Raw genomic sequence first — 57,671 nt, 5'->3', positions numbered from 1 at the left:
CTTGGAGTTGGGGTATAGTAGGACATCTGATGGGTGTAAAAAACAGCCCCGAATTGCGCGAAGCTTACGAAAGTATGCAGCCGCAAGTTATCCAATTTTTTAACAAACTCAGTCAAAGTCAACCAATTTACAATGCTTTTAAAGCACTGCACTCTAGCCAAGATTGGGAGAAATTAGAACCCGCCCAAAAACGGATTGTAGAAGCAGCAATTAAAGATGCTGAACTATCAGGGATTGGCTTAGAAGGAGAAAAAAGAGAGCGTTTTAATGCTATTCAACTAGAATTAGGCGAACTTTCGACCAAATTCTCCAATCATGTTTTGGATGCTACCAAAGCTTTTAGCTTAGATTTGACGGCAAAAGAGGAAATTGACGGTTTACCACCCAGCTTAATTAGTTTAGCGGCGCAAACAGCCCGTGATGCTGGACAAGAAAACGCCACTCCAGAAAATGGCCCTTGGCGGATTACACTTGATTTTCCCAGCTTTGGCCCTTTCATGCAGCACAGCACCCGTAGCGACTTACGGGAAAAGGTTTACAAAGCTTTTATTAGTCGTGCGTCTAGCGGCGAATTAGACAATACTCCCTTAGTTGAACGCATTTTACAGTTGCGCCAAGAAAAAGCCCAATTGCTAGGTTTTGATAGTTTTGCCGAACTAAGCCTAGCGCGAAAAATGGCTCCTAGCGTTGAAGCAGTTGAGGAATTATTAGAAGAATTACGCACCACTAGCTACGATGCAGCTAAACAAGACTTGGCAGAATTAAAAGCTTTTGCAGCAAGTAAAAACCCAGCAAATAGCGACTTAAAACATTGGGATATTAGCTTTTGGTCAGAACGCCAGCGCGAAGAAAAGTTTGACTTTAGCGCTGAAGAATTGCGCCCCTACTTTCCTTTAGAGCAAGTATTAGAAAGTTTGTTTTCGTTAGTCAATCGCTTATTTGGCGTAACTATTACCGCAGCAGATGGTCAAGCTCCGGTATGGCACGAAGATGTAAGATATTTCCAGGTAGCGGACGAAAAAGGCGCAGAAATCGCCCATTTTTATCTTGACCCTTACAGCCGTCCAGCCGAAAAGCGCGGCGGTGCTTGGATGGATGATTGCATGGGTAGAGCAAAACTAACTGAAAATGGCACAACTACCCTGCGTAAACCTGTAGCTTACTTAATTTGCAACCAATCCCCCCCCGTAGATGGCAAGCCTAGCTTAATGACTTTTGGTGAAGTAGAAACGCTATTTCATGAATTTGGTCACGGTTTGCAGCATATGCTAACTAAGGTAGATTATGCCGATGCTTCAGGTATTAACAATGTAGAGTGGGACGCGGTAGAATTGCCCAGTCAGTTTATGGAAAACTGGTGCTATCACTACCCAACTTTAATGGGAATGGCGAAACATTACGAGACAGGGGAAGCTTTACCAGAGCATTATTACCACAAGCTAGTAGCGGCTAAAAACTATATGAGCGGTAGTGTCATGCTCAGACAAGTTTATTTTAGTAGTGTAGATATCCAACTACATCACCGCTACCAACCAGGTAATGGGGAAAGCGCCAACGATTTCCGCAACCGCATTGCCCAAACTAATACAGTTTTGCCACCTCTAGCAGAAGATGCGTTTTTATGCGCTTTCGGGCATATTTTCGCTGGCGGCTATGCTGCGGGTTACTACAGCTACAAATGGGCGGAAGTTTTGAGCGCTGATGCTTTTGCAGCCTTTGAAGAAGCAGGGCTAGATTCTGATGAGGCGATCGCATCTACTGGAAAACGTTTTGGCGATACAGTATTAGCATTAGGCGGTAGCCAGCACCCAATGGAAGTATTCAAATCTTTTCGAGGGCGCGAACCTAGTACCGCACCGTTGCTTAAGCATAGTGGCTTAGTTAAAGCAGCTTAAAACTCATGAGTTACCGATATGTTTTGTTTAATAAACCCTACGGCGTTTTAAGTCAGTTTACCGACAGTAGCGGCGAAGAACGGCGGACGTTGAAAGACTATATATCGGTAACGGGGGTTTACCCGGTGGGGCGTTTGGATTGGGACAGCGAAGGGCTAATGTTGTTGACGGATAACGGACAATTGCAGCATCGTCTGTCTCATCCTCAGTTTGGACATTCTCGCACCTACTGGGTGCAGGTAGAGCGGATTCCTGACTTTAATGCTATTAATCAATTGCAAACAGGAGTCATGGTAGGCGATCGCATTACTCGTCCTGCTATTGTAAAACTATTAACTGAGGAACCATCCTTGCCAGCGCGAGAAGTCCCGATTCGGTTTCGCAAAAACATTCCTACTGCATGGCTAGAAATAATATTAACTGAGGGACGCAATCGCCAAGTAAGGCGCATGACTGCTAAAGTTGGGTTTCCCACTTTGCGTTTAGTTAGAGTTGCTATTAATCGCTTAAATTTACATAACTTACAACTCGGTCAATTCCGTAACCTTACGGTGGATGAGATTAAAATTTTACTTAAATAGATTTTATTTACTTAGATAAATAGTCATAACTGCTAGAATAGCAACTAATAACTTTTAGTCTTTGTTTGTCAAAATAAGCACCTATTACTTAAAAATAAGCGATAGTACCTAGGAAAGGTGACAGCTATTAATTAACATCAATTAACACATTTTAGTTTTACTATAGGTAAAAAATAATCAATTGTGGCAACTTAAATGTATTGCGTGAAAAAACGCTATCAACTTAGAGGTTACAAGCCCTACAAAGCGGCAATAGAGGATATTAGTAGATCATGCTGATTTGCCCCCAGTGTAAGAGCGAAAACCCAGATAACAACAAGTTTTGTCAAAAATGCGGCACTTCGTTGAGCCACAAAATTTGTCCGCAATGTAGCAGCAAAGTAGCATTCAGTCATAATAGTTGTGACAATTGTGGCACTAAAACAGGTTTAGTCTGGTGGGCAGTTATCTCTAAAACTCAAGAACAAATACCTGTATCTACAACTATAGAAGCAAATAGCGATGTTTCAACGCCATTAACGGTAGGATTATATATAGATGCTCAACAGCGCTATCAAGTATTAGAACCCTTGCCCCCGCCTGCGCCTAAAGAAATTCAGTGTAAAGTATTAGATTGTCAGCCGTTGCAGATATCGCTACTGAAAGCCGATACCATTAAGACAGTAGAAATTGGCGAAACTGCTCAAACTTATCTAACGTTGCGATCGCAATTAGGTGAAGTTATCCCAACATTGCACGATGCTTGGCAGCAAGATGGTAGGCAGGTAATATTATTAAGCGATCGCACCTTAGAGCGGCATCTGCTCCAATTGTGGCAAGATAACAGCACCACAGCATTACATATTAACCAATTGCTCCAGGCAATGACCGAACTATGGGCAGCTTTAACTCCCTGGAATGCCTGCCGCAGCTTGTTAGAATTATCTAATTTGCGAGTAAACTCTTTAGGTACTTTGGCTTTACAACGGTTGTACTTTGACGAAACTGTAGACGGTAGTAGCGTTCAAGTAAATTTACAAGAATTAGGCAAAGTATGGCAACATTTATTTGGCGAGTCTCAACGGACTAAAGTTGGCGCTATGGTCGAATTATTGGCTCAAATGCAAGCTGGTGAAATTCAAACTGTAGCAAAGTTGCAATCTCTTTTAGCTGCAATAGCAAAGCAACTACTATCGCCTTCCCCCTCACTATTTCCCTTACCTAGGGTAGAAAAAATTAGCCCTAGTGCTGTTGACATCGATCCGTCCACCGTTATCCAATTTGATAAACCCTCCCCCAAAGTTATGCAGACAGACGACACACCAACTATTGTTTTACCTATGCAATTGATCGGCTTAGAAGATGCTGGTCTTACGGACGTAGGCGGTCAACGTCAACACAATGAAGATTGTTTTGGGATTGAGACGGCGGTTAATAAGCTGGAATTTCCTAGAGGCAAAAACGTTCAAGCACGGGGGCTATATATTCTGTGCGATGGAATGGGCGGACACGCGGGAGGAGAAGTGGCAAGTAGCATGGCTGTAAAGACACTCCAGCAATACTTTCAGGAAAAATGGCTAGGCTCGCAACTACCCAGCGAAGAAGTCATCCGCGAAGCCGTACAGTTGGCAAATAAAGTAATTTATGATGCGAATCAACAAGATTCTCGTTCGGGAGTCGGACGGATGGGAACTACTTTAGTAATGGTATTGCTGCAAGATAATCAAGTGGCAGTAGCTCATGTGGGCGATAGCCGTCTGTATCGACTAAATCGAAAAATAGGGCTACAGCAAGTAACTTTAGACCATGAAGTAGGGCAAAGAGAGATTTTGCGGGGCATAGAGCCGGGACTTGCCTACGCGCGTCCTGATGCTTATCAGCTTACCCAAGCTTTAGGCCCACGAGATGAAAATTATGTTAATCCTGATGTGCAGTTTTTAGAACTCAATGAAGATAATTTGTTTATCTTAGCCTCCGACGGTTTGTCAGATAATAATTTAGTTGAACAGTATTGGCAAAGCCATTTAGAGCCGCTTTTGAGTTCTAGCAGCAATTTAGAGCAAGGAGTTAATGCCTTGATTGACCTAGCAAATCAGTATAACGGTCATGATAATATTACGGCGGTCGTCGTCCGGGCGAAAGTGGCTCCTAGACAATCCTCCTAATTTTAAATACACGATATCAATGTGGTTACGCTGTCGCTGTTACAACCTGGGCAAAACGCCGCTCTTAAAGAGTGGAAATTTCTTGATGAAACATTGATAATTCGGATCGGGCGATCGCCTGATAATGATGTAATCTTAACGGAGCCTTTGGTTTCGCGGCATCATTTAGAACTCCGTAAAACTAAGTCTTTGCCCGATCTTAGGTCTTGGCAGGCAATTAATAAAGGTACAAATGGAACTTTTGTTGATGGCATTTTGGTCGCTCAAAGCGCGATAACTGACGGCTGCTTGCTGCAATTGGCTAAAGGTGGCCCGGTGCTAAAGTTTCAAATTGAGGCAACAATACCAGTAACAAAAAAGGTAATTAACCCATCTTCTAATCATTGTCGGCATAGCGGTAACCCTCCCAACAATTTATTCTGTATTCATTGCGGCGAACCGATCTTAGTTCAAAGAGTAGTGCGCCAGTATCATGTTTTACGGACTATTGGACAAGGGGGGATGGGGACTACTTATTTAGCTTGGGATAAGGCTAGATCAGTTTCTGGCACACCGCAACTGCTAGTTTTGAAAGAAATGAATGCAGACATGGCAAAAGTCGTCAAGGCGCAAGAATTGTTTGAGCGCGAAGCCCGGACTTTAAAGACGCTGCATCATTCTGGCATCCCTAAGTATTATGATTTCTTTTTAGAAGCTGGCAAAAAATACTTGGCAATGGAGCTAATTCACGGTCAAGATTTAGAGAACATGATTCACGACAAAGGTGCGGTAAGTCCAGAAAAAGCGATCGCCTGGATGGTACAAACTTGCGATGTTCTCAATTACATTCACAACCAAAAGCCGCCCTTAATTCACCGCGATATTAAGCCTGCTAACTTGATGTTACGCACTTTTGATCGGCAGATTATTGTATTAGATTTTGGCGCGGTTAAAGAAACTGGCACTTATGCTGGGACTAGAATCGGCGCTGAAGGTTATTGCGCTCCCGAACAGGAACGCGGACAGCCGCTAATTCAGTCAGATTTGTACGCTATTGGGCCAACGCTAATATTTTTGTTGACGGGGGAAACTCCGTTTAAGTTTTTCCGCCAAAGGGGTAAGAGTTATCGCTTTAATATTGACGGTTTAGCGATGATTACTCCCCAGTTGCGGGAAGTAATCGACCGCGTTACAGAACCCCTACCAGGCGATCGCTATGCCAATGCTGCACAACTCTCTAAGGCTCTGTCTGCTTGCCTTTAGGGGCAATTAATCATCGTCCCAATTTTCTACAGCTAATAGGTCGCTGATCGGGTCTTGGGTAGTAAAGTCAAAATCTAGTAGTTCTTTTTTCAAGTAAGACCACTCAGTACCATACAAAAGCGCCATTTTTGAGATGCTATCTGTAGGCTTGAGGATTTTGGATTCTACAAGTGAGTGCGCGTGGCGCTGCAACTTCACCATCGGGTGAATAACTTGTTGAGCCATAAAGTCAATTAAATTCCGATTGAATTGGGTAAATGTTTTGGCAGAAGTGATCCCTAAAAGTTGATTATGATGTTGGGGAATCTTATTTCTACTTTTCTACACTATCACAAGACTTCGCTCTTGGTGCATCGGGTGCGGTAATTACTACCATATAAGTAAGTTTGCGGTGATCGGCTAAAATGCCTAGATTAAAAACCTATCTTGACCAACTGCTAATTGACAGTGCGATCGCTAATCTCCATTCGGTCAAAGTCACAGTACGAACCAGTTTTCTATTTTTAGGTTTTGGAAATCGGCATAATCGGAAACATTGTTTGTGACTAAAATTAGATCATTTACTTGTGAAATCGCTGCAATTTGTCCGTCGCTATAGGCTGGGGTTTTTCCTACTGATACAAGTCTTGCTCTTTCTAGGGCAAACCATTCTGCTGCTGCTACATCGTAGGATAATAGAGGTGTTTTTTGTCTAACTTCCCGATTCAAATACACTTCAATAATTTGACGTTTATTTGAGTTGGTTGGTAATCGATAGCATCCGAACAAAAGTTCATGCAATACAATAGTAGCAGTTGCTATTACTTTTTCGTGTTGTTGCAGCATTTTCACAACGTTTGAGTTGGGACGTGGGCGTAATGGTTCTGAGAGAATGTTGGTGTCTAGAAGAAAGCGAAATTTTGTCAAAAGATTACCTCTGACCCAGGAGATTTATCTCGCACATCTCCAAAGACTACATCGGGATCGATATCAGCTTTTTCTACTTCGTATTCTTGGCGAAATTGTTGTACAGATTCCCAAAATCCTACTTGTTTGGTTAGCAAACGCTCGTATTCTGATGCTGAAAGCATGACAGCAACTTGCTTGCCTTGCCAACTAATTTGTATTGGTTCGCCTTGTTCGACTTCTTGAAGAATCTTGTCAAAGTTAAACGAGATTTGTTCAATCGGGTATTGCTGAGACATATTTACTTTTCTCTACTCGCTAGATTGGCTCAGATGAATAACATAATTTTGGCGCATTTGGCGCGGTAATTACTACCTAGGAGAGAGTTTGCGGCGTATTTTAGTCTTTCTTTGGCGGTTGTACCTTTACTTGTCCGTCGGGGGTAATGGAGACTGTGCCGCCTAAAGCTTGGATGCGGCTAATTGCTATTTTTCGGACGCGATCGTCGAAGGCGTTGTTTAATACCATTGACCAAGCACTAACTTGAGCCGATTTGCTATTAGGGTTTTTTGCTAAGAATTGTGCGGTTTGATGAGAGATTTTTGCTAGATATTTGCTGTCATCATCAGAGTAAGTATCTGCCCACTTGCCTGCGGTTTCAAAGGATTGTTTCGCGGCTTGGCTGTCGCCGAGAAATAATAATTCGTCAGTTCCTTTGTAACGCCAAATGTAGTAAGATTTGTTGGGAATTTTGGGAGCAAGAGATTTTAAGCCTTGTTGCATCAAAGCTACTGTACGCTCTGGCATTCCTGCATACAAGGTTGTACTACTCGAAAGAAACCGATAGGCATCTATAAAGTATGGATCTTGATTTATAATTACTTTAAAATATTCTGGACTAAGGCTATAGTCGCTCTTGTCTCTGGCTGTCTCATCCCCAAAGTATTGAGCAAATTTGATAAATGCCCAATTTCCTATCATGTTATCAAAACCAAAGCTAGGCAATTTTTGCATTAACTCTAGTTGCAGTCTTTCGGATTCTAAATCTTTTTTGAAATCTTCGGCTGAGGCGGTTGCTGATTTTTTGACTAAGCTATTTAATTGAGGCATTTGAAAAGCTATGACTGCGGTAATTCCTAGCAAAGCTACTATCAATGCGCATATTGATTGATTCAGATTTTGGCGAGACAAAGCAACCATTTCTAACAATGCCTAAAACGTATTATTGATCGTTAGCAAATACAAGTTAAAGCTTATAGCTCAATTAATTATATACTTTCTGGTTGATGAGAGTGACGAAAACTTTGATTATTGTAGTGGCACTCTATGAGAACCGAAACCGCAATTAGTAAGGCTAGTTGGTTCGTTCACATCTGTAATACCAGAAGCATCCGCTTCACACATAATTGAGTTTGTAAGCCCTGCGGAGGAAAAAACACCACCAGCATAACCTTTTAAATCGTTGTTTTTTGCGGTTGCTTTGTTTGTTACCTTAACTGTAGGTGCGATAGTAACTACAAAGTAGGTGTAATTAGTAGTATTGTCTTTGATACCAATATTCAGTTTCTCAATAGCAGTGCTAGTAACATTATCCTGAGCAAATTGCTGGTTCTCAAAATAATAAGACTGCTGCGCTCGATTTAATGAACCAATATTAGTTCTAGATTCTGAAGCACGAGCTTTAGTAGCTTGAGCAAGGAAGGAAGGTAAGGCAATAGTAGATAAAATTCCGATGATGATGATGACTACCAGGAGTTCAATTAAAGTAAAGCCCGTGTATCGACCCGTCTTTTGCTTAGGAAGCAACTGTAAATACGTAAGTACAAAGCGATCTTTCATTTCAGTAATACCTTACTATTTTTAGTTGAATTGTCACCGGGGAAATTTTGATAGCAAATTGCAAAAATATTGCTCAAAAGCAAAAAGAGGCGGGAAAAATTTTAACCACCTCCTATAGATATTGTGAATTGAGCTTAGTTAGCTTATTTATTAGTTCAGTGGTTTTGTACTTGCTGCAACGCACGTAACAGAACCAGCATTAGCATTAGCTGTTGGATTCAATACTGGAGGAGCAGCAGCCGCAGTAGTGGAGGCAAGCGTTTCACATAGGTTGGATATGGTAGTAGTATTTGCAGTTCTTAAGACACCACCAACATATGCCTTAAGGTCAGTCTTGCCCGTTCCTGGTGTTCCGTAATTGAATACACCAGTTGTGCTATCAAGAACTGATGAGTAAGAATAGTTTGGTGTATTGTTAACACCTAGACCCAATGCAGCAGGAGCGCCATTATCTGCAGTTACACTTGCAACAAACGCTTGGTTTTCAAGGTAATATGCTTGCTGTGAGCGGTTAACTGCACCGACGTTTGTTCTGGCTTCTGATGCACGAGCTTTAGCAGCTTGGTTTAAGAAAGAAGGCAATGCAATAGCGGATAAAATACCGATGATGATAATTACAACTAATAGTTCAATTAAAGTAAAACCGGAGTTTTTGTTAGCTTTTTTGTTGCTGAGGAATTGGATGTACTTAGCGGCAATTTGAGCTTTCATTTGAGTGTGTCCTTTGGGTGGTGTGTGGCTTTCATTCTTTGTTACTAATAACTTACCCACCTAAAACAGCATTCCTATCACCTATATTCAAAGTTCAGTATTTGTACTTGGTTGAGGTAAGTATTCTGTGGTTATCCCGTAGAAGCACGGTTTCAAACGGGTCGAATTTGGTTAATAAATGTGGGTTTACTTCTATAGGAGAGCCAGTTTGCATTTCACATCTGGTAATGTAGTGCCTTTGACGAACTTGTGATACGCAAGATCCCCCCTAACCCCCCTTATTAAGGGGGGAAAATATGGATTAGTATCCTTTTTAGGAAAAATCTAAACGATTTGAAAAAGGGGAAAATATGGATTAGTATCCTTTTTAGGAAAAATCTAAACGATTTGATACTAATAGAGAGACTTTTAAAACCTTCTTGTAGAACGGCGTAAAATCATTAACACGCTGAAAACCTGTAACTAATGTTACAAAGTAAATTTAATTCCGATGGCAAAAAGAACGCGCAAGCAAACACTCCAAGCAATAAAAAGTCTTCCTCCAGCAATTATCTATCGCCCCGTAGAAGCTAAAAAACCATCAAAAACTAATGGTTGGGGAAATTCGTTACTAGCTTTGGCTCTAATATTGACGGCTGCAAGTGCCGTTGCTGGGGGCGCTTGGTTGAGCTTGCAATTATTTGTCAATCCTGATGCAGTTAATGATGTAAATAAAATTTTGCCTCCGGGAGTAAAATTCGCCGCTACTAATCCCGAACAACAGCCGCAAACCCTCCAACAAGTTGAAGAATACTTGCGTAGACAAGGAAAAATAGCTGGGGAACCTTTGGCGCTAGAAACCGATGCCAAAACTTTAGTTGTTAAGTCTTTAGTTATACCCGTATCTAAGCGACAATCAAACTGCCAAACCAATTGTCAAGAAATTGTCGAATTGCGAACTTATCAGTTAGCAAAAAATGATTTCAAATTCCCCTTACAAGCTGACAACACTACTTATGATCTCATTAATAAGCTATCGGTATCGGGGCCAGATGAGTCTTTTGTCATTGCTCCGGTTGTAGATTCCCAAACCCCTAACTACGGTTCTACGCGGCTATTACCTTTGACTCAACTGCAAAAGTTTTCAGGAGATCCACCCAAGTCAGGCACTTGGCTATATTTAATAGGTCAAAGCCAGCAATCGGATAATGAAATTGCTTACGGTCAGATTCTCCACTACGATACAACTCGCTCGGCGCTTAGTTTAGTATTAACCTGGACTAGCCCCACAGGAATTGTCCCTAAATGGCAACAAGTTACAGGCGGCGGTTTTCCTGAACTAATAGTAGATCGCACTAGCGAACTAGAACCACAATTGCAAGTTTATCAAGTTAAACCTGCCCAAGCTTCTTTTAATCAATTTCAGCTAGTCCCGATTGCCATTGAAGAACCAGCAATCAAAACTACCGCCTACCAGAATGCTTTATTTTTGGCTCGTAATGGTCTTTGGTCGCCAGCGTGGCAATACTTAAAGTCGCTCCCACAGGGTAAAAAACGCCCCTCTGCCGCAGCCCAAGCCCAAATTGATTTCATTAGGTTGTACGCCAAATATACGAGCAAGCAAGCTGATACTGCTTGGGCTAGTCCTAGTCAACAAGCGATCGCAGCCTTGAGTGATGGACGCTGGAAAAAAGGCTTACAAATATATCTTGATTCCCCAGAAAATACTCAAGAAATTGCTACTTTTTTAATTAATGATTCTGGTAGGTTATGGAATCGGGTAAAAGCGGCTCTAGAAATTAGCCCCCGCCCAGAAATTCAAACTTGGGGGGCGCTAATTCTGGGCGCTCAAGAAGGACAAGCAAGCGCTATTGCTTGGCTCAAAGCGCAACCCCACAGTTTAAAAACCTTAAAATATACAGAAAAGCTGCTCAAAAGGCTAGATGGCGATTATGAAACTGTATCTATAGCTAAAGATCGCCCTAGCCGCATTATTGGGTATTTAGAGCCAACAAGGGAAATTAACTTAGCTGATTGGTTGTCCATCGAGCCAAAATCTATAACCAAACAAAAATGGCAGCAAGTTAGAGTAATTTCTTATCATAATGGTCAAACCTGGGTGCGATCGCCTTTTAACCAATTAAAGCTTCCCAATACTGAGCCAGCAAAGTTTCTGTGGCAGCAATTAGGTCTTAATATAGATCCTCATCTCAACATAGTGCTACCCCTACTTGACGGACAATCGCCGACTACTACCGTTACCGTTCAAGCTATGCAATTGCAAAATGGCGAATTGCGTTTACTCATACCAGCGCAGCCAGAAATCGCCCTCAAACAGATACCTTTAGCTGTTAGTGCTGAATCTTTGCAATGGGTAGAACCTACGCAGATGACTATGACAGAATTTATTAGCCAAGAATCTGTAGATGCTACGGAGTTTTTGCCTGCTATTTGGCGCGAGTTATCCTCTAATCGGTCTGTACCCAAATTTGAGCAATTGCAGCAACAATTAGCAACTTTGACTATTAGGCTCGTTGAGCTTACTGGAGACAATAATCAAGACATAGTGCTAACTATTTCTGAACGAGAGATTGCCACTTTGACAAAAAACAAGTTTTACAAAGGTGGACAACGAGCGATCGCCTTTTCTGATACTGGAAAGCTACTATATAGCGACTTTAGCAGCCCTGTAGGCAAACTTAAAGCGATCGCCGATTTAAAAGATAATGCCTTGCCTGCATTGCTAATTGAGAGCGATCGTAAATATATTATTCAGCGCTGGTCAATAGTCAATCAACGATTTGAGTAGAAGCTTACTAGCAATTACTATAGAAATTATTATTTTTAGAACTCCCCAGGCAAGATTCGAACTTGCGACCAATCGGTTAACAGCCGATCGCTCTACCACTGAGCTACTGAGGACTGCGATTTCTTATATTAACTGCAAGCGTTAATATTTTGCAAGGGTTTTGCATAAATTCGTGATAAATTTGTCGATTTTAAATCTAATTGGAAAATTATTTGCAGTTTTGCTACAATCCCATTCGCAACTGGGCTAACTTTTGCCTTGCTTTGGCATCAATGGAATTAGCTAAAAACCGACTCGCAGACTGTTTGCGTTGTCTGTGATTGGTTAAAGAAATTTTGAGCGTTGATTCTACTTGATAATTTAATTGCTGGGCGGACATCCATTCTGCGCCATAGCCGACTACTACTAGCTGCTGTACGCGATCGTTTGTAGCCACAATAAGTCTACAACGGTGAGATTGTTTTAAGTAGGGACGCAACGCCGCGCAGGACTTTTCTATATAAGTATCTGCTGTTTGACCAAAATTGGTGTAATGTACTGATAAGTTTTGATTAACAATTTCTTGACTGCTAGAGGTGTTTTGATACTGAGAATCAAATACAACCTGAGTTTCGTAGCCTTGTAAAGCACTATAATTTGTTAGGGCAGAAACTAATTCTCCGCGTGCGGCTTCAAGTCCTAGGCGATCGCGTGTTTTTGTTAAGTAAGACCAAGCGCCGATGATGTTATAGCCGTCTACTAACAAAACAGCTTCGGGTAAAGAGGGTTGCATGGTATATGCTCACTGAGTAATTGAGATTAAATATAGTTATCCACAATTCTAAGCGTAATTTTAGGGATTGATCTAAGATTGGCGGTCAAAAAAAAGTATCCACCGTTAGTTAGTGTGTTAACGCAAAGGCGATTCAATTTCCTAATTAAACTACATCTAAAAAGCTCTGTATATATTTATCTCCACTCCCCCTGTAATCCAAAAGCTGCCCAGTAGTAAGGCGATTTCCATTTATCTTGTTTCAAAACTTCTATTTGCGCTGCTCTCAAGGCGGCGGCTGGCTTCAAACCCTTTTTTAACATTGCTGTATAAAACCTTGTCATCAATTCGGCAGTAGCCCTGTCGTCTACACTCCACAAACTTACTACGACTCGCGGAGCGCCTGCATACATAAAGCCTCTTGTCAAGCTGATAATTCCTTCTCCTCGTACTTGTTCGCCCAAACCTGTTTGACACGCACTAAGTACAACTAATTCCGCAGGCAAATTCAGATTAAATATTTCGTTCAGGCGCAAAAAACCATTTTGCGGCACACCTTTTTCATCTACTAGCGACAGCACCACCCCCGAAAGCTCAGGATTAACGCTATTGAGGATGCCATGAGTAGCAAAATGAATAATTTTATACTGGCTAAGGTTTGGGCTAGTAACAGCAGCGCGATCGCTCTTAAAATCAAAAGTCTGCGATCGTTCACTTGCTGGCACAAGAGCTAGAATTTGCTCGGCTTCTTGTCTTGTACCAGGTAAACGAGCAAAGTTAACCCCCGATTGAAGTGCGGATCTCTGCAATAGAGAGTTTTGCTCAGTAGGAGGAGTAGACGGAACATTTTTCACCCTTTCGTCATCAATAGTAAATACTGGATCGGCGAAGATTGCTACAGTTTTGGGTGCAGGTGTACGCCCCATTAATTCGCGCCTCAATACATCAATAGTAGACGCTGATGGCAAACTAACAATTTCATGATCAACTAATAGCGGTGTATTATTAACGGGCAAGGCGGCAAATGGCACGTATTGCAACGCCCCGTCGCTGACTATTACTAAGCGTTTTTTGCCAATTTCTTTGGCTACGGGCTTTAAGAGAATATCGCTTAAATTAGCGGCGGTTAAATCTAAGTTTTTCCTTCTCAAACCAAAGCGCTTATCGGTAACTAATTGGTAATATGCCTTGGCGATAGTTTCAATTTGCTGTTGGGGTGGCAACTCGTAGCTAGTTAAGGAGTTAGAAGTTACAGCCCACAAATAGCTACGTTTTTCGCCTAAAGAGTATTCCAGCAATACTGTATTGGGATCTAGGAGTTTTTGAATTTGGGCGATTTTCAGCGATTGGGGTTGAGTTAAAGCCGCATACTGGGGGCTTGTCGTCCGAATTTGGGCTTGCAAGTCTTGGTATTGCTTTAATAGGTCGGAAACTTGTTTATCTACGGCGGCGGCTTGGGTTGGCGTATGGTTAGCGCTAAGTACATTTACCCGCCGAGTTTCTGCTACGTCTAACTTTGTTTGTAAATTACGTTCTTTTGTTAGTAGTTGTGGATCTATGCCCTTACGGATGTCTGCGTTGGCCTCGGTGAGAATTTCCAATAAACTCCTAGCACGGGCGCGATCGCTTACTTCTAAGGCTTCTGCGTTATGCCCCGCTTTCGGCTCTTGTTTGTGCCACTGCATTAGTAAGTCTGTATAAAACTCATAGTATCTTTGCACCGAAGCAAAATAGGTAGCTCGTAACTCTGAACTTGCGATTTTGGTGCGTAATGATTCAACAAGAGCGATCGCAGCTTTAATTTGTGTTTGAGCTTGGGGAAGATTGCCTCTAACTCTTTCGCTGACAGCAATATTGTACAAACTTTCTGCTTCATCAGCTTTTGCACCCAAACTCCTCCATACAATTAGGGCTTCATTGTAAGATGCGATCGCCCTAGGATAATTAGCTTGAGCGTTGTAGGTTTTTCCAATATTATCTAGCGTTGGGGCGGCGGCGGCTCGAATACCCAATTGTTGCCATGTCTTCAATGCTGCATTTGAGGCATTTAGGGCTTGAGGATAATTCCCAGAAGCTAAATACACTCTCCCTGTTAAAGCTAAAGCTGTTGCTTCGGCAAAAGGACTATTTAGGGTGCGAGCAATAGTTAGGGCGTTATTAGCGGCTTCTAGAGCTTTGGGGTAATCTTTCAATGCTTCGTAAGCTCTGATTACACCTGTAAGACTAGCAAGTTCTCGAAACCTGTCGCCGGAAGCCCGTCTGACAGTCAAGGCTTGATTGTAATAATCTAAGGCTTTACGGTAATTGCCCGACAAACGGTAGACACTGGCAATATAATCAAGAGTTTGCCCTTCTTGGACGCGATCGCCTATAGAGCGAAATATTGCTAACGCCGAGTTATGGGAATTGATACTTCGCTGATAGTCGCCTAAAGAAGTGTAAACTAAGGCAATATCATTGAGCGATACAGCTTCTCTAGGGCGATCGTTGACGGCTCTTTGCAAAGTTAAAGCCATATTGTAAGTATCGAGAGCTTGTTGCTTTTCTCCTAAAGAACTATAAACTCCGGCAATATTAACTAAAGTAAAAGCTTCACGTGCGCGATCGCCTATGGCTCTTTGCAAATTCAAGGCTTTGTTTAAAACTTCGAGGGCTTTTTGCTTTTCACCTGTTTGATCGTAAGCAAAGCTCTGTAAATTGAGAGTTTCGGCTTCTGCTAAACGGTTGCCCACATCTTGATACAAGGCTATAGCTTGATTGTAGTTTTCTATAGCTTGAGGATAATTACCTAGCCCTTGATAGCTACTACCAATCCCTATTAATGTCAAAGCTCGATCTGTAGAATCACCTCCTCCCGATTTTTGGATTTCTAAAGCTTGGTTGTATGTATCTAAAGCTTTTTGGTTTTCGTTTGATGAACTGTAAAGTCCGCCCAAGCCTTGCAGTATTTTTATAACTCCAGTTTTATTCCCGTCTGCTGTTTGAATCTCTAAAGCTTGGTTGTAAGCCGCCAACGCTTGCTGATTTTCGCCCAAAGAAGTATAGACTCTGCCCAAATTGGCTAGAGTAGTTGCAACTCCTGCTCTATCCTTTGTACTACGTTGAATTGCTAAAGCTTGATTGTAGGAAGCGATTACTTTAGCTGTATCGCCTAGATTTTCATAAACTCCACCTAAGCTAATTAACGTTGATGCTATTTCGGTAGATTTTTTTTCGGCTCTAAATAGGGTTAAAGATTGGTTGTAGTAATCAATAGCTTTTTGCTTCTCGCCTAAATTTGAGTAGATTCCTGCAACGGCATTAAGTACGAAAGCTTCGCTGAGGCGATCGCCTAAAGCCCGTCTTATTGCTAATGCTTGAGTATAATTTTCTAAGGCTTTGGGGTAATTGTTCCCCAGAACGTAAGTTAAACCGATTCCTTGGAGTGCTAAAGCAACGAGTGGGCGATCGCCTATTTTTTGCCCAATTGCCAAGGCTTGCTCGTATTTAGCAATAGCATTTGTCCGCGACTGGCTAGTTCCTTGTTTTAAAAGCTCTAGGGCTTCATCTAATAATTTTTGTCCCTCATTGTTCGGACTGTTACGGCTAGGAGAAGTTGTAGCAGGCGGTTGTTGGGCAATTTTACTACTGAGAGTATTAGCGGCTACGGTTTCCGATAATAATAAAATGCCCAGACTCACAGTCAAGGCACGATGTAAAAAATGCTGATACTTTCTGCCGTGTTTAATTTCGTTTGTCATAATTGCACCCAAAAAACAAATTCCTAATAGTTAGTATCAATTGTTTAGGGGTGATTTCCGTAAAACTTCTGTAACTTTATAGCTTTTAGGTTCAGCATTTTACTTAGCTAAAGGTGTTTTAGCAATTGAGTCTTTTATACCCAAGGGCGCTACTAAATCTATTCCTCCTCTCTCACACAACGCATCTTGAGGGTGTTTCTATCTTGTTGTATACGAATGCGCGATCGCATCGCGTCAAATACCATTTACAGCATACAGAACTACATTTTTCATACCTGTATCCTTCAAAATTAATGTTATTTTTAAAAGTAATTAGCTTGTTTCTGTTCAGTTATATTGCAAGCTGTTGGCTATCGAGAAGTAGAGTTTAGGAAACTTAATTTGTGCAAGGTTTTATTAATTTATTCAAGGAAGCTAACTTTACATCTCATGACTGTGTAGCTAAATTGCGGGGGTTATTACGCCTCAAACGTATAGGACATGGAGGTACATTAGATCCAGCCGCTACAGGGGTTTTGCCGATCGCACTAGGGAGGGCAACGCGGCTATTACAGTATTTGCATCCAGACAAAGCTTACAAAGCAACAATTCGCTTAGGGGTAGTGACGGAAACGGACGATTTGGAAGGAGAAATTATTAGTCAAACCCCCGAAGTGAAAGTAAGCTTAGAAGAAGTTACTGAAACTTTAAAGCAATTTACGGGCAAGTTATCCCAAATTCCGCCAAAATACAGTGCAATTCAAGTGCAGGGAAAACGCTTATACGATTTGGCGCGGCGTGGGGAAACTATAGAAGTCCCGCCTAGGAATGTAGAAGTATATAAGTTAGAGATACTAGAATGGCGTAGTGGTGACTATCCCGAAATTGATGTAGCTATTGATTGTAGTACGGGAACCTATATAAGAGCGATCGCCCGTGATTTGGGTACAGTTTTAGGTACGGGTGGGACTTTAGCTAAGTTAATTCGCACTCAAAGCGCTGGTTTTAGCCTCTTAGATAGCCTAACTTTCGACGAACTAACGCTACAGCTACAACAGGGAAGCTTTAGAGCGATCGCGCCGAGTGCAGTCTTACAGCATCTACCACGCGCGACTTTAATTTTGCCCCTTGCTCAAAAATGGTGTCAAGGACAAATAGTTGCTGGGGATGAGGAGGTTTTAAGTAATTGCCCAGTACAAGTTTACCTTGAAGATGGCGACTTTTTAGGCATTGGTCATCAAGAAGACTTGGAAGTGCGAAGATTGATTCCCGATCTAGTCTACGAGCCAATGTAGAGATTTAAAGTTGTAACAACTCCTCTAATTGTTCTTGGCTTAAAGTGGTCAAAATAAACACTTCTTGAACCGTCTTACCTTGTCTAGCAATAATTTTAAAGCCCCCCCGAATTGGTACAGATACTCGGAGCAGCATTCGGGGAATATGACCTCTAGTTCTACTAATAACGCCGGGAGTTATGGTGTGAATCCCTTCTAGCTTCGTCAAAGCTTCTAAAATCCGAATAAGTCCAGGGATATGAGTAGAGTGATTGAGTACAAGCCTGCCGCTAGTGGGTTTGACCATGATGGTTTAAGCTGCCTCTAGAGGAGCCATGGTTAAACCTGCACGTCTAAGTTGCTGATGATAAAGCTCAGCTTGTTCTTGTGGGCCTACCCAGACAATAGCTTGTCCTGCAAAGTGAATTTGATTAGTTAATTCCCAAGCATTTTCGCTGCTCATGGAGGGAATGTAAGTTAGCAAGCATTTGGCTACGTGTTCAAAGGTGTTGAAATCATCATTGAGGACGATAATTTTGTAGTTGGGGTAAGCCTTAGGAGTACCTTCGCTCTTGCGAGTGGGTGCAATAGTCGGTGCTGAATTTGCCATTGAATGTAAAAGAGCCATAATCTGTCTAAAAGAGCTTGTTAAACTACATTCCAAGATACCAGAGGATAGAGAAATCGGGATGAGGGAACCGTGAATAAATCCTCGTAGAGACGTTCCACCGGAACGTCTCCATATTTTTTAGGGTGGAACGTCTCCATATTTTTTAGGAACGTCTCTATATTTTTTAGGAACATCTCTATACTTTTCAGCGCCAATCGTCCCAGCTTTCATTAAAAATGGAAGTATCTGGGAAGGCTGTAGGATTGCCTTGTTCTTTTAATCGCAGTTTGAGCGCTGCTAATTGAGGTTCTTGTTGGGGTAATTGATCGACTAATTCGTAAGGTGCGATCGCCTTATCCAAACTAAAAGCCGCCGTAGTTCCCGCCGCCGCTCCCGATGACCACTCAAAGGAATGCACTCGGTAAGCCGCCGCCGCAATATGGCTTGTGGCAATACTTTTGCCTGCTACGAGCATATTGTCGATCTTTTGGGGAATCATCGCCCTTAAAGGAATTTGAAACGGGTAAGCTTGTCCTGCACCTCGTCTTTCGCCGGGACGCTCGATATTCCCTAGAGTTTCAGGGGGGCTTTTGAGCATACAAGGATGAAAATCGATCGCATAGTGAGCAATCCCTACCGAGTCAGGATATATTGTCGAACGCGATCGCCCGATTTTTTTTACAGATTCACCACCAATTACGGCAGTAGCTTCTAATCCTGATAGCGCCGCTTTCAAGCTACGATAAGTCTCTGGCGATAAAGTTTCTGTATAGTATTTATCTGTATAATCGCGGCGAGAGATATCAATTTCCCACACTGTAAAGCCTTGAGGTTGTCCCCAACTAGGTCTACCAATTATCCGCCGTCCTTCGCGCATATAAGGATACTTAGACAAGCCGTGAACGGTTCCCATAGGGGAATCTAAGCCGGATAAATAGCGGTAATTTGGTTCGGGTTGCTTGACTCCTGCACCTAGTTGAGAATCGGTTGTTCCCGCTACTAGCCAGTAATAATAGCCTTGGGAAATTTCTTCGGCTTTACGCAGACTTTCAACGCGCAATCCTCCCATCCACTGTCCCGCTTCTAGTTGTTTGGTCGCCTGTAACTGATCACGAGCGTAGACTAAATTATCGTTTCTTGTCCCTGGGCGATAGTCATTTCCCCAAGTCCAGTTTTGCATTGAAATATCGCCCGGTGTGGGATTTGTAAATTCAACCCCGCCAAACTTGGCTGTTTCTCCTTTTCCCGGACTCCAAATGCGGCGGTAAGTAAAAACTAACGGAAAACTCGCCAAACGCTGCAACTCGTAACTATAGTAGTTGGAATACTGAAGATAAAACGGCGGCATGGCTTGAACTTGGGGTTCCTTTGTTGCCTCCATGGCGTAAGTATAAGTAAATCCTTGGGTGCAATAGGGATCGTTAGTTTCGCTAGAAGCGGAGGGTTCTAAGTAGGAACGCGCATCAATTCCCAGCCTGTAAGGGACATCTGCCAGCGCCACCAATTCTCCCGTTTCGGTAGCATCAACCACATACCAATTGGGAGCGTTACTTTTAGCTAGAGGGCTGTTTTTCTTTGGTTTGGCAGGGACAAAATTAATAACACTTTTGTCAAAGTTAGCTGAATTAGTATAAGTGTAGGCTTCAGTAATTGTTTGCGATAAAGGCTGAGTATTTAGCGGTGGTGCGTTTTTGGCTGGGCGGTGTTGAATAGCGATCGTACTGCTAATTATATTCGGTGTCCGTTGCAATTGTTTAACTACGGTAGTGGGAAAAAACTTAAACTTGCCTTTACCTTTTTTTGCCGCATCTGTTAATAACTTTGCTAAAATCTCGTTGCCATCTTTGGGCAAAAAGCAAGAATCGCTTACCCAACAGTCTCCAGGGTTCAATTCTCTATATTTTCGTTCAATGCGCGATCGCAATTCCAAATAACCACGAGGATATAATAATTTTGCTCTTTGCGTTGGTCGCTCGTCTAAAGCCGAAGTTCCTTGAGCAGAGATTTGTCCTCCTACCCAGTCGGTAATCTCTGTCAGACAAACAGTTTTCCCCCCAAGCAAGCCTTCGTAGGCTGTAGCCACCCCACTAAGTCCACCGCCAACGACTAATATTTCACATTCTACAGTTTGGTCAGCACTTCTAGGAGGAGCAGCCATTGCAACGGGAGTAAAAAAGGTTGCAACCAATGTCAGACTAACAAGCGGAGCCTTCATATACTAAAGTTTGTTTAACGTAGGTCTAGATAGCCTTAGACGTTACCACTTCAAAAATGTTTATGGCAAGCCTTTGTTACTTCAGTATTTATCTTTACAAACTGCAACATATTTAGAAATTTGGTAATGGGTAATTGGTAATTGGTAATTTTGATGAACAATTCCCAATGCGGTATGAATGAGTGAGACAAGAGAGTAGGACAAGGAAAAATCATTACTCTTTCAGCAATGCCAAAAAATTAACAATGATTGGCGATCGCCAATACCTAACTTCACTGTAATAATACTGTTTCAAATTTATTGCTAGGCGCTCAGTACGGTGTCAAGTTATTACACAAAAACCATATTTGTCCTTGACGCATCCGCGAAATTACATAAATTATAAAAATCTGTGCAAAATATTCCGTAGAACCCACCACGCAAGTTGAATATTAAATATGGCAATCTTGAAAAGTAAACAAAGATTGGAATTTTCCAGCAATTACCACTAGAGTAGCTCTATAAATTTGTACCATGAATATATTAAATAGCCCGAACAACTTTCCTTTATGGCAATTTTTAAACCAGCCCGTCTTTAATAGCCAAACTAAATTAATATTAAACCCTCGCCAGTTTGAACATTTATACAAAATTGACTTACTAGAGCGTTGCTTGACCCAAGAATGTAGCTCTAAAAAATATAATGTGACTGAATAAGTTAAAAATTATTTAATGTATAGATTTAAAAATGCTCAAATTCTTCACAAATTGGGCATTTTTGCTATAAATATTCCTACCACCATTAATTAGAGTCATAACAGTGTTAGCTCGTTGTTTAAAGTAATATTAATTTCCTTACCATCAAACAGTAACAATTGAGCCTTTACAAAGCCCATAACCTCTATACTGACGAAAACACAATATGTCTAGTAGTTTATGGAAAATGCAGAAGCAGACTCGCTAAAGCGCGTATTTGGACTGCCCACGCTGGTTATTTATGGCGTAGGGGATATTCTTGGCGCGGGAATTTATGCCTTAGTTGGTAAAGTAGCCGGAATTTCAGGCGCTTTGGTATGGGCTTCGTTTATGACTGCAATGGTTGTTGCTGCATTCACAGCTTTAAGTTATGCCGAACTTGGTAGCCGATTTCCTCAAAGTGGAGGCGTTGCTTACTTCGTTCATAAGACATTTCACAATCATTTCCTCTCAACTTTAGTCGGTTGGATAATGTTTTGTACCTGCTTAGTTTCAATGGCGACGGGAGCAAATGCCTTTGCTGGCTACTTCAACGCTTTTGCCCCATTGGTTCCTGTTTGGTTAGTTATCCTAGCGCTTTTTTCTGCCATAGCATTTGTCAATTTTAGAGGCATGGAAGAATCTTCAGCCTTAAATATTGTTTGTACGGCGATTGAAGCTTCGGGGCTAGTTATTGTCATTTTAGTTGCCAGCTTATTTATATTCGGGGGAGGTGAAACAACGAATGCAACCTCTATCGTTGCAGCGCCAACCCCTGGTTGGATAGCAATTTTTCAGGGAGCATCTCTAGCTTTTTACGCCTTCATTGGATTTGAGGATATTGTAAATGTTGCCGAAGAAGTAAAAAACCCTGAGCGCAATGTTCCCAGAGCCATCCTGCTATCATTAGGCATTGCGGGGATTGTTTACATTGTTGTTTCTTGGCTTGCTATTCAGGTAATAAATCCCGCAACGCTTGCCAAATCTAGCGCTCCTTTACTTGATGTAGTAAGCCAGTCGCAACCCAATTTCCCCCGAATTGTGTTTACATTCATTCCTCTATTTGCGATTCTCAATACGGGGTTGCTAAATTTTGTCACCGCATCGCGGCTGCTTTATGGGATGTCGCGGGAAGGGCTGATACCATCTTGGTTTGGAAAACTGCACGTTAGGCGCGCTACTCCACATCGAACGATTCTGGTTATTTTACCGATTGCAATTTTTCTGGCGCTTTTCGGGAAATTGCAATTTTTAGCTGGAGTTACTGCAACTTTGCTACTGGCAATGTTCTTTTTAGTTAATCTTTCTCTCTTCATTATCAAACGTCGAGAACCGCGTACCAGTGGGTTTCAGGTTCCTTTGGTTGTTCCGGCTTTGGCGCTAGTGTTTAATTTGGCACTTGTTGCTTTTGCAAGCAATGATAGTCGCATTTTCGCATTAGTATGTACGGGTATTGGCATAGTTTTAATTGGGATTCGGCAAGTTTTAACCAAAAAAAGCTTATCCAGTTCTTAGTACGGTAAGAATTACTTTGTAGTTAGTTAAAAGTAATAATAGCTTATCTTACCTACTTAGCACTGCCAAAGGTAGTGCTAAGTAGGTAGCGGCTAAATCCAATGAACATTACGTAGCCAAGGCCAAACGCCCGTACTTCTTCTCATTTCTATACCTTCACTATAAAAATGAATTACATTACCTAATTCCTCTGTCGTAAAGGTATAGCCTAATTGGTGAGCAACGTTTAAAAAATCTTCAGCACTGGTTGCGGTTTCCAGGGTCTCTCTTAAAGTTCTATTTTGGGCTGCATCTGCGAGAAATTGACCAGCATTTTTCTTACTCATTTTATTGTTCCTTGTTGAAAGGTTTTACTCATAAACATCGTTGCCAAGCTTAGAGTACCCAAAATGATTTAGTAAAATCACATCTAGATAGATTTGTTGCACTAATTTTTACCTTAAATTTATCTAATAAGTAATTTTACTGGTGTCTTGAGCTAAATGTTGATTTCAATTGAGCAGCTATTAAATTTTTGGCTAGTTAAGTATCCAGGAGAAAGTGCAGCGTTAGGTGCAGCAAGTCTGTGGGCGTTGTCATCGGTGGTTTATGGGAGCTTGGGGAAAGAGATTTCGCCGATTTACCTAAACTTACTTAAAGGAGCGATCGCAATTACTTTATTGGGTTTGACTTTATTAGTACGTGGGGAGTTATTTCCTGCCATGACGACGACAAATTTAGGTCTACTATTATTAAGTGGTGCGATCGGCATTGGTTTAGGAGATACGGCATTTTTTGCCGCTCTAAATTGCTTAGGAGCGCGTCGCGCTTTACTAATGGAAACTTTAGCACCGCCAATTACAGCAGTTTTGGCACTAATTTTTTTGCAAGAACGTTTATTAGCTAGTGTTTGGGGTGGTATTTTATTAACGGTAGTGGGAGTTGCTTGGGTTGTAACAGAGCGCGTACCTTTAACCGAAAATTATCCGGTAAATCTGCGTAAAGGAATTATTTGGGGAATAATTGCGGCGATTTGTTTAGCAATTGGGGGAATTTTAGCCCGTGCAGCCCTTGTTACTACCAGTATTTCGCCTTTATGGGCGGCGCTACTGCGAATAAGTGCGGGAGTTGTTAGTTTGCTACCGCTTTTACGCATCGAGAAAAGTTACTTTGTTTGCAAGCCAACTTTACGAGTTGTAGTAGGGATTAGTTTAGCTGCTTTTATGGGAACTTACTTAGGAATTTGGTTGCAACAAACAGCCATCAAATTTACGGAAGTAGGAATTGCTTTAACTTTAACTAATACTGCACCTTTATTTATATTGCCGATTTCCGCCTTTAGCCGCGAAAAACCAAGTATTCGAGCAATTTTAGGGGCAGCGATCGCTATATCTGGGATTGCAATTATATTTTATTTCTAAGTGCGTGAAGATATAGGTTGACGCGTTAAATGAGATATAAAAATTGAAAGCTAGAGATGACCAAAATTGGACAGGAATAGTTGGGGGTGCGATCGCAGCTATACTGCTTTTAGTTGCTCTGAATGCTTTTGTAATTATTAATCCGGGGGAAGCGGGAGTAATTAGTATTTTGGGTAAAGCTAGAGATGGAGCTTTACTTGAAGGTATCCACGTAAAGCCGCCTTTTGTCTCTGTAGTCGATATTTACGACTTAACAGTTCAAAAGTTTGAAGTACCAGCGCAAAGTTCCACTAAGGATTTGCAAGACTTATCGGCTAGATTTGCCATTAACTTTCGTCTCGATCCTACTCAAGTTGTGGAAGTAAGAAGAAAACAAGGAACTTTACAAAATATTGTTGCCAAAATTATCGCCCCCCAAACCCAAGAATCTTTTAAAGTTGCTGCCGCAAGACGAACTGTAGAAGAAGCAATTACCAAACGAAACGAATTAAAACAAGACTTTGATGAGGCTTTGGGAGATAGATTAGACAAATACGGCATTATTATTTTAGATACTAGCGTAGTAGATTTAGCTTTTTCTCCAGAATTTGCCAAAGCCGTAGAAGAAAAGCAAATTGCCGAACAAAGGGCGCAAAGAGCGGTTTATGTAGCTCAAGAAGCCGAACAAGAAGCCCAAGCAGACATCAATCGCGCCAAAGGTAGAGCCGAAGCTCAAAGACTATTAGCCGAAACTTTGAAGGCTCAAGGAGGACAATTAGTATTGCAAAAAGAAGCAATCGAAGCTTGGCGCAATGGCGGCGCACAGATGCCCAAAGTTTTAGTTATGGGTGAATCTAAAAACAGCGTACCTTTTTTGTTTAATCTAAATAACGTCCAAGAGTAAATTAGATTAAGGGTAATGGGGAATTACCCATTACCAATTACCCATTACCAATTACCCAACAATTGCAGATTGATAAGGACTTGTGAGCTTATCTAACTGCTGTACTAATAGACTAAGGAATAAACCAACGTCTGTAACTACGCCCACCGATTCTACCGAACCGCGATCGCTTAATTTGGTTACTACCGCCGGGTTAATGTCTACACAGACCATTTTTACTCCCGCCGCCGTCATATTTCCGACACCAATTGAGTGCAGCATTGATGAAAGCATAAGTACCATATCTGCGCCCACTAGCAACTTTGCGTAATCTTCTTGAGCCTTAATCAAATCCATTTGCGTATCTGGCAATGGGCCATCATCGCGGATAGAACCCGCTAGAGAGAAAGGAATATTGTGTTTTACGCACTCGTACATCACACCACCTGTCAAAACGCCATTTTCTACAGCTTTAGCAATACTGCCATAACGACGAACATTATTAATTACCTTCAAATGGTGACGATGACCGCCGCGCACGCTTACCCCGCGCTTCATATCCACACCCAAAGAAGTACCCATTAGGTTTTGTTCCATGTCGTGAACTGCGATCGCATTTCCCCCTAGCAGTGCTTGTACGTACCCCTCACGCACCAATCTAGCTAAATGTTCGCCACCCCCGGTATGAATGACGACAGGTCCCGCCGTGACAACTACCTTGCCCCCTTGATCGCGGATTTGGCGCAATTCCCACGCTACTTGTTCAACGACAAGTTCTACCCGACGTTCGCTAGAAACTCCCGCCGACATGAAGCTAAATTCTTGAGTATTGCGCTGTTCTCTTAATTCGGGTTTACGGATAGTGCGGATACCTAATACATCTACTACTACCTGTTCGCCGACTTCTAAATCTCGCAACAGTTTACACCGAGCAATTATTTCTGTGGGAGTTCGCTTTACGGCTACTGCGCCATCCATGCGTTGAGATTGAACTTTTATCCACTCGCCATCGATTCTTACTTCTGTGGGATAAATGGTTGTGACATAGAAATCATCTGGCGATACTCCAGTTTGAATTACAGGTTCTAATTTTGCGTCGCGCTCGTCTTGGGGTAAATCTACCGCGCCAAGATCGATTAGTTGCGATACAATCTCTTCCATTACTTCATGGGAAGGCGCAGATACCTTGACTTCGGCGGCGGAGGTACTTTGTCTTTGTTCTCCTAAGTTAAAATTGAGAACTTTAAAACTACCGCCACTTTCTACGACTAAATCCAAAGCTTGATTGATTAATCCCGAATCGAGCAAATGTCCTTCTAACCTAATGGTGCGGCTTTCTACCGACACATTGGCGCTAACTTCTGCTCTTACAGGTTCCGTTACTCGCAGTGTCAAGCACTTCGCCGCGCCGCCAGCTTTGAGAAATTCTGATAATGGCGTTTCCATTACTCTAAATCCCGCCGTCGTCAGCCGCTCTTTTAAAGCAGTGCTGGCTTTATTCATGACGACGATAGAATCGATATTTACGGAATTACAGGCAAAATTTACCGCGTCAGCTTCATCGATAGGTATCCGCTTTTCTTCGGGTACGCGCATTTCGATCACGCGGTTAGAATAGGCATCAAAAGCGGCGGGGTAATACAGCAAATAGCCACCACTAAGCGGACAAAAGCAAGTATCTAAATGATAAAATCGCTCGTCCATCAATCGCAGAGACAACACTTCAATATCTAGCCATTTTGCCAAATAAGGATGGGAATCAAGTTCTGAGCGAAAGCCGTACCCCGCCCACAACCAGCGCCCTTCTCTGTCTAACAAAGCGTCGCCAGCGCCTTCAAAAGGTAAATCTTTGGGCAATTCGTAGACATTGTAGCCCTTTTCCTCAAACCACTGTTTAAAGTAAGGTTCTTCGCCTTGGCGCTCTTTGTGAAAGAAACGGCTGAGAACTACGTTTTCTCCTAAAACTAGCCCCGCGTTTGCTGTAAATACCATATCTGGTACACCTTTGTGCGGTTTAACTAGGTCTACAATGGCATTACCTGCGAGGACGTGGTGTAATTTTTCCCATTGTTCCACCGCGCGATCGCGCGATGATTTATGAATATTCCCTTCCATCCAGGGATTGATCACATAATCTACATCGTAATGATCGGGGGCGCACATGAGAAACTGAATTTCAGAAGTCATAAAAATACTGTGGTGGGACGAGGAACGCATCAATCTTTTACTGCATACAGATTTTTGCTGCTGCAATTCTGCTAACTTAGCTACTAACAGTTTTATATTTCAGTGTATTGTTTAATTACTAACGCGAGCTGCAGATAACCTCTGCTACTCAATCAATTTGAGCTTTTCTCTCAAATAGCTTCAACTTCAATCTCAGGATTTGCCAGTTCAAACGGATAAGGTTGACGATTAGCAGGATTTCGGCGACTCATCAAAAATGGTTGTGATTTGACGAGTAGAAAGATGCAATAATAGCGCGATCGCTTCTTCTGTCAAATCATCATCGCTAGTCAAGCCTCTACAGAAAGTTGCATTGACTTAATTAATTCGGCGGCTACTTCTGGGCGAGAGAATTGAGGCGGTGGAAGTTCGCCCCGGCGCAACATTTCTCTAACTTTTGTCCCCGATAAATGAATCCTCTCCGAGGGGGTGCTAGGGCTAGTTTTTGTTGTCGCCATTGACTCAGTGCGAGTGCAGTAAAAAGCGTGTTCAAACTTCATGGGGACGATGCCTAATTCTGCTGATTCAAATTCATCAAAAATATGTTGAGCGTCGTAAGTACCATAATAATCACCTACCCCGGCATGATCACGCCCGACAATAAAGTGAGTACAACCGTAGTTTTTCCGTACAATAGCGTGAAAAATTGCCTCGCGCGGCCCAGCGTAACGCATGGCGGCGGGATTAATCGCCAAAATTACCCGATCTTGGGGGTAATAATTTTCTAAAATAATTTCATAACAGCGCATCCTAACATCGGCTGGAATATCATCTTCTTTAGTTGCGCCTACCAAGGGATGTAAAAACAAACCATCTACTGTCTCCATCGCGCACTTTTGGATGTATTCATGAGCGCGGTGGATGGGGTTGCGAGTTTGAAAGCCAACAATGGTTTTCCAGCCTTTTTCTTTAAACATTCGCCGCGACTCGATGGGATCGATCTGGTAGGCAGGAAACTGGGGATGATCTTCCCGTTGCAATAGCCAAATTGCCCCTGCTAGATTTATCTCTCCTTGGTTGTAAACTACTTGTACGCCAGGATGATTAACATCATCAGTTTTATAGACGTTAATTGCTTCAGTAGCTTTGTCGTAGCGATATTTTTGGGTTAATTCCAAAACGCCGATAAATTTGCCTGTAGGATCGTCTAAACGAATTAAACTACCTTCTTTTAGTGGCGATGCAACGTCCTCAGTTACAGATAAAGTAATTGGAATTGACCAAGGTAAGCCGTTAGCCAAACGCATTTCTACAACTACGCGATCGTAGTCCGCTTGCTCCATAAATCCTGTTAACGGACTAAAAGCCCCAATCGCCAGCATAACTAAATCTGAAACAGCACGCTCATCAAGCATTACTCGCGGCAAAACTTCAGCTTTTTCTAAAAATTCTTGCTTTTGCTCAGTTGTTGCAATGCGATTAATTAACTGCATTCCGTGAGGAGCAATACCGTCTCTATAACTCATGATATTTAGATTTTATCTACAAGCACCTATCGTACCAAGTTATCGCAGCATCATCGAACCAGGGGATTTTTGTTCTGCGTTGCTGAAATTATTGTTTGCTCAATTCTTTTTAATCTTGTCTCTGGGCGCTTGGCATTTTCAACCCAACTGAGAATATTTTTTTTGGATGATTTGCTAAATAACTCAAAATATTTGTTAGCAGTTTCATTGACTATTAAGGCTTGGCTTAAATCTGCTGGAATAATCAACTGTTCGATCGCATCTAACTTGTACCACGAGCCATTTTGCTTTGCTACTTCGATTTTCTCAAAACCCGCCTCCGTCATCAAACCTTGCGCTATAAGTTCTTCAATATATTGCTTATTTAATTTTGACCATACACTTTTTGGTTTTCGGGGCGTAAATACTTGCTGATAACGTTCTTCGTCTAAGGATTTTACTTTACTATCAATCCAACCAAAACATAAGGCTTCTTTTACCGCTTCGCTATATCGAACGCTTGGCTTACTACTTTTTACTTTGTAGTAGACAAGCCATACACAGAGAGATGTACGGTGGTTTTTCTCTAACCATACTCGCCACTGGTTGCGATCGCTTGCATAAACAGTTTTTAGTTTTTCATCAGGTTTTGACATAGTGGGAAATTATTTTGTAGCTACTTTAGCAAATAAAAAAGGTAAACAGTAATTTGTTTACCTCCTAAAAACTTGCTTGACAATTTCACGTCTGCTTTTCAATAATCCCGCCACCTAGCACCACATCGCCATCGTACCAAACCGCCGCTTGACCGGGAGTAATGCTAAATTGTGGCTCATCAAACACTAACTTGACGCGATCGCCTTCTAAGGGAATAACCGTCACGGGTACAGCACTAGAACGATAACGTATCTGAACTTCAGCGCGAATTGGCGCTATTGGTTCGTCAATACTTACCCAGTTAACTCGGTTTGCAGTACATTCAGTTTTATCGGCGCAGGTGCGATCGCCCACAACTACTTTATTACTGACGGCATCCAACCCCACCACATACAACGCCTCTGGCGCAGCGATTCCTAGCCCTTTACGCTGTCCAATGGTGTAATGATGTACGCCGTCGTGTTGACCTAATACTTTGCCTTCCAAGTCAACAATATCGCCTTTTTTGGGGGCAATATATTGATCTAAAAACGATTGCATTGAGCCGTGAGTTTCGACTAAGCACAAGTCTTGACTTTCGGCTTTATCTGCCGTTTTTAGCCCGTAAGAAGCTGCAATTTGGCGCGTTTCGGCTTTGACGTATTCCCCCAAAGGAAATACTGAAGAAGCTAACATTTCTTGACTAAGATCGTATAAAAAGTAAGACTGATCTTTGTGGCGATCTACGGCTCTACGCAACTGATAACGCCCCGATGTCTCATCGTAAGTAATTTGGGCATAGTGACCTGTGGCAATTTTGTCAATACCCAATTCTTCACGAGCATACTTAACCATAGGGCCAAACTTTACCGACTTGTTGCAAGCCGAGCAAGGTAAGGGTGTAATTCCTTCGCCATAACCTGCAACTAAGTAATCGATGATATTTGCCGCAAATACTTCTCGGCTATCAACTACATAATGAGGAATACCTAATTGTTCGCAAAGCTCCGCCGCATCAACCATACCTTCAGAGCAACATTGACCTTTGCCTTTCATTAACCAAAGAGTCACACCTACAACTTCATAACCGCGACTTTGCAAAATAGCGGCGGCGGTGGAACTATCTACCCCACCAGATAAACCGATCGCAACTTTGTTCATACTTGTCTACCCAAATGCCGGGACTATGTTCTAAGTTAACACTTTCCCATCACAGCAGGGAAACTAGGCAAAAACACCGTGTATTTACGGAGTATTGGCGCTAACAACTCTTTGCTAACTAAATTTTTCCGAGAAATTGCCCTTGAATAGCAATTCAAAGAAACCTATTGTTATTTTTACAGTCTAATTATTCATGAGCTTAAAAAGATAAGCATCGCACCTTTATACCTCTATTACCTAATTAATCCTCGAACATGAATCGGATAAATCAAATTACCGTCTTTTTCGGCTGTCAACTTTTATTAGGAGTATTTGTAGCAATTTCTCCTATACAGGTGGCGAAGTCTGAAACTGTGGTTGATACCTTGCCTGCACCACCCCAACTAAATAAGTCTAAGGCGCCGCAAGTGCTTGAAGAAGTGTTTGTTCCCCGCGATCTTGATTTTCGCGTACCCGATTTGGCTATTAATCAAAAATTTGATAGTTACTTAGTTTATATCGACGATGCTAATCCAACTCAACTAGAACAAATTAAGCAAACGATTCCAACGGCTTTTAGAAAACAATTTCAAGGCAAATTTGTCATTCAAGCTGGAGTTTTTAGCAAAGAATTAAATGCTACTAACCTCGCCCAAAAATTGCAAGATATTGGTATCACTCCCCACTTACTTAATTTGACTACTGCTACAGAAGTCAAATTAAATACCGACAAATCGAAGTTGTATTCTGTCGTGGTTCCAACAATTACTCAAGAATGATCTTAGTTGAATACTTAGAGCTATATTAAACCAAGCAAGGATAATAAAACCATGCTTGGTTAGATTAATTTGTTATTTAATATACAAAAAAACTTAAAGATAGTGTTTTAATCTTCCTTAAATCATGGGATGTTAATTTAAGCTTAATTAAGCTTTACGTTGTAGTAACTTAACTATAGAATTTTCCTAGTGTGGCTCCTACTTGAAGTGTAAGTAAATTGACAGACGGTCTACCCGTCAGCAATAGATAATTTTTTTAGTTAAAGGTGTGAGAAATAAACGATGTCTAAGATATTTTGGCAAGCTCTACTGTTATACCCAGCATTAATAGGTGCATCTGTGGCGATCGCGCCCGTTGCAATGGCGACAGATGTTGCACCGACAAACGAGATAGAAATAGCTGAAACTAATTTATCAGAACCAATAGCAGCAGAAACAGAGTTAAAGATTGCTCAGACAAGTGTAGAAGCCCAGACACCCTCTGTTGATGCTTTAAACCAGATAAATAATTATGGTAATGAAGGTAAAGGAGACAATAGCCTTGCTCAAGTAACATCGGTATCGCAATTATCAGACGTACAACCAACAGATTGGGCATTCCAGGCATTGCAATCATTGGTAGAGCGCTATGGCTGTATAGCAGGTTATCCTGACGGCACATACCGAGGAAATAGAGCCACCACAAGATACGAATTTGCAGCAGGTTTAAATGCTTGTTTAGATCGGGTTAATGAATTAATTGCCACCGCCACCGCCGACGCAGTAAAACGAGAAGACTTAGCCACATTGCAAAGGCTACAGGAAGAATTTGCGACAGAGCTTGCTACCTTGCGCGGCAGAGTAGATAGTGTAGAAGCTGTCACCGCCGAACTAGAAGCAAATCAATTTTCAACTACTACTAAGTTACTGGGTGAAGTAGTTGCCGCCGTTACCGATGCCTTTGGTGAAACGGCAGGCGATGAAAATAATACTGTACTGCAAGCACGCGCGCGTCTTGAATTTCAAAGCAGCTTTACCGGGACAGATATTTTACATACCCGTCTAGCGGCAGGTAACGCCCAAACCTTTGCGACAGGGGGAACTTTTGAAGGATTGCAAACGTTTAACCTCGCACCTTCAACAAATAATAGTGTCTTCTTGGACTGGGCAGCTTACGAATTTTCACTCAGTAAAGTTCGCGTTTATCTTGCTGCGGTTGGGGGAATTTACTCTGACTTTGTGCCGACACTGAACCCTTACTTTGAAGGTTTTACTGGGGGAAATGGTGCGCTTTCTGTATTTGCCGAACACAACCCAATTTATAACATTGGTGGCGGTGCTGGTGGCGGCATAAACATTCCCTTTGGAGAACGTGGGGTGTTAGGTGCGACATCGATTAGTTTGGGCTATTTTGCTGATAATGGTAATAGTCCTGGTAGAATCAGTACCACCAGTACAGATGAGGAATTTGCTGGAGTTGATGGAGACTTGGGCTTTGTTAACGGCGACTTTAGTGCGTTGGCACAAATCAACTTTAACTTAGGCGATCGCTTTGGGATTGCTGCAACCTATGTCAGAGGCTACCACAACGCAGGTGATGGAATTTATGACCTTGGTAGTTCCGCCTCTAGAGCTATTGGTTCCCCGGTGGAAGGTTCGGCTCAGGCAAACGATCCTAGCGCGCTTTTACTCGGCGGAGCAACAAAGCTAAGTACCGATTCTTATGGATTATCGGCGGCTTTACGATTAAGTGATCGCATTTCAATTAGCGGCTGGGTAACAAAAACCGATGTTGAGCTTATCGATGTCGGTAGTGCAGATGTTTGGAGTTATGCTCTAGGGGTTTCTTTCCCAGACTTAGGTAAAGAAGGTAGTGTATTAGGGCTGATTGCTGGGGTAGAACCAACGCTAAGAGATATAGATGTTCCGGGTGCTAGCTACGATCCCAACTATGGCTATCATATCGAAGGCTTCTACAAGTACCAATTAACCGACAATATCTCCGTTACTCCTGGGGTGATTTGGTTAACGGCTCCGGGTCAAAGTGGACCTCGTGAGGACATAGTAATTGGTACTTTAAGAACAACATTTACTTTCTAAACCAGGTAAAGTTTACTTGAATGCTCAAAACCCCGCAACTAGGCGGGGTTTTCCTTTTGTACCGCAAAGCTATTTCCAGAAAAAATTGCTACTTTTAATTAAACTAGCAAACCCCAGTGGAGAACCGTAGTATAATGAGAGTGAAGCCGATAACAAATTTAATTATCTTTCGCGCTCATTTTTGCCTGTGGAAATCTCTTGTAAATCTGAATATGCCTTGCTTGCCTTACTAGAACTAGCAGGTCATTATGATGGCGGCGAACCACTACAAATTAGGCAAATTGCCGCCGAACAAAATATCCCCGATCGCTACTTAGAACAGCTACTAGCAACCTTGAGGCGTGGGGGTATAGTAAAAAGTCAACGGGGGGCAAAAGGTGGTTACATCCTGGCAAGAGAACCTTGGAAAATTACCCTATTGGAGGTGATGGGATGCTTGGAGGGATTAAATTCTAATTCTTCAACAGAGGAAGAAGCTAATCCCAAAACGTTGGAAAGTGCGGTAATTCAAGAAATCTGGCATGAAGCACGGCAAGCGGCGGACTTAGTTTTACACAATTACACGCTTCAGAATCTTTGCGATCAACGCTCGGCCAGAAAGCAATTAAATTTAATGTATTACATCTAAAGTAGGAGTAATTTTTAGATTAAAACCTACTGTCAAATAGCTCGTTACTCAATAAACACAACTAACTAAGACTATGCGTATTGCTCGCGATATTACAGAATTAGTCGGTCGCACTCCTTTAGTGCAGTTAAACCACATTCCCCAATTGGAGGGGTGTGTAGCGCAAATTGTGGTGAAACTTGAAAGCATGAATCCTTCTGCTTCCGTCAAAGATAGAATTGGCGTGAGTATGATTAATGCCGCCGAACAAGAAAAACTAATTGCGCCCGGAAAGACAATATTAGTAGAACCAACTTCAGGCAATACAGGCATTGCTCTAGCCATGACCGCCGCCGCTAGAGGGTATCGCTTAATTTTGACGATGCCCGATACCATGAGCGGCGAACGTAGGGCAATGCTACGGGCTTATGGAGCAGAGTTAGAACTTACGCCAGGAATTGAAGGCATGAGCGGGGCAATTCGTCGGGCGCAGGCGATCGCAGATCGGACACCAAACGCGTACTTGTTGCAGCAGTTCCGCAACCCCGCCAATGTCCAAATTCACCGCGACACCACTGCCCTAGAAATTTGGGAAGATACCGACGGACAAGTAGATATGATTGTCGCTGGAGTCGGCACTGGGGGAACGATTACGGGAGTTGCCGAGGTAATTAAACCTCTCAAGCCAGGATTTAAAGCGATCGCTGTTGAACCTTTTAATAGCCCGGTGTTATCGGGAGGCAATCCCGGCGCACACAAAATTCAAGGTATTGGTGCGGGTTTTATTCCCCAAGTTTTGAATGTAAACATGATTGATGAAGTAATTAAAGTTAGCGACGATGAGGCGATTGCTTACGGTCGGCGTTTGGCACGGGAAGAAGGGCTGCTTTCGGGCATTTCATCGGGGGCGGCATTACGGGCGGCGATCGTTGTTGCCCAACGCAAAGAAAACGCCGGAAAACTGATCGTTATGATTCAACCGAGTTTTGGCGAACGTTATTTAAGTACCCCATTGTTTCAAGAAATGGAGCCACGCATTCCAGCAGTAGCAGGGATCAAAGAGTAAGAGAATTAGAAGGCAATATATGCGATTATCTTGCCTTCTTTCTTGCGCTAAAGTGGTTAAATGGCAGATTTTAACAACTATTACCACACCCTACAGGTGCTTCCTAATGCCACAAGTGGGGAAATTAAGCAGGCTTACCGCCGCTTAGTTAAACAATTTCATCCTGACAGCAATCAGGCTGAAGCGGACAGCGAACAGATTATTCGGATTAATGCGGCTTACGAAATTTTGAAAGATACGGCTAATCGGCGATCGTACGATCGCCAATTAAACGCTAGTAAAGTTCAAAACCCGCCTGCAAGTTCAATAAAGCGCGATAGCACTTCCCGTAAACGAGGTAGGGCGGCAGACGAACAAGTACAAACGTGGTTGCAACAAGTCTATCAACCTGTAACTCGGCTTTTAGATAGCATTCTCAATTCTTTAGACGAACAAATTGACGAACTGGCGGCAGATCCTTTTGATGACCAATTGCTAGAAGGATTTCAAGACTATCTTAAAAATTGCCGCGATTTTCTCATTGAAGCTCAAACTATTTTTCGCTCTATGCCCAATCCGCCAATTGTAGCTAGTGCGGCGGCTCATCTTTACTACTGTCTCAATCATTTAGGTGATGGGCTAGATGAGTTAAATTACTTTCCCCTCAACTACGACGAGCGCTATCTTCATGTCGGGCAAGAATTGTTTAGGATTGCTGCCACTTTGCATGAGGATGTCCAATCTGCTTTAGCTGACTTTGCTTAGATTATGGTTTTGAACCCGTAGGTTAAATAAAACTTGCTTTATCCTGTAAGAAGGTAGGTTAAGATTTTTTACAAACTGCGTCTAAATACTCATGCAATGTATTGTCAATCGCCGCGCTCAATTTTCTGCCAGCCATCGCTATTGGTTGCCAGAACTTAGCGAAGCTGAAAATAATCAACTTTTTGGATTATGTACCCGCAATCCTGGACATGGACATAATTATGTATTGTATGTAGCGATTTCTGGAGAATTAGACAGCTACGGTATGGTGATGAATTTGTCGGAAGTTAAGCAAGTAATTAAGCGCGAAATTACCGACTACTTAGACTATTCCTACCTTAATGATGCTTGGTCAGAATTTCAACAAACTCTGCCTACTACCGAAAACATTGCCCGGATTATCTGGCAAAAATTAGAGTCTCATTTACCTCTAGTTAATATTCAACTATTTGAACACCCTCAACTTTGGGCAGATTATCAAGGAAACGGTATGGAAGCTTATTTAACTATCAGTACTCACTTTAGCGCCGCTCATCGTCTCGCGCATCCCGATCTTAGTTATGATGAAAATGTCAAAATTTATGGCAAATGCGCTCGTCCCAATGGTCACGGACATAATTATCACTTAGAAGTAACGGTGAAAGGCGAAGTTAACCCTAGAACAGGTATGTTAGTTGACTTAGGCGCTCTGCAATCCGCTATCGACGAGCAAGTAATTGAACCCTTCGACCATACTTTTTTAAATAAAGATATTGCTTACTTTAATGATGTCGTACCAACGGCAGAAAATATCGCCGTCCGTATTCAAGATTTGTTGCGACTTCCCATCCAGGAATTAGGCGCGCAATTACACAAAATTAAGCTAATTGAAAGTCCCAATAATTCCTGTGAAGTATACTGTGTCCAACCCCAGACAAAAGTTAGTAGCTCTAGCGATGCCGTTTTAACGTCGGTATAGTTATAAACAACAGTGACAATTTAATTACACAATTTCATTTATGCCATTAGAATAGATACGGTGGTTACAGCAATGCAATATCTACTGCACTTAAATGTTGCTGGAGGCGCGAGTAATGATAGAAATTTTGAGCATTTCCAAACAAGATATTTCCATCATGTCTGCACAGGAAGTACAAGACTTAGCTTTGCGTCTAGAGCAAGATAACTATACCAATGCTTTTGACGGATTAAATGATTGGCATTTACTCAGAGCGATCGCTTTTCATCGTCCAGAGTTGGTAGAGTCTTTTGTTTATTTATTAGACTTAGATCCTTGCGACGAGTTGTAAATGCTCGGTAGGAAAATTTTAGTTGGCGTAGGCGGCGGTATTGCGGCTTACAAAGTTTGCGAACTTGTATCAACGTTATTTAAAGCTGGGGCGGAAGTTCGGGTAATTCTCACTGATTCCGCCCAAGAATTTATCACGCCTTTAACTTTAGCTACTCTGGCTCGTCATCCAGCTTACACCGATAAAGATTTTTGGCAACCAATTTATAATCGCCCCTTACATATAGATTTAGGTGAATGGGCAGAAATTTTAGTTATTGCGCCTTTGACAGCAAATACTCTAGCTAAACTAGCTCACGGTATGGCAGATAATCTGCTAACTAATACCGTTTTAGCTTCTAATTGTCCGATTTTACTCGCTCCTGCCATGAATACCGAGATGTGGCAGCAATTATCAGTACAGCGCAACTGGCAGCAATTATTGACAGATAAGCGATATTATGGTATGCAAACGGGGGATGGGTTATTAGCTTGCGATCGCGTGGGAGCGGGGCGCATGGCGGAACCTAGGGAGATTTTCACTAATTTGCGATCGCTTTTATACGCCAAAGGACAGCGAGATTTACTAGGAATGCGAGTATTAATTAGTGCGGGTGGAACGAGAGAATACTTAGATCCCGTCCGGTTTATTGGCAATCCTTCTACAGGCAAAATGGGTTTAGCTTTAGCCCAAGCAGCCCTAAATAGAGGAGCAATTGTGACTTTAGTTCACGCACCCCTTAGCGGTACTATACCTTTAGGAATGCAAGCAATTGAGGTTGTAAGCGCTGACCAAATGCGTCAAGCAATGTTAAATAACTTTACTAATGCTGATATTACAATCATGGCGGCGGCGGTAGCGGATGTAAAGCCAGCTACTTACAGCAGCGTCAAGTTGCCCAAAAAATCCCTACCTCAAAGTTTACCTTTAGAACCCGTTGGGGATATTGTGGCCCAGTTAGGGCGCTTAAAACAGCCTCATCAACGTTTGATAGGTTTTGCGGCTCAGACGGGGGATATTATCACCCCAGCATTGCAGAAATTGCAGACAAAAAACTTAGATGCGATCGCAGCAAATCCCATTGATTTACCTAATAGTGGTTTTGGGAGCGATTCTAACTCTGCTGTTTTTATAGACGCTAATCGTCAATTAGAAATTCCTGCTTGTAGCAAACTCCAATTAGCGCATCATTTGTACAATTTTATCAGAGCATTGTTTTAGACTTAACTCTAATCCGGTTGATAGATTATTTTTTGTTAAATTGTTAAGATTTAAAAAGTTTAGATAAGATTATTTAATGAAAACAGCTTTAATTACCGGAGCTTCGGCAGGAATTGGGGAGACTTTCGCCCAAGAATTAGCACTGAGGCAAATGAATTTAGTTTTGGTAGCGCGATCGCAAGATAAGCTGCAATTATTAGCGCAAAAGTTGCAATCCCAGTACAAAATTGACGTAGAGATCATTGTTCAAGATTTGACTGCACCAAACGCCGCAAAAGAAGTATTTGACAAGGTAAATCAAAAAGGAGTAATTGTTGATTTATTGGTTAATAATGCGGGTTTTGGTGACTACGGCGATTTTGCCGAGCGAGACGGCGAAAAACAAATTAAGATAGTTCAACTAAATATATTGGCATTAGTCGATTTAACGCATTACTTTTTGCCCGGAATGCGCGATCGCCACTTGGGAGGAATAATTAATATGGCATCAACCGCCGCCTTTCAACCGATGCCGTACTTCACTGTCTACGCTGCTAGTAAAGCTTTTGTATTGAGTTTTAGCGAGGCTTTGTGGGCCGAAAATCGCAGTTATAACGTCAACATTCTTGCTGTTTGTCCGGGCCCATCACCCACAAGCTTTTTTGAAGATGCAGAGTTTCCTAGCGCTTTAGCTAAAGCCGCCAAAGCAAACGCTACTTCGCCCGAAGTAATAGTACGTGAAGCCTTAGAAGCCTTTAAGAACAAGCATTCTAGTGTTGTACCTGGGGATATTAAAAATCAAGTGCTTGTAAATATCCCGCGATTTTTACCGAGAGAAGCCTTAATAAATTTGTGGAAAACTATTTTAGGTACAGGTATAGATAAAAATTAGCGATCGCGCTATAGGTTGATAATCGAAAGATATTGCAAAAGTCTTTTGATTTGTACCAAGTATCGATTCTCTGAAATCTCCTGTAAAAGAAAGGATTTCAAGATTTCCCCCTCTTTTTCGGGGGAATCTCCGCAACTTCAAACTCTTTCTGTAGGGCAATAGGTGCAATACTTTGTTGGCAAGCACCCCGATCACAGTGCTAGAGAGCGGTATTATCTATAAATCCCAATGGGGATTTTAGTTAAGGTATTTCTAAAGATATTTGTGTCAAAATCAACCCCCTCTCGCTCTTTAGCTGGAATTGCTGGAATTGTTGCGGCGGCAACGTTAATTAGTAAAGTTTTTGGTTTAGTACGCACGCAGGCGATCGCGGCGGTGTTTGGTGTAGGTGTAGTTGCCGATGCTTTTAACTATGCTTATGTCATTCCCGGCTTTCTATTGGTGCTATTAGGCGGTATTAATGGGCCCTTTCATAGCGCGATTGTCAGCGTTTTAGCCAAACGTCCCAAATCTGAGGCTGCACCTTTAGTAGAGACGGTGACAACTTTTGTTGGTGGGTTGCTGTTGCTAGTAACGATCGCCTTGATTTTTTTCGCACCAGGAATTATCGATTTAGTAGCGCCGGGATTAGGTACTACACCTCACGGATTAGAGGTAAAAGCGATCGCCGTTAGGCAAATGCGAATCATGGCTCCGATGGCTTTACTAGCGGGTTTAATTGGCATTGGTTTCGGTACGTTGAATGCGGCTAATTTGTACTGGCTACCATCAGTTAGTCCCCTATTTTCTAGCATTACCGTAATTATTGGATTGGGGGTTTTAGCATGGCAGTTAGGGGCAAAAGTTACAACGCCTCAATACGCAATGCTAGGGGGAGCGGTTTTAGCTTGGGGAACTTTAGCGGGAGCCGTTTTGCAGTGGCTAATACAAGTTCCGGCACAATGGAAGTCAGGTATGGGTACTTTGCGCCTGCGCTTTGATTTTAATCAGCCAGGAGTAAAAGAAGTTACAAAAATTATGGCTCCGGCGACGTTTTCGTCGGGGATGAGTCATATTAACTTGTACGTGATTTTGATTTTAGCTTCCTATATTCCCCAAGCGGCTTCGGCTTTGCAATACGCGGGTTTGTTGATTCAAACACCTTTGGGCATTCTTTCTAATGTGATATTAGTGCCAATGCTGCCGATTTTTTCCCGACTTGCTGATCCTCAAGATTGGGATGAATTGAAAGGGCGCATCCGTCAGGGATTGTTACTTACAGCAATTACTATGCTGCCTTTGGGGGCAATTACGATTACTTTGGCTGTACCAATTGTGCGCGTAGTATACGAGCGCGGAGCTTTTGATCGCAATGCGTCTCAATTGGTGTCCTCTTTACTGGTTATGTACGGGATTGGGATGTTTGTTTATCTAGGGCGCGATGTTCTAATTAGAGTATTTTATGCTTTAGGTGATGGCGATACACCTTTTCGTATCAGTATGGTAAGCATCTTTTTTAATATCATTTTTGCCTATGTATTTTTTAAAATGCTTGGCGCACCGGGTTTAGTTTTGGCAACGGTGGTAGTAAATATCATATCGATGCTGCTGTTATTTTGGATGCTTGATCGCAAACTGCATGGTTTACCCTGGCTTGAATGGAGTTTGCCTATTTTTGCTTTGACTGGCGGTAGCTTTTTAGCTGGTTTAGCTAGTTGGGGAACTCTTTGGGGAATACAGCAGTTTTGGCATGATGATGGATTCAAAGAGCAATTAGTCCAGCTTACTTTAGCTGGAGGTGTGGGAATTGGGGTTTTTGCTTTAATTGCGATGCAGATGAAGTTACCAGAAGTTGATGTTTTTGTGTCTAGAATCCGTCAAAAACTTGGTAGGTAGTGAAAAACCGCTTAAAATTCAAATTCTAAGCGGTACTTGGTTTATTTAGCTAAAAATGCTTGTTTGCTTAAAGATTGTTTGTAAACATCCTTTTACATATTGCGTTGATATTTTTCTAAAATATCCATCAAAATTACCTGGCATTGCATAGGCATAAAGTCAATTAACGATACTTCCTTTTTGCCACCACCAATTTTGACGGGGATGGATTGCAAAATGTGCAAAACGCGGTCTTCATCTAAAGATTTAGCGCTTAAAATTGGATACAGTTGTTCGGCAAGTAGAGTATGTAAATGAGCATTAGATAGATATAAATGCCATTTAGCAATATCTAGGTAAACATTTTCGCCAATTTCTGCGGCAAGTTTTTCTATTGCTTCAGTAGTGTTAAGAGCCATGATAGGGATTAAATAATTCTATCTTCGCTTATTTGCCTAAGATTGTTCTACTACTGGTAGTCCCTCTTTAGGTTGATTTGGATGGGGTATCGGAAGAATAATCGGCGATCGCACTGATATAGATTAAATGCGATAGTAGCACGACGAGATGAGTGGCTGTAAACCAAGGCAACCACTCCCAAGTAGCATACTTAAAGTTGTGAAAAAACCACAAGCCCGAATTAATTGCGGTAAAAGCCGCTACATGAGTAGCAAAGGTCATTCTATCGTCTAGCTTACGAAAAGCTGGGTCTTTACGGTCTGGTTTGCGGGGCCAACGAGGAGGCATGGAGTAGATTTAGATACTAAAGTTAATTTTAAATGCGATCGCGTAGTAAATACTAGCTATAGTCGTCAGATTTGCCGCCACTTTTGCTAATTAAGCAAATTGATTCAATTACTATAGATTTTTCTAAAGCTTTTGCCATGTCGTACAAAGTAAGCGCAGCTACAGATACAGCCGTTAAAGCTTCCATTTCTACCCCGGTTTCGGCTTTTGTTTTAACCGTTGAACGAATTACATAACCTGGTAACGACAAATCAGGGGTAATTTGTATTTCTATTTTCTGAATAGGTAAAGGATGACATAAAGGAATCAACGCCGATGTTTGCTTTGCTGCCATAATTCCCGCTAGTCTAGCTGTCCCCAATACATCGCCCTTGGGTAGATTTCCGGCTTGAATGGCTTGAAATGTCGCTTGTAGCATCCTTACTCTAGCTTCGGCTACGGCTTGGCGAATAGTTGGTACTTTGCCAGACACATCAACCATTTGAGCTTGTCCTTGAGCATCTAAATGAGTCAAACTAGGTTTGTTGAATTCTTGCATTGTCTAAATAGATGTGGTAGTATATTAATTCTGCAAGGGCGTGTAGCTCAGTGGACTAGAGTACGTGGCTACGAACCACGGTGTCGGGGGTTCGAATCCCTCCTCGCCCGTATTGATGAAATGATTATAGAGACGTTGCAATGCAACGTCTCTAGATTTTTGTAGCATAAACATCTCTACCTTTACCCAAAGCAAACCGCAGAGAATGAGGTAAATCTTTACTGCATTGGGTGAGAAAGATAATAATTGCTAAAAACGTTAAAACAGTAGCAAAGCCGAAGATATGGCGATAGCCGACTTGTTGCGCTACCGAACCTAAAACTGGCCCTGCGATCGCAATGCCGACATCAAAGCCTATCATACAGACACCAAAGATTTTACCGCGTTCAGTGGGCATAGCTCGGTCTGCCATCATCGCCGCAATCATAGGAATTAAAGTACCAGCGCCAGCGCCTTCAATTACCGCCGCCGTTAAGAAGCTACTGGGGCTATTTGCCACCCACAATAGCAGCATGGAGGCAGTATACAACACTAAGCTAATAGTAATAAATAAACCGCGTCCATAGTGATCGCTGGCCTTTCCGGCAACTAATCTGACACTAAAACTTGCGATCGCGGCAGCAGTGTAAAATAGTCCAGCGTTTAAGTCTACACCCACCGATCTAATAAATAATGGCACAAAGGTACTTAATGTACCAAAAGCCAAGCCTACCATCAACAGTACCAAAGCTGGAACCCGGACGCGGGGACTAAAAAGCAATTTCCAAAATACATTACCTTTGGTATTAATACGCGAGTCAGCAATTATCCTAGGATTGACTACCTGGCTAGTAAAAATCAAGCCTAAAATCCCCAATCCTGAAGACAAGAGAAACAAAGGAGTATAACCCGCACCCGCTTGCAGAAAACCACCTAAAGCAGGGCCAATAGCCAGCCCTAGCGGATTTACCAAACTCATGTAACCAATGACTTCGCCGCGCTTGTGAGGCGGTGCAATATCTGCAACCAATGCCGAGTAACCCGTACTAAAAGCTGCGAGACTGATACCGTGAAACGCTCGAATTACCATGAGTAATGGAATTGAGTTTACGACTAAATAGCCCAAAGGAGCGCTGGCTACTACCGACATCCCAATTATCAACACAATCTTGCGGCTGTGTTCGTCTGCCAAACGTCCGAGTACCGAACGAAATAGTAATAAACCAATGGCAAAACAGCCCATGACAAAACCAATTTGCTGTTCAGACGCGCCTAATTCTTCTACATATAAAGGTAAAGTTGGCAGTAAAGCAGTCAAACTAGACCAAAATAATAGTCCGGCGGCAAATAAGATTTTTAAATTTCGTCGCAGTTGAGGATCGAGATCGGAAAAAACGTTCAAAGTAAAAACTACATATTTAGTACACTTACCTTCTCTATTGTTACTTTAATTAACATTTTTTCCCACGACCTCTCGCACGCGATAAATAGGTCGCCCTTGAGATTCGTGATAAGTACGCATAAGTAATTCTGCAAGCAAGCCAAAGCTAAATAGCTGCACTCCACCCACCACAAGCAATACAGCCAAAATCAACAACGGGCGATTGCCGATACTTTGACCCAATCCTAGCTTTAAAAAGGTCAAATACAGCCCTAAAGTTGTACCTAAAGCAGTAGAAAGCAAACCAAACAGCCCAAAAACGTGCATAGGGCGCGTTAAAAATGTTTTCATGAAGTAAATGGTCAATAAATCCATTACAACCCGAAAAGTGCGTCCCAAGCCGTACTTACTTTGACCAAAACGCCGCGCGTGATGGCGTACCGGAATTTCGGTAATATTTGCGCCTTCAATGTATGCCAAAGCAGGTAAAAAACGGTGCAATTCGCCGTATAAATTCATATCTGCTACAACTTCGGCGCGGTAGGCTTTTAATGAGCAACCGTAATCGTGTAATTTTACGCCCGTTACGCGCCCGATGAGCAAATTAGCAAGTTTAGAAGGAAGTAAGCGAGTTAAAGCCGCATCTTGCCTTTTTTGCCGCCAACCACTGACTAAATCGTACCCTTCGGCTAGTTTTGCTAGTAACAAAGGGATATCTGCGGGATCGTTTTGCAAATCGCCGTCTAAAGTTACGATAGAATGCGATCGCGCATAATAAAATCCTGCTGCCATTGCTGCGGTTTGTCCATAGTTACGCCGCAATAACACCGCCTTCAAATCTGGGCGTTTTTGAGCTTCTACTTTTAATAGCTGCGCCGAACCATCTTTTGAGCCATCATCAACGCAAATAATTTCATAACTTAACCCACTCTCTGTAAGGCTTTTGGCAATTTCTGTAATTAAATGAGGCAAACTTTCCACCTCATTGTAAACAGGTACAATTACCGAAACTGCTAGACTTTCATCTCTTATTAAAAGTCTGCGCTCAATACTTTCCTCAATTAATGTCATCTTAATGCGCCCCGTAACTGCTCATCACTCTGCCAAAACCGCGCAATTGTTGATAATACGACTTGCTAACCTCATCTCCTTGTTCCGAGAGTTTGTCGATTCCAATACCATTACGTCCTTGCTTTTGCCCAGAACTATGAATATAACAAGCTTCACCTAAACACAATCCTACATGAGTTGCTTTTTCGGCTCTGCCAAAAAATACTAAGTCTCCTGGTAACAATTCCTCAAAGCTAATTTTTTGGGTAAAAGCTTCTTGTTGATAAGCATCTCTAGGTAGCCAAACCCCAACAGATTTAAACGCTGCTTGCATCAATCCCGAACAATCATAATTAGGCGCTACAGTTCCCCCCCAGAGGTAATAATTAGGTTGTTGCATTGCTTGTTTAGTAAAGTCAATTACTTCTGGAAGCTGGGATTTGATTTGCATTGGCGAAAAAGTGATCACGTTATACTTACTATCTGCTAATTCTAAACTGCTCAAATCCTTAGCTAGTAACCATCCTGGGTAATTATCTTCGCATAAACGAACCTCCATTGCCCTATCTTCAAGGATAGAGATAACTTGCAAATGTCTCCCGGTGGCGGCTTGAGTTACCAAACCTTCACCCTTTGGAGTGTCATAAATATTTAAGTCGCTCTGGCAAATGTATTCATTTGCTATAAATTCCTGAAGGGATACCATACACAGTAATCTTTTGATATCTCAAAACTTTAGCCGATTATTTAAGCGCTTTATGACATTTTTCCGTAAAGACGAGCAACTTGAAACTTTAGGCGATCGCATTTTAGCCGAAACTTGGGCAGAATTTCCCACTCTTGCCCGTAATTCCATTGCTTTAACGTGGATTGTTTATGATGCTCCCGTACCCGTCAATACTGGCGGTGCGCTTAGTCCTCAAGCTTTTTGGGGTCATGGGGTGCGCGGTTTTAGCTACCGAGGCGATGAGCGGATTTATCCAGCAAGTGTTATCAAATTGTTTTATCTGGTTGCTGTTTACGAATGGCTAGATAAACGCATGAGTCAAACTACTAGGGAGTTAGAACGAGCAATTAGAGATATGATCGTCGATTCTAGTAATGATGCTACGAGCTTAGTTGTAGACATTCTCACTGGAACTACAAGCGGGCCGGAATTGCCTCCAGGGCCTTTTGAAACTTGGAAAATGCAGCGCAATATTGTCAACCGCTACTTTCAATCTTTGGGATGGGAGGAGTTGCAGACAATTAATATCAATCAAAAAACTTGGGGTGATGGCCCCTATGGACGCGAAAGAATGTTTGTAGGGGAGTTGATGGACAACCGCAATATGCTAACTACAAACGCTACAGCGCGGCTATTACATAGTATTGTTGGCGGGGTGGCGGTGTCGGCTACGCAAAGTCAAGCAATGATGGGATTACTCAAGCGTAGTCTTACAGAGTTAAGTAAGGATGATGAAAGTCAAGTTACAGGTTTTTTAGGTGGCGGTTTGCCAAATAATGCTCAACTTTGGTCAAAAGCAGGTTGGACTAGCAAAGTGCGCCATGATGCAGCTTATATTGAGATTCCGGGGAAGCAACCTTATTTATTGGTCGTATTTATTGAAGGCGTTGCTAGTCAAGATAAAGCAATATTGCCGTATATTTCGGGGAAAATAGCTGAATCTAGCAGTGATTTGGTTTTTAAGTAAGAGATCCCCCCTAACCCACGTCAATAAAGCGGGAAGCATAGCTAAACTGCTTTTTGACTCCCCTTGAAAAAGGGGGGAAAATAAATATCTTTTTTTGATTTCCGCAAGAAACGGGTGGTTTTGATCTGGGGAAAATAAATATCTTTTTTCGATTTCCGCAAGAAACGGGTGGTTTTGATTCTCGGCTATCAATACATTGAGAAGTAATAGACGAAATATATTTATGACTTCCTTTGTCGAAACTAGCAATTATCAGCTTATTGCTAAAGCGATCGCCTTTATAAGTGAAAATCATTTACAACAGCCAGATTTAGCAACAGTTGCAACCCACGTAAACTTAAGCGAATATCACTTTCAAAAGCTATTTACAAGATGGGCGGGTATTAGTCCTAAGCGTTTCTTGCAATATCTGACGGTAGAATATGCCAAAGCAAAAATAGCTGAAACAAAAAGCTTGTTAAATCTTACTGGCGATGTGGGGTTATCAAGTCCGGGACGTTTGCACGATCTTTTTGTGACGTTGGAAGCTATGTCCCCTGGTGAATTTAAAACAGGCGGTACAGGGTTACAGATTATCTATGGAGTGCATGAAAGCCCTTTTGGTAAATGTTTAATTGCTATGACTGTTCGCGGTATCTGCAATCTACGCTTTTTGGACGATACTTGCCAAGACGTTGAGCAGCTTTTGCGCTTAGAGTGGTCAAAGGCTGAGATTGTACAGGATAGACAAGCAACTAAAGAGATATGCGATCGCATTTTTGCCCCTATTGCTACCAATCAGCCTTTAGTTTTGTTCGTCAAAGGTACTAATTTTCAAATTCAAGTTTGGCGGGGGTTATTAAGAGTCCCGTTTGGGGGACTTGCAACTTACCAAAGTTTAGCAAATGCGATCGGTCGTCCCACTTCAGCTAGAGCCGTTGGTAACGCCTTGGGTAATAATCCTGTTGGCTACTTAATTCCCTGTCATCGCGTAATTCGAGAATCTGGCGAATTGGGTGGTTTTCGTTGGGGATTAGAGCGGAAGAAAGTGCTGTTAGGTTGGGAAGCAAGCCAAAATCAGGATTTCCCAAAAAATAATACTTCCGCGTAACTAGCGTAAGTTTTGCTAAATCTGAGTGAAATCTGAAAATATTGATTAGTATACTGTTGATGCTGACAATCAGCTTTGATAGTAGTAATGGAATTGCACATGAACCTGTACCGATTGCTTCAATCCCTTGGCATTGCCAACCCTGGCGGTACAGGGTGGCTGGCGGTAATATTCACTTTTGTAGTAGCTTGGGTGACAACTTACCGTTTTATTCCAGCCGTGCGCTCTTTTGCCTTGCGTGTAGGTTGGGCAGATCAGCCTAACGCCCGAAGACTCAACCACGAACCGTTGCCTAATGCTGGCGGATTGGCTATTTATGCAGGAGTAGTGGCGGCGCTCATTCTCGCTACATTTTTGCGCCCAATTGTCTTAGAAAATGTGCTGGCGGAAGTCCTAACTATCCTGCTAGGTGGTTCAATGTTAGTGCTAGTAGGTTTTATTGATGACCAATATGGTTTACCTCCCTACATTCGCCTACTCGCTCAGATTTTGGCATCAATGCTGTTAATTGCTAATGGCATCCAGATTCAAGTTACTTTAGGTACGCCCATCGACCCCCTATTATCAACATTAATTACCTTGTTGTGGGTGGTGGGAATTACCAACGCCATCAATTTGATGGATGGGATGGATGGTTTAGCAGGAGGCATCAGTTTTATTACCGCCATGAGCCTGTTAGCAGTCTCCGCACAGTTTGAAAGTCGTGCTGCCGCTACCTTTCTCTTAGCTGCTCTAGGCGGCGCGGCTTTGGGGTTTTTACGCCACAATTTCCATCCTTCTCATATAATTATGGGCGATGCGGGAGCTTACTTTTTTGGTTATGTACTGGCAGCCGCGAGTATTTTGGGTAACTTGAAAGTAAATACCGTATTTGCGATCGTTCCTACTGCTCTATTTTTGCTTTTGCCTGTATTAGATACAACTCAAGTATTTGTGCGGCGATTAATGGCGGGTAAAAATCCTCTCAGCACTCCTGGCAAAGATCATCTCCATCATCGCTTGCTGGCGCTGGGTTTATCTCAACGCCGTACTGCTCTTACTCTTTGGGTTGTGACTTTGATTTCTAACTTGGTGGCAATGAGATTCAAAGGGATGAATATGGCAGTAATAATTACAACTGCGATCGCAATTGTCCTCTTTTTAAGCTTCACTGTCTGGCAGAGAATCCGAGCAGTGTTAAAAGGAGCTTAAGCCATTACCATCCCACCATCAACATTAAATACTTGTCCGGTAATATAAGCTGCCGCCGGATCAGCAGCTAAAAAGCGTACCATCCCCGCAATTTCTTCAGGTTGACCGTAACGCCCCAAAGGAATATATTTCAAAATGTCGTCAGCTTGTACGCCGCTTGTCATATCTGTAGTAATAAAGCCCGGAGCGACGGCATTAGAGGTGATACCGCGTACTGCAAGTTCTTTTGCTACAGTTTTGGTAAAACCAATAACCCCAGCTTTGGCGGCGCTGTAATTGGCTTGTCCGGGGTTGCCCATTTGCCCAGCCACAGATGTAATATTAATAATTCGACCAGAGCGCTGCTTAAGCATAACTTTACTAACAGCGCGAGTACACAAAAATACTCCAGTTAAATTAAGATCGATTACTGCCTGCCAATCTTCCAACTTCATGCGTAACAACAACGTATCGCGGGTAATTCCGGCATTATTAACTAAAATATCTACACGTTGCCATTTATCCATTACTTCTTTGAGCAAACTGTCCACTTGGTCAGCTTTAGAGACATCAGCTTGCAGAGCGATCGCATTTCCACCACTGGCAACAATTTCCTTTACTACTTCTTGGGCCGCAGCGCTTGAATTTGCATAATTGACAACTACATTTGCGCCTTCGGTTGCTAAGGAAAGTGCGATCGCGCGACCTATTCCCCGCGATGCTCCCGTAACTAGCGCTACTTGCGATTTCAGCTTTTGTAATTGTTCTGGTAATGCTTCCATTAGACTTCCTCTAATAATCATTTGTAAAACTGTTTAACGATTTTACGCAAATATGTGTCCAATTTTGAAAACATCAAAATCAACTCGTTAAAATTAGAGATAGAAAATTAAACCTATTGTGTTCTATGGCTACCAAACAGCAGTTCAACAGTTTTGAAGAATTAATTGCCCAGTCAGACTTACCAGTATTGGTCGACTTTTACGCTGATTGGTGCGGGCCGTGCCAAATGATGGCTCCAATTTTAGAGCAGGTAAATAATCAACTTAAAGATCGGTTGCGGGTAGTAAAAATTAATACTGATAAATATCCTCAACTAGCGAGTACGCACCATATTCATGCTTTACCAACTTTGGTTGTTTTCAAGCAAGGTAAACCCGTAGATCGCATTGAAGGCGTATTACAAGCTAATGCTTTAATTGGGCGCTTACAGCCGCTACTTTAAAATAGAGTGAAGTCACCTGATAAGTGAAGATAGAGATGAAACCTTTGCTCATCTTGGCTTGTCTAAAATCGCTTCAACTGGAATACTTTCCTCAACAGGCATTGACTTAAGTATCTGCCTCTACCAAAAATCAGCACGTTAGCAGTTCAAATACTTCTATGATTGCAAGCATAAGGAAGTGGTAAGGGTCTTGAGTAGAAGGAAAGGCTAAGTTTTCTAACCTTAACCCGTTTATATTAAGGGAGAGTTGCACCAAAGGAATCATTGGTTTCCTAAGAGTCTGATTGAGGAGCTAATGTCAAAACAAACAATGCTGTACTCTCATTAACAAATTTTGCCTCTATTTTAAACCCCTTATTCCCAAAGACCTTTTCCAATCCGTATACTTCTCCCTGGGAATTCTTCTGATAAAGATGAACACACGCAAGTTTTGCCTTGCCAATTATTTTGACACTGCCTCCTTCCTCAATCGTGAAATTCTGGTAATTAGCTGTGAGAGTTACGGCTCCTGAACCGCTCTCGTTCTCTTTAATTGAGTAGTTCAGCTTTTCAGACTCGTAATTTACTCCAAGCCATCGGAGCGGAGTAAAATCGAACTGCTTAATTCTTTGAAGATCACCACTTAGCACGGTGGTGTCATAGTCTTGGTAGAGCCTTACTTCCACAAGAAGTACATCATCCGGGTACATCGCCTCCCTTACCTGTTGAAGAAATTCCACATCGTCTTTCATATTCCCTAGAGTATTTCCTAGAAGAGCAAATATATTTGGCTCCTGCCGATATTGATAAACTGGGTCAAACAACGGCAAGCTTTGAAAGTCTGCCTCGATTGCCTTGATTCTGATACTTTGTTTTAAGATGTCCGACTCACAGACTCTCCTGATCGCTTTAGAAAGCAAAACAGGACTAATATCGTATGGATAGTAGTAAGACCTTGGCTGGGTGCTTCCACTTCGGCTTAGGATCTCCTCGAGAAGAATTTTATCTTTTACCCCATTACCACAGCCGAGACTGATATAGTCAGGATTTGAGCGGATTATTTCTGGATTAATCTCTTCAATTGCTCCCACTATGCGGCTTTTTTCCTCTCGGATGAAGTTTACTGAGTGTGCATAATATTTATATTCATTAGGATCGTTACATAAAGAGATCCAGAGGTTTGCACCGTATGGAAAGCTGTATATATATCTAAGAGGTATTAGAGTTTTTTTGTCTATGTGTTGCCGAATCTCGTCTATAGGATCTTGAGATGTCTGATCCAGATAGAGTGTTGCGTCTGTAAACCTCTCAAATATCTCACCCCTCTTTAAAACCTTTGGTGGTTGATTCGATCTTCTTCCGATGATTCCATCATAAAGTTTTCTAATTGCATTTTCATCCTCAATATCGTTCTCAAATTTCATAGCCTGAAATTGTTTAAAAAAAACCAGTTCATTTGGAATGCGACTTACTCCAGGCAAAAGAACAGGAATAATTGGGATTTTTCGCCCCTCGTTATATAGGGTGATAAACACCGGTAATTCCATCGATTGCCATCTTCCTAATCCATTTGTTCCAATAAAAACAGCTACTGACTCAACTTCAGTCATGGCTCTTTGAAGTGTATCGTGCCACGCTTCTCCTGCTCGAATCTGCTCTTCATCGAGCCATGGGTCAATCCCTAGCCTTCTAAGTTTGTTGCAAACAACTCTAACTGCGGGTTTATCGACATTGTTGTGTGCCAGAAAAACATCGAACATCAGTCACTCCTGATCTCAGGTCGCTAATTACTACTACAACTTAAGCCCAACAATTTCCGCCAACGCGTTGGCATACTCTTCTAAATCCGCCCGTAGTAATGAAAGTTTACCTCTTAATTGAGGTTCCTTTACCCAATTTTCCTCATGCTCTTTGGGGCTTAAGTCAGGAGTGCGTTTTGCTTCCCAGACTTGAAGAAGAGGATGCCATTCTGAGAGAAAAGGTCGTAGACCCTTATTAAGAACTGCAATAGCAATCCCACCAACAGAGTTAGGGGAAGCACCAACTTTTGGACCTGCTTCTCTAAGAATTTCACGGGTAGAACTAAATAAGCTGTACAGCGAGTTCAGAGCTTCGCGTACTGTTCCTTGATCAACTTCTAACGATTGAACAGCGATGCGAGTTACTAATTCAACGTATAACGACCACGCTGCATTGCGCTCCGTAGAATCAGCTTCCCACTCAGCAGAGCCAATACCAAAGGGCAAACTGACAGACACCTTCTTTAAGACGGCAGGATCTTGCATTGCCATAGATGCTAATATTTAGATTTCTTAGAATTTTTAACCAATCATCGTGACATTAGGTTAACATGATTTTCAATTTTCAGAGATTTTGTACAGTCTGCTTTCTGCTTTTAATTAAGAGATTATGCTTTTCCTAGGACAAAGGGAATTCATATAAGTTTTTCAAATAAAACTCTAAATCACTTTTCACATAAAGCTTTCTGGCTACTGTTTTCATCAAAAACAATGATGGCTTATACCCATGTTCTAAATCGCTCATACGCTGTCTACTAGATAATATATGTGCGATCTCACTTCCACACTCCCTAGTTACTACTTAGGGGTGAATCCGCCCCCAATTCTAGATTTAAGAGCGCCGGACATTAAAGCAACACCATTCTTTGCGCCGCCAAATAGTAGCAACAATCCAGCCATTATGTTCTAAAGCATCTGCTACATCTGCGGCTTGGTCGAGTAATACACCACTAAAAATCCCCCAAGTCGTCGGCTTGCAAAGTGCGCTTATTTGGGGAATTAGACGAATGATTACTTCGGCTAAAATATTACACATAATGCCATCTACTTGTTCGTTGTGGAGCAGCTTTTGCACTTGCTCTACACTGCCCTTATCTACAAGCAAGCGATCATGAGCAATTTTATTTAACTCCCGGTTGCTAGTAGTAGATTCCACCGCTAATAAATCTGTATCTACGGCATAAACTTTGCTCGCACCTAGTAGCAACGCCCCAATGGACAGAATACCCGAACCACAGCCGATGTCTGCTAATACTTCGCCTTGGGAATCTTCATCAATTCGCATTTCTAATGATTCCAAACATAGCTGAGTTGTGGCATGATTGCCCGTACCGAAAGCCATGCCCGGATCGAGAGTAAGAACTAAACGAGTTGTATTTTCTGGTACTTCTATCCAAGCTGGATTAATCAAAAAATACTCGCCGATTTCTTCCGGTTGCCAGTAATCTTTCCAGCTACTCGCCCAGTCTTCCTCGTCCATCAATTGCCAGTGCAGCGACGGTGCAGGCAATTGGGCAATTAAAGCATCTTGCCTCAGCCACAATGACAGCGCTGCCAAATCTAATAGTTGGACTTGATTTCTAGGTAAATAAGCCTTTACTAAACTTGCAGCGCCCTTATTTTCACTAGCTGTCCCCTGACAGCCAAACTTATCCAAGCGCCAGAAAATCGATTCTTCTAAGCTTGGATCGCAATCAATTTGTAGTTCCCACCAACTATTTGCCATAAATTAGCAACGTTATAAAGTAACCGTGTAAGCGTCTCTAATTCCGGGAACTTTGATAATTTCTTCTCTAATTCCATCGGGTAAAGGATCGTCTAAACTCAACACCATTACCGCATCGCCGCGCACAATTTTACGTCCTACCTGCATACTGGCGATATTGACATTAAAGCTACCCAGCAACGAACCGATTTTGCCAATTAGTCCTGGCATATCGCGGTGTAAAGTAAATAGCATATGTTTAGTTGGCGGCACGTTGATTGGAAATTCGTCAATATCTGTAATCCGAATTTCGCCATCTCCTAACAATGCCCCTGTAACTGAATGAGTGCCTAACGAGCCTTTAGCTTCTAAATACAACGATCCGGCATAATCTCGAATCGACGCATCTCGCGTTTCAATAACTCTAATTCCTCGCTCTTTTGCCTCAATACCAGCATTTACATAATTTACTCGTTCGCGCAAAGCTTGAGATAGCAATCCTTTAAGCGACGCTACTACCAAAGGCTGGCTTTTATTAGTCGCAAGTTCGCCTTGAAGTTTGACAACTAGCGACTCGACTCTACCTCCAGCCAACTGACTGACAAACTTACCTAAAGTTTCGGCTAACTGCATATAAGGGCGCAGTTCTTCCATTACATCGGGGCTAATACCGGGAATATTTACCGCACTACGGGCAGGTAAGCCTAGTAGCACGTCCCGAATTTGCTCGGCGACATCTATGGCTACGTTTACTTGCGCTTCGGCGGTAGATGCGCCTAAGTGCGGAGTTAAAATTGCTTGTTTGCCCAAGGCTTTGAGGGGCGATTCTCCCAAGGGTTCGGTTTCGTATACGTCTAAAGCCGCGCCGCCAATTTGTCCCTTTTCTAAGGCTTCAGCTAAAGCAACTTCGTCAATAATTCCGCCTCTTGAACAGTTAATAATTCGGGCGTTGGGCTTCATCTTGGCTAAAGCTTCGGCGTTGATGAGGTGGGTTGTTTCAGGAGTTTTGGGGATGTGTAGGGTGATGTAGTCAGATTCTCGTAGTAATAAATCCATATCTACTAAGCGACAGCCTAATTGCTCGGCGCGTTCGTTGGAAATAAAAGGATCGAAGGCAATTAGTTTCATGCCCATTGCTTTAGCAACGTTAGCCACATGAGAGCCAATTTTACCTAAACCGATCACTCCCAGGGTTTTTTTGTAAACTTCCGCGCCTACGTAACTTTTGCGATCCCACTGTCCGCTTTTTACGGAGGCGTTGGCATCAGGAATGTAGCGAGAGAGCGCCATCATCATCGCTAGAGCGTGTTCGGCAGCGGCGATGGTGTTACCTTCGGGGGAATTTACTACTACTATGCCTCGGCGCGTGGCGGCGGGTACATCGACGTTATCTACACCCACGCCAGCACGTCCGATAATTTTTAGCTGGGTTCCAGCTTCAATAATTTCTTTGGTAATGCGGCTGCCAGAGCGGATCATTAATGCGTCATACTCTGGAATGATTTGGATCAGTTGTTCGGGGGATAAATTGGTTTTGATATCAACGGTGGCAACTTGAGAGAGAATATCAATTCCAACTTGGTCAATGGGATCGGATACAAGAACTTTGGGCATTTTTCTGTAGGAAGTCGCGCTATACTTCGTTTTTACGATGGACTTTGATTTTTGACTTTAGCTTTGCATATTAATAGTGCGATCGCTTTTAGCGCTGCGCGCGAGCGCAATCGCGCCCAAAGTCACGGCGGCACAAGCAATAATTGTTCCTGCCATAATTAAAATAACTATAGCTTGGGGCATACTCGCAGCAAGTTAAACTATAACCCAAAGCTGAAACCAGCACTAACAAAATCTATCGCATTTTATGAACTATCTTATCGCCGTGATGAGCGATCGCATTCAAGCCGAATCTGCCTACGTAACTCTTGAAAAAGAAGGTATACCTCTAGCAAATGTCAGTATTTTGGGCAGAGGTTACAAAACGGCGGACGAATTTGGCTTAATTGATCCTAATAATGAAGCTAAAAAACAATCCCGTTTACTCTCTTTTTGGCTAGTACCTTTTGGGTTTATCGCAGGTGGAGCTTTTAATTTGCTCACAGGTTTAAATACTTTTCCTTGGGCAGGTACAACGGGTAACATTGCAATTGGCGCTCTTTTAGGCGCAGGCGGCGGTTTTATGGGCAGCTTTTTTGCAGGTGGTGGAGTAGGTTTAACTTTAGGTGGCGGTGACGCGCTCCCCTACCGCAATCGCTTAAACGCAGGCAAATATTTAGTAGTTGTCAAAGGATCGGATTTAGTTACTCGTCAAGCTAACCGAGTATTAAGAAAATTTGAACCAGAAAACTTACAAGGATATAACGATCCCGACGAGCAGTAATAAGATTCATTTAGTTAAAAGTTTTCAATGTTGCCAAGAGAAGAAATTTTAAAAGGTGTAGAAAATCGAGACACTATAGCGCGGGTAATTGATCGCGCTGAACAAGCAATTAAGACGTGGGAAGTTGTGCTAACAGACTTTTTGTCTCCGCCAGAACTTGCCGAACTCCAACGGGTGTTTAGTCGCTTAACAGAGGTGCAAATAGTGGCTTGGGGTGGATACGAACAAGCCGAACGCCAACGAGTAGCGATTGCCCGATCGGAAATGCCTTTAGAACGCGAACAAGTAGAGCTAGTGGCGCTAGAAATTGCTGGAAACTTCCTTTTTGATACAGCGACGCACCGCGACTTTTTGGGGGCGATGTTGGGGGCGGGAATTGTCCGTGAGAAGACGGGCGATGTTATTGTACTAGGCGAACGGGGGGCGCAGGCGATCGCTAGTCCCGAAATAGCAGAATTTTTAGAAATGAGCTTGCAACAAGTGCGTTCTGTTCCTGTAAAAACTCAACGCATAGATTTAAGTGAGCTAAAAATTAGAGAACCTAAAAAGAAGGAATCGACTACTGTTGAGGCTTCTTTAAGATTAGATGCGATCGCATCGGCGGGTTTTGGAATGTCTCGCAGCAAAATGTCTGACTTAATCGACGGCGGCGATGTGCGTGTCAATTGGAAAGATGTTACTCAAACAAGTTATCAAGTCAAGTCTGGCGATTTGATTGCGATTCGCGGTAAGGGAAGATTGGAAGTTGGCGAGATTATGGTTACTAAAAAAGAACGTTATCGCGTTCAATTAACTCGGTATATGTAGGTAATCAGAGATTGGCAATACTGAGTCAGTGGATTGGAAAGATTAAACTTTTTACAGAGTCAACCAAATTATCCCAGAAATTTGAAGAGGGTTTTAACGTTAAAATGGCGTTCTCAACTCGCAGATTAATTAATGGATTATGATGTTTTAGCCATCATTGAGGGTTACGCTCAAGGTTACTTTTTGATGGCTACTGAAGACGAAAGCTTGCAGTGGTATTCAAGTAGCGATCGCACGTTAATTCCTTTAGATGCTCGATTTCGCTACCCCAAATCATTACAGCGCGTTTTAAACTCCGACAAATTTACAGTAGCTATCAACCGCGATTTTAAAGCGGTAGTTAAGGGCTGTGCTAACCGCGAAAATACTTGGATTTCAAAGGAGTTACAAGAGATTTACTGGGCGCTTTACCTCAATGGTTGGGCTTACAGCTTTGAAACTTGGCTTGGTGATGAGTTAGCCGGAGGAATCCTTGGAATTGCCATCGGTGGGATGTTTATCGGCGAATCAATGTTTTATCGCATTCCCGACGGCTCAAAAGTTGCAATGGTGAAATTAGTAGAAAAATTGCGATCGCGTTCCTTTGTCTTGTTTGATGCCCAAATGATGAACCCGCACTTAGAGCGGTTTGGGGCTTACCAAGTTGCAGATTTAGAGTACCAAAGATTGCTTAAACAATCGTTGCAGCGCCAATGTGGACTTATTTAACCCGTTTCACTGCTGCCTTTTTGCCCAAAATCACAATCATAAGCACGACAATTGCCGTGCCAATAGCAACGGGAGAAATTGATTCCCCTAGTAGCAACGCTGAGGCGGCAATTGTCAAAAATGGCTGCAATAGTTGAACTTGTCCCACTCGCGCCACTCCGCCAATTGCCAAGCCTTTGTACCAAGCAAAAAACGCCAAAAACTGACTAAATACTGCAATATAACCAAAGCCCAACCACGCGGTAGGCGATGCTACTAATCCATGCTGCCAGACGGCGGCAATTACAGGCAAAATCATCATTGGTACAGCCACTATTAAGCCCCAACTAATTACTTGCCAT

55 protein-coding genes and 2 tRNA genes (2 of these 57 only partly in view) are annotated in these 57,671 nt (G+C 42.3%); 27 read left to right on the top strand and 30 right to left on the bottom strand.

Annotated elements, in window-relative coordinates:
* The 4 genes from C7B70_RS01360 to C7B70_RS01345 form a co-directional block, all read left to right on the top strand.
* On the top strand, nt 1–1,895 hold the 3' portion of the coding sequence (locus C7B70_RS01360) for a M3 family metallopeptidase (protein WP_106367260.1). 202 nt of this gene lie to the left of the window's left edge; 1,895 of the gene's 2,097 nt are visible here — the last part of the coding sequence; its start codon lies beyond the left edge, outside the window; the stop codon is at nt 1,893–1,895.
* A 5-nt stretch (nt 1,896–1,900) separates the two neighbouring features.
* A complete protein-coding gene (locus C7B70_RS01355) occupies nt 1,901–2,476 on the top strand; it encodes a pseudouridine synthase (RefSeq protein WP_106367259.1) in 576 nt (191 codons plus the stop codon).
* A 272-nt stretch (nt 2,477–2,748) separates the two neighbouring features.
* The gene (locus C7B70_RS01350) at nt 2,749–4,620 is read left to right on the top strand and encodes a serine/threonine phosphatase (protein WP_106367258.1); all 1,872 of its coding nucleotides are present in this window, start codon (nt 2,749–2,751) and stop codon (nt 4,618–4,620) included.
* 21 nt (nt 4,621–4,641) lie between these two features.
* On the top strand, nt 4,642–5,862 hold the full coding sequence (locus C7B70_RS01345; RefSeq protein WP_106367257.1) for a protein kinase: 1,221 nt from the start codon (nt 4,642–4,644) through the stop codon (nt 5,860–5,862).
* A gap of 6 nt (nt 5,863–5,868) precedes the next feature.
* On the opposite strand, the gene C7B70_RS01340 is transcribed toward C7B70_RS01345, so the two are convergent.
* The 6 genes from C7B70_RS01340 to C7B70_RS01315 all read right to left on the bottom strand — a co-directional run bounded on the left by C7B70_RS01340 (nt 5,869) and on the right by C7B70_RS01315 (nt 9,297).
* A complete protein-coding gene (locus tag C7B70_RS01340; protein WP_106367256.1) occupies nt 5,869–6,087 on the bottom strand; it encodes a DUF4327 family protein in 219 nt (72 codons plus the stop codon).
* A 252-nt stretch (nt 6,088–6,339) separates the two neighbouring features.
* Nucleotides 6,340–6,768, bottom strand: coding sequence for a type II toxin-antitoxin system VapC family toxin (locus C7B70_RS01335; protein ID WP_106367255.1), 429 nt, complete (start codon nt 6,766–6,768; stop codon nt 6,340–6,342).
* On the bottom strand, nt 6,765–7,046 hold the full coding sequence (locus tag C7B70_RS01330) for a type II toxin-antitoxin system prevent-host-death family antitoxin (RefSeq protein ID WP_106367254.1): 282 nt from the start codon (nt 7,044–7,046) through the stop codon (nt 6,765–6,767). The genes C7B70_RS01335 and C7B70_RS01330 overlap by 4 nt, the downstream gene beginning before the upstream one ends.
* Nucleotides 7,047–7,146: 100 nt before the next feature.
* A complete protein-coding gene (locus tag C7B70_RS01325) occupies nt 7,147–7,857 on the bottom strand; it encodes a hypothetical protein (RefSeq protein WP_233220778.1) in 711 nt (236 codons plus the stop codon).
* Nucleotides 7,858–8,055: 198 nt separating this feature from the next.
* Nucleotides 8,056–8,586 carry a type IV pilin-like G/H family protein gene (locus C7B70_RS01320; RefSeq protein ID WP_106367252.1) on the bottom strand — a complete coding sequence of 177 codons (531 nt, stop codon included), beginning with the start codon at nt 8,584–8,586 and terminating at the stop codon, nt 8,056–8,058.
* A gap of 150 nt (nt 8,587–8,736) precedes the next feature.
* Nucleotides 8,737–9,297, bottom strand: a complete 561-nt coding sequence (locus C7B70_RS01315) for a type IV pilin-like G/H family protein (protein WP_106367288.1) — start codon at nt 9,295–9,297, stop codon at nt 8,737–8,739.
* Between the two features lie 490 nt (nt 9,298–9,787).
* On the opposite strand from C7B70_RS01315, the gene C7B70_RS01310 reads away from it, so the two are divergent.
* Complete coding sequence (locus C7B70_RS01310; protein ID WP_106367251.1) at nt 9,788–12,085, top strand: hypothetical protein; 2,298 nt, start codon at nt 9,788–9,790, stop codon at nt 12,083–12,085.
* Between the two features lie 41 nt (nt 12,086–12,126).
* On the opposite strand, the gene C7B70_RS01305 is transcribed toward C7B70_RS01310, so the two are convergent.
* The 3 genes from C7B70_RS01305 to C7B70_RS01295 form a co-directional block, all read right to left on the bottom strand.
* Nucleotides 12,127–12,198 (bottom strand) — tRNA-Asn (locus tag C7B70_RS01305).
* Nucleotides 12,199–12,308: 110 nt separating this feature from the next.
* Complete coding sequence (locus tag C7B70_RS01300) at nt 12,309–12,857, bottom strand: NYN domain-containing protein (RefSeq protein WP_106367250.1); 549 nt, start codon at nt 12,855–12,857, stop codon at nt 12,309–12,311.
* Nucleotides 12,858–13,033: 176 nt separating this feature from the next.
* On the bottom strand, nt 13,034–16,576 hold the full coding sequence (locus C7B70_RS01295) for a CHAT domain-containing protein (RefSeq protein WP_199191981.1): 3,543 nt from the start codon (nt 16,574–16,576) through the stop codon (nt 13,034–13,036).
* Nucleotides 16,577–16,959: 383 nt separating this feature from the next.
* Here C7B70_RS01295 and truB point away from each other — a divergent pair, with 383 nt between their 5' ends.
* Nucleotides 16,960–17,850: a tRNA pseudouridine(55) synthase TruB gene (gene truB, locus C7B70_RS01290; RefSeq protein WP_106367249.1), complete on the top strand. Its 891-nt coding sequence runs from the start codon at nt 16,960–16,962 to the stop codon at nt 17,848–17,850.
* Between the two features lie 4 nt (nt 17,851–17,854).
* Here the strand turns inward: truB and C7B70_RS01285 are convergent, their stop codons facing one another.
* The 3 genes from C7B70_RS01285 to C7B70_RS01275 all read right to left on the bottom strand — a co-directional run bounded on the left by C7B70_RS01285 (nt 17,855) and on the right by C7B70_RS01275 (nt 20,654).
* Nucleotides 17,855–18,136: a DUF2103 domain-containing protein gene (locus tag C7B70_RS01285; RefSeq protein WP_106367248.1), complete on the bottom strand. Its 282-nt coding sequence runs from the start codon at nt 18,134–18,136 to the stop codon at nt 17,855–17,857.
* Between the two features lie 6 nt (nt 18,137–18,142).
* Nucleotides 18,143–18,439 carry an ATP-dependent Clp protease adapter ClpS gene (clpS, locus tag C7B70_RS01280; RefSeq protein WP_106367286.1) on the bottom strand — a complete coding sequence of 99 codons (297 nt, stop codon included), beginning with the start codon at nt 18,437–18,439 and terminating at the stop codon, nt 18,143–18,145.
* 205 nt (nt 18,440–18,644) lie between these two features.
* Nucleotides 18,645–20,654: an FAD-dependent oxidoreductase gene (locus C7B70_RS01275; RefSeq protein ID WP_106367247.1), complete on the bottom strand. Its 2,010-nt coding sequence runs from the start codon at nt 20,652–20,654 to the stop codon at nt 18,645–18,647.
* 915 nt (nt 20,655–21,569) lie between these two features.
* Between C7B70_RS01275 and C7B70_RS01265 the strand changes: the two genes are divergently transcribed.
* The gene (locus tag C7B70_RS01265) at nt 21,570–22,883 is read left to right on the top strand and encodes an APC family permease (protein WP_106367245.1); all 1,314 of its coding nucleotides are present in this window, start codon (nt 21,570–21,572) and stop codon (nt 22,881–22,883) included.
* 92 nt (nt 22,884–22,975) lie between these two features.
* Here the strand turns inward: C7B70_RS01265 and C7B70_RS01260 are convergent, their stop codons facing one another.
* Nucleotides 22,976–23,209 (bottom strand): Nif11-like leader peptide family natural product precursor, encoded by a 234-nt coding sequence (locus C7B70_RS01260; RefSeq protein WP_106367244.1) that lies wholly within the window; start codon nt 23,207–23,209, stop codon nt 22,976–22,978.
* Between the two features lie 156 nt (nt 23,210–23,365).
* Here C7B70_RS01260 and C7B70_RS01255 point away from each other — a divergent pair, with 156 nt between their 5' ends.
* A complete protein-coding gene (locus C7B70_RS01255; RefSeq protein ID WP_106367243.1) occupies nt 23,366–24,283 on the top strand; it encodes a DMT family transporter in 918 nt (305 codons plus the stop codon).
* Nucleotides 24,284–24,359: 76 nt separating this feature from the next.
* Entirely contained in the window at nt 24,360–25,166 is an 807-nt protein-coding gene (locus C7B70_RS01250) for a prohibitin family protein (protein WP_369831795.1), read from the top strand.
* A gap of 51 nt (nt 25,167–25,217) precedes the next feature.
* Here C7B70_RS01250 and C7B70_RS01245 read toward each other — a convergent pair whose 3' ends face one another.
* The 4 genes from C7B70_RS01245 to mnmA form a co-directional block, all read right to left on the bottom strand.
* On the bottom strand, nt 25,218–27,332 hold the full coding sequence (locus tag C7B70_RS01245; RefSeq protein WP_106367285.1) for a TIGR00300 family protein: 2,115 nt from the start codon (nt 27,330–27,332) through the stop codon (nt 25,218–25,220).
* Between the two features lie 329 nt (nt 27,333–27,661).
* Nucleotides 27,662–28,837 (bottom strand): sulfate adenylyltransferase, encoded by a 1,176-nt coding sequence (sat, locus tag C7B70_RS01240; protein WP_106367241.1) that lies wholly within the window; start codon nt 28,835–28,837, stop codon nt 27,662–27,664.
* A gap of 50 nt (nt 28,838–28,887) precedes the next feature.
* Nucleotides 28,888–29,472, bottom strand: a complete 585-nt coding sequence (locus tag C7B70_RS01235) for a YdeI family protein (protein WP_106367240.1) — start codon at nt 29,470–29,472, stop codon at nt 28,888–28,890.
* A gap of 85 nt (nt 29,473–29,557) precedes the next feature.
* Nucleotides 29,558–30,613, bottom strand: coding sequence for a tRNA 2-thiouridine(34) synthase MnmA (gene mnmA / locus C7B70_RS01230; protein ID WP_106367239.1), 1,056 nt, complete (start codon nt 30,611–30,613; stop codon nt 29,558–29,560).
* 254 nt (nt 30,614–30,867) lie between these two features.
* On the opposite strand from mnmA, the gene C7B70_RS01225 reads away from it, so the two are divergent.
* From C7B70_RS01225 to murJ, 10 genes are all read left to right on the top strand, one after another.
* Entirely contained in the window at nt 30,868–31,371 is a 504-nt protein-coding gene (locus tag C7B70_RS01225; RefSeq protein ID WP_106367238.1) for an SPOR domain-containing protein, read from the top strand.
* Between the two features lie 282 nt (nt 31,372–31,653).
* Entirely contained in the window at nt 31,654–33,450 is a 1,797-nt protein-coding gene (locus tag C7B70_RS01220) for an iron uptake porin (protein ID WP_106367237.1), read from the top strand.
* A gap of 187 nt (nt 33,451–33,637) precedes the next feature.
* On the top strand, nt 33,638–34,078 hold the full coding sequence (locus C7B70_RS01215) for an Rrf2 family transcriptional regulator (RefSeq protein WP_106367236.1): 441 nt from the start codon (nt 33,638–33,640) through the stop codon (nt 34,076–34,078).
* 73 nt (nt 34,079–34,151) lie between these two features.
* Nucleotides 34,152–35,123 (top strand): cysteine synthase A, encoded by a 972-nt coding sequence (gene cysK, locus C7B70_RS01210; RefSeq protein ID WP_106367235.1) that lies wholly within the window; start codon nt 34,152–34,154, stop codon nt 35,121–35,123.
* A 60-nt stretch (nt 35,124–35,183) separates the two neighbouring features.
* Nucleotides 35,184–35,867 (top strand): J domain-containing protein, encoded by a 684-nt coding sequence (locus C7B70_RS01205; RefSeq protein ID WP_106367234.1) that lies wholly within the window; start codon nt 35,184–35,186, stop codon nt 35,865–35,867.
* Nucleotides 35,868–35,958: 91 nt separating this feature from the next.
* A complete protein-coding gene (locus tag C7B70_RS01200) occupies nt 35,959–36,825 on the top strand; it encodes a 6-carboxytetrahydropterin synthase (protein ID WP_106367233.1) in 867 nt (288 codons plus the stop codon).
* A 115-nt stretch (nt 36,826–36,940) separates the two neighbouring features.
* Nucleotides 36,941–37,156 carry a DUF2555 domain-containing protein gene (locus C7B70_RS01195; RefSeq protein WP_369831789.1) on the top strand — a complete coding sequence of 72 codons (216 nt, stop codon included), beginning with the start codon at nt 36,941–36,943 and terminating at the stop codon, nt 37,154–37,156.
* The gene (coaBC, locus tag C7B70_RS01190) at nt 37,157–38,356 is read left to right on the top strand and encodes a bifunctional phosphopantothenoylcysteine decarboxylase/phosphopantothenate--cysteine ligase CoaBC (RefSeq protein WP_106367232.1); all 1,200 of its coding nucleotides are present in this window, start codon (nt 37,157–37,159) and stop codon (nt 38,354–38,356) included.
* Nucleotides 38,357–38,432: 76 nt separating this feature from the next.
* Nucleotides 38,433–39,227, top strand: a complete 795-nt coding sequence (locus C7B70_RS01185) for an SDR family oxidoreductase (protein WP_106367231.1) — start codon at nt 38,433–38,435, stop codon at nt 39,225–39,227.
* 228 nt (nt 39,228–39,455) lie between these two features.
* Nucleotides 39,456–41,102: a murein biosynthesis integral membrane protein MurJ gene (gene murJ / locus C7B70_RS01180; protein WP_106367230.1), complete on the top strand. Its 1,647-nt coding sequence runs from the start codon at nt 39,456–39,458 to the stop codon at nt 41,100–41,102.
* Between the two features lie 92 nt (nt 41,103–41,194).
* On the opposite strand, the gene C7B70_RS01175 is transcribed toward murJ, so the two are convergent.
* From C7B70_RS01175 to moaC, 3 genes are all read right to left on the bottom strand, one after another.
* The gene (locus tag C7B70_RS01175; RefSeq protein ID WP_199191980.1) at nt 41,195–41,500 is read right to left on the bottom strand and encodes a DUF3181 family protein; all 306 of its coding nucleotides are present in this window, start codon (nt 41,498–41,500) and stop codon (nt 41,195–41,197) included.
* Between the two features lie 67 nt (nt 41,501–41,567).
* The gene (locus C7B70_RS01170) at nt 41,568–41,828 is read right to left on the bottom strand and encodes a hypothetical protein (protein WP_106367228.1); all 261 of its coding nucleotides are present in this window, start codon (nt 41,826–41,828) and stop codon (nt 41,568–41,570) included.
* Nucleotides 41,829–41,880: 52 nt separating this feature from the next.
* Complete coding sequence (gene moaC, locus C7B70_RS01165) at nt 41,881–42,366, bottom strand: cyclic pyranopterin monophosphate synthase MoaC (RefSeq protein WP_106367227.1); 486 nt, start codon at nt 42,364–42,366, stop codon at nt 41,881–41,883.
* 36 nt (nt 42,367–42,402) lie between these two features.
* On the opposite strand from moaC, the gene C7B70_RS01160 reads away from it, so the two are divergent.
* Nucleotides 42,403–42,476: transfer RNA gene (locus tag C7B70_RS01160), tRNA-Arg, on the top strand.
* 41 nt (nt 42,477–42,517) lie between these two features.
* Here the strand turns inward: C7B70_RS01160 and C7B70_RS01155 are convergent.
* The 3 genes from C7B70_RS01155 to C7B70_RS01145 are packed head-to-tail and all read right to left on the bottom strand — an operon-like array spanning nt 42,518 to nt 45,482.
* Nucleotides 42,518–43,747: an MFS transporter gene (locus C7B70_RS01155; RefSeq protein ID WP_106367226.1), complete on the bottom strand. Its 1,230-nt coding sequence runs from the start codon at nt 43,745–43,747 to the stop codon at nt 42,518–42,520.
* 45 nt (nt 43,748–43,792) lie between these two features.
* Entirely contained in the window at nt 43,793–44,797 is a 1,005-nt protein-coding gene (locus C7B70_RS01150; RefSeq protein WP_106367225.1) for a glycosyltransferase family 2 protein, read from the bottom strand.
* Nucleotide 44,798: 1 nt separating this feature from the next.
* Nucleotides 44,799–45,482, bottom strand: coding sequence for a C40 family peptidase (locus C7B70_RS01145; protein WP_106367224.1), 684 nt, complete (start codon nt 45,480–45,482; stop codon nt 44,799–44,801).
* Between the two features lie 52 nt (nt 45,483–45,534).
* Here C7B70_RS01145 and C7B70_RS01140 point away from each other — a divergent pair, with 52 nt between their 5' ends.
* The 3 genes from C7B70_RS01140 to C7B70_RS01130 all read left to right on the top strand — a co-directional run bounded on the left by C7B70_RS01140 (nt 45,535) and on the right by C7B70_RS01130 (nt 48,751).
* Complete coding sequence (locus C7B70_RS01140) at nt 45,535–46,470, top strand: serine hydrolase (protein ID WP_106367223.1); 936 nt, start codon at nt 45,535–45,537, stop codon at nt 46,468–46,470.
* 223 nt (nt 46,471–46,693) lie between these two features.
* Nucleotides 46,694–47,560, top strand: a complete 867-nt coding sequence (locus tag C7B70_RS01135) for a methylated-DNA--[protein]-cysteine S-methyltransferase (RefSeq protein ID WP_106367222.1) — start codon at nt 46,694–46,696, stop codon at nt 47,558–47,560.
* Between the two features lie 99 nt (nt 47,561–47,659).
* Nucleotides 47,660–48,751 carry an MraY family glycosyltransferase gene (locus tag C7B70_RS01130; RefSeq protein WP_106367221.1) on the top strand — a complete coding sequence of 364 codons (1,092 nt, stop codon included), beginning with the start codon at nt 47,660–47,662 and terminating at the stop codon, nt 48,749–48,751.
* Here the strand turns inward: C7B70_RS01130 and fabG are convergent.
* Nucleotides 48,748–49,512 (bottom strand): 3-oxoacyl-[acyl-carrier-protein] reductase, encoded by a 765-nt coding sequence (fabG, locus tag C7B70_RS01125; RefSeq protein WP_106367220.1) that lies wholly within the window; start codon nt 49,510–49,512, stop codon nt 48,748–48,750. The two genes, C7B70_RS01130 and fabG, sit on opposite strands and share 4 nt — an antisense overlap.
* 125 nt (nt 49,513–49,637) lie before the next feature.
* On the opposite strand from fabG, the gene trxA reads away from it, so the two are divergent.
* On the top strand, nt 49,638–49,955 hold the full coding sequence (trxA, locus tag C7B70_RS01120; RefSeq protein WP_106367219.1) for a thioredoxin: 318 nt from the start codon (nt 49,638–49,640) through the stop codon (nt 49,953–49,955).
* 272 nt (nt 49,956–50,227) lie between these two features.
* Here trxA and C7B70_RS01115 read toward each other — a convergent pair whose 3' ends face one another.
* The 5 genes from C7B70_RS01115 to C7B70_RS28215 all read right to left on the bottom strand — a co-directional run bounded on the left by C7B70_RS01115 (nt 50,228) and on the right by C7B70_RS28215 (nt 55,235).
* Nucleotides 50,228–51,694, bottom strand: a complete 1,467-nt coding sequence (locus C7B70_RS01115; RefSeq protein WP_106367218.1) for an L-histidine N(alpha)-methyltransferase — start codon at nt 51,692–51,694, stop codon at nt 50,228–50,230.
* Nucleotides 51,695–51,727: 33 nt separating this feature from the next.
* Nucleotides 51,728–52,225 (bottom strand): hypothetical protein, encoded by a 498-nt coding sequence (locus tag C7B70_RS01110; protein ID WP_106367217.1) that lies wholly within the window; start codon nt 52,223–52,225, stop codon nt 51,728–51,730.
* A 340-nt stretch (nt 52,226–52,565) separates the two neighbouring features.
* Complete coding sequence (prmA, locus tag C7B70_RS01105) at nt 52,566–53,459, bottom strand: 50S ribosomal protein L11 methyltransferase (protein WP_106367216.1); 894 nt, start codon at nt 53,457–53,459, stop codon at nt 52,566–52,568.
* Nucleotides 53,460–53,471: 12 nt separating this feature from the next.
* Complete coding sequence (gene serA, locus C7B70_RS01100) at nt 53,472–55,052, bottom strand: phosphoglycerate dehydrogenase (protein ID WP_106367215.1); 1,581 nt, start codon at nt 55,050–55,052, stop codon at nt 53,472–53,474.
* Nucleotides 55,053–55,109: 57 nt separating this feature from the next.
* Complete coding sequence (locus C7B70_RS28215) at nt 55,110–55,235, bottom strand: hypothetical protein (protein ID WP_255409299.1); 126 nt, start codon at nt 55,233–55,235, stop codon at nt 55,110–55,112.
* A gap of 64 nt (nt 55,236–55,299) precedes the next feature.
* Here C7B70_RS28215 and C7B70_RS01095 point away from each other — a divergent pair, with 64 nt between their 5' ends.
* From C7B70_RS01095 to aat, 3 genes are all read left to right on the top strand, one after another.
* Complete coding sequence (locus C7B70_RS01095; RefSeq protein ID WP_106367214.1) at nt 55,300–55,815, top strand: hypothetical protein; 516 nt, start codon at nt 55,300–55,302, stop codon at nt 55,813–55,815.
* 27 nt (nt 55,816–55,842) lie between these two features.
* A complete protein-coding gene (locus C7B70_RS01090) occupies nt 55,843–56,622 on the top strand; it encodes a photosystem II S4 domain protein (RefSeq protein WP_106367213.1) in 780 nt (259 codons plus the stop codon).
* Nucleotides 56,623–56,754: 132 nt separating this feature from the next.
* Nucleotides 56,755–57,330 (top strand): leucyl/phenylalanyl-tRNA--protein transferase, encoded by a 576-nt coding sequence (aat, locus tag C7B70_RS01085; RefSeq protein WP_106367212.1) that lies wholly within the window; start codon nt 56,755–56,757, stop codon nt 57,328–57,330.
* On the opposite strand, the gene C7B70_RS01080 is transcribed toward aat, so the two are convergent.
* On the bottom strand, nt 57,323–57,671 hold the end of the coding sequence (locus tag C7B70_RS01080; protein ID WP_106367211.1) for a DMT family transporter. It continues 551 nt past the right edge of the window; only the last 349 of its 900 coding nucleotides appear in the window; its start codon lies beyond the right edge, outside the window; it ends in the stop codon at nt 57,323–57,325. The two genes, aat and C7B70_RS01080, sit on opposite strands and share 8 nt — an antisense overlap.

This window comes from Chlorogloea sp. CCALA 695 (assembly GCF_003003885.1).
Taxonomy (GTDB): Bacteria; Cyanobacteriota; Cyanobacteriia; order Cyanobacteriales; family Chroococcidiopsidaceae; genus Aliterella.
The sequence above is the reverse complement of the archived record's forward strand: the minus strand, read 5'-3'. Positions and strand labels throughout refer to the sequence as shown.

Coding starts and splice junctions, on each gene's coding strand:
- C7B70_RS01355 (WP_106367259.1), top strand. CDS start 1,901: ATGAGTTACCGATATGTTTTGTTTAATAAACCCTACGGCGTTTTAAGT.
- C7B70_RS01350 (WP_106367258.1), top strand. CDS start 2,749: ATGCTGATTTGCCCCCAGTGTAAGAGCGAAAACCCAGATAACAACAAG.
- C7B70_RS01340 (WP_106367256.1), bottom strand. CDS start 6,087: ATGGCTCAACAAGTTATTCACCCGATGGTGAAGTTGCAGCGCCACGCG.
- C7B70_RS01330 (WP_106367254.1), bottom strand. CDS start 7,046: ATGTCTCAGCAATACCCGATTGAACAAATCTCGTTTAACTTTGACAAG.
- C7B70_RS01325 (WP_233220778.1), bottom strand. CDS start 7,857: ATGCCTCAATTAAATAGCTTAGTCAAAAAATCAGCAACCGCCTCAGCC.
- C7B70_RS01320 (WP_106367252.1), bottom strand. CDS start 8,586: ATGAAAGATCGCTTTGTACTTACGTATTTACAGTTGCTTCCTAAGCAA.
- C7B70_RS01315 (WP_106367288.1), bottom strand. CDS start 9,297: ATGAAAGCTCAAATTGCCGCTAAGTACATCCAATTCCTCAGCAACAAA.
- C7B70_RS01310 (WP_106367251.1), top strand. CDS start 9,788: ATGGCAAAAAGAACGCGCAAGCAAACACTCCAAGCAATAAAAAGTCTT.
- C7B70_RS01300 (WP_106367250.1), bottom strand. CDS start 12,857: ATGCAACCCTCTTTACCCGAAGCTGTTTTGTTAGTAGACGGCTATAAC.
- C7B70_RS01295 (WP_199191981.1), bottom strand. CDS start 16,576: ATGACAAACGAAATTAAACACGGCAGAAAGTATCAGCATTTTTTACAT.
- C7B70_RS01285 (WP_106367248.1), bottom strand. CDS start 18,136: ATGGTCAAACCCACTAGCGGCAGGCTTGTACTCAATCACTCTACTCAT.
- clpS (WP_106367286.1), bottom strand. CDS start 18,439: ATGGCAAATTCAGCACCGACTATTGCACCCACTCGCAAGAGCGAAGGT.
- C7B70_RS01275 (WP_106367247.1), bottom strand. CDS start 20,654: ATGAAGGCTCCGCTTGTTAGTCTGACATTGGTTGCAACCTTTTTTACT.
- C7B70_RS01265 (WP_106367245.1), top strand. CDS start 21,570: ATGGAAAATGCAGAAGCAGACTCGCTAAAGCGCGTATTTGGACTGCCC.
- C7B70_RS01260 (WP_106367244.1), bottom strand. CDS start 23,209: ATGAGTAAGAAAAATGCTGGTCAATTTCTCGCAGATGCAGCCCAAAAT.
- C7B70_RS01255 (WP_106367243.1), top strand. CDS start 23,366: ATGTTGATTTCAATTGAGCAGCTATTAAATTTTTGGCTAGTTAAGTAT.
- C7B70_RS01245 (WP_106367285.1), bottom strand. CDS start 27,332: ATGACTTCTGAAATTCAGTTTCTCATGTGCGCCCCCGATCATTACGAT.
- sat (WP_106367241.1), bottom strand. CDS start 28,837: ATGAGTTATAGAGACGGTATTGCTCCTCACGGAATGCAGTTAATTAAT.
- C7B70_RS01235 (WP_106367240.1), bottom strand. CDS start 29,472: ATGTCAAAACCTGATGAAAAACTAAAAACTGTTTATGCAAGCGATCGC.
- mnmA (WP_106367239.1), bottom strand. CDS start 30,613: ATGAACAAAGTTGCGATCGGTTTATCTGGTGGGGTAGATAGTTCCACC.
- C7B70_RS01225 (WP_106367238.1), top strand. CDS start 30,868: ATGAATCGGATAAATCAAATTACCGTCTTTTTCGGCTGTCAACTTTTA.
- C7B70_RS01220 (WP_106367237.1), top strand. CDS start 31,654: ATGTCTAAGATATTTTGGCAAGCTCTACTGTTATACCCAGCATTAATA.
- cysK (WP_106367235.1), top strand. CDS start 34,152: ATGCGTATTGCTCGCGATATTACAGAATTAGTCGGTCGCACTCCTTTA.
- C7B70_RS01205 (WP_106367234.1), top strand. CDS start 35,184: ATGGCAGATTTTAACAACTATTACCACACCCTACAGGTGCTTCCTAAT.
- C7B70_RS01200 (WP_106367233.1), top strand. CDS start 35,959: ATGCAATGTATTGTCAATCGCCGCGCTCAATTTTCTGCCAGCCATCGC.
- C7B70_RS01195 (WP_369831789.1), top strand. CDS start 36,941: ATGATAGAAATTTTGAGCATTTCCAAACAAGATATTTCCATCATGTCT.
- coaBC (WP_106367232.1), top strand. CDS start 37,157: ATGCTCGGTAGGAAAATTTTAGTTGGCGTAGGCGGCGGTATTGCGGCT.
- C7B70_RS01185 (WP_106367231.1), top strand. CDS start 38,433: ATGAAAACAGCTTTAATTACCGGAGCTTCGGCAGGAATTGGGGAGACT.
- murJ (WP_106367230.1), top strand. CDS start 39,456: ATGGGGATTTTAGTTAAGGTATTTCTAAAGATATTTGTGTCAAAATCA.
- C7B70_RS01175 (WP_199191980.1), bottom strand. CDS start 41,500: ATGGCTCTTAACACTACTGAAGCAATAGAAAAACTTGCCGCAGAAATT.
- C7B70_RS01170 (WP_106367228.1), bottom strand. CDS start 41,828: ATGCCTCCTCGTTGGCCCCGCAAACCAGACCGTAAAGACCCAGCTTTT.
- moaC (WP_106367227.1), bottom strand. CDS start 42,366: ATGCAAGAATTCAACAAACCTAGTTTGACTCATTTAGATGCTCAAGGA.
- C7B70_RS01150 (WP_106367225.1), bottom strand. CDS start 44,797: ATGACATTAATTGAGGAAAGTATTGAGCGCAGACTTTTAATAAGAGAT.
- C7B70_RS01145 (WP_106367224.1), bottom strand. CDS start 45,482: ATGGTATCCCTTCAGGAATTTATAGCAAATGAATACATTTGCCAGAGC.
- C7B70_RS01140 (WP_106367223.1), top strand. CDS start 45,535: ATGACATTTTTCCGTAAAGACGAGCAACTTGAAACTTTAGGCGATCGC.
- C7B70_RS01135 (WP_106367222.1), top strand. CDS start 46,694: ATGACTTCCTTTGTCGAAACTAGCAATTATCAGCTTATTGCTAAAGCG.
- C7B70_RS01130 (WP_106367221.1), top strand. CDS start 47,660: ATGAACCTGTACCGATTGCTTCAATCCCTTGGCATTGCCAACCCTGGC.
- fabG (WP_106367220.1), bottom strand. CDS start 49,512: ATGGAAGCATTACCAGAACAATTACAAAAGCTGAAATCGCAAGTAGCG.
- trxA (WP_106367219.1), top strand. CDS start 49,638: ATGGCTACCAAACAGCAGTTCAACAGTTTTGAAGAATTAATTGCCCAG.
- C7B70_RS01115 (WP_106367218.1), bottom strand. CDS start 51,694: ATGTTCGATGTTTTTCTGGCACACAACAATGTCGATAAACCCGCAGTT.
- C7B70_RS01110 (WP_106367217.1), bottom strand. CDS start 52,225: ATGGCAATGCAAGATCCTGCCGTCTTAAAGAAGGTGTCTGTCAGTTTG.
- prmA (WP_106367216.1), bottom strand. CDS start 53,459: ATGGCAAATAGTTGGTGGGAACTACAAATTGATTGCGATCCAAGCTTA.
- serA (WP_106367215.1), bottom strand. CDS start 55,052: ATGCCCAAAGTTCTTGTATCCGATCCCATTGACCAAGTTGGAATTGAT.
- C7B70_RS28215 (WP_255409299.1), bottom strand. CDS start 55,235: ATGCCCCAAGCTATAGTTATTTTAATTATGGCAGGAACAATTATTGCT.
- C7B70_RS01095 (WP_106367214.1), top strand. CDS start 55,300: ATGAACTATCTTATCGCCGTGATGAGCGATCGCATTCAAGCCGAATCT.
- C7B70_RS01090 (WP_106367213.1), top strand. CDS start 55,843: ATGTTGCCAAGAGAAGAAATTTTAAAAGGTGTAGAAAATCGAGACACT.
- aat (WP_106367212.1), top strand. CDS start 56,755: ATGGATTATGATGTTTTAGCCATCATTGAGGGTTACGCTCAAGGTTAC.